This window comes from Micromonospora sp. DT44, from assembly GCF_049841635.1.
Classification (GTDB): domain Bacteria; phylum Actinomycetota; class Actinomycetes; order Mycobacteriales; family Micromonosporaceae; genus Micromonospora.
Genome location: NZ_JBNCKS010000049.1, coordinates 1 through 46,040, shown reverse-complemented (window position 1 = coordinate 46,040; position 46,040 = coordinate 1). Strand labels below are relative to the sequence as shown.

Below are 46,040 nucleotides of genomic sequence, written 5' to 3'. Positions count from 1 at the left end.
GGGGGGGGGGGGGGGGGGGGGGGGGGGGGGGGGGGGGGGGGGGGGCCCGGGCTTTTCCGCCGGCGCCCCCCCGCCTCGCCTTGCGGCCCGGGGCCGGGCAGCCCGAGGGCACCTCGATCGGGTCGACGCGAGCGCCGGTCAGCTCCAGTCGTTGTCGACGTGGTTGTCGCGCCAGCGTCCGCCCACCGGCGGGGTGTCCAGACGCATCCCGTCGTCGGCGTTGCCGGCCAGGTCGTTGTCCTCGACCCGGCAGTCCACGCAGCTTCCCCGCCCGGTGATCCACAGGCCGTGGGTCTGGGTCCGGTCCTCGTGGTTGTCCCAGATCCGGTTGCCGCGGATGGTGGCCGAGTCGAACGCCGCGTCGACGGTGATGCCGGCCCGCCGCTCGGGTGCGGCGGACAGTTCGTACCCGCAGCCGGGAGGCGGTACGTCCCCGCTCCACGCGCTGATGGCGTCGGGGCGGACCGGGGCGAGGGTGAGTTCGTCGCCGGTGTTCGACGCGACCATGGCGACGGCACGCCCGACCCGCAGGACCTTGCCGCGGTGGCCGTCGTGCGGCCAGTCCGCGGACCGGTCGACCACGGACCGTTCGGCGTAGCGGACGGTCTCGCCGTGACCGCTGGCGGCCTGCGCGCACTGTCGCCCGTTGTTGCGGATCCGGTTGTTGAGCAGCACCGCGTCGGTCATCTGGTGGTCGATCCGGATGGCGTCCAGCCCGTTGCCCCAGAACTCGTTGCTCTCGATCACCACGTCCCGCACCGGGCCCTGGTAGCCGCGCCCCAGGTCGCGTCCGTGGTAGCCATGCTGGCCGTTGCCGCTGATCCGGTTGCCCCGGATGGTGTACGGCCCCGGACTGTTGCCGATCCGGACCCCGTCGAGGATGTTGCCGTCGATGACGCAGTCGGCGACCAACCCACCTCGTCCGGCCAGGCCGGCGGTGCCCTGGGCGGAGATGTCGAACCCGGCCTCGAGGTTGCCGGTCATGGTGCAGGCGGAGACGATGAGGCCGTCGGCGCCCCAGTCGGAGATGCCGAACCGGTTGCCCTGGCTGTGGCAGCCGACGATGCGGTAGCCGCGGGGCGGGGGCCAGTAGTCCTTCTGCAGTTCGAGGAAGATGCCGTTGGTGCCGTTGGCGAGGGTGGTGCAGTTCGCGATGGTCAGGCGCTCCACCGCACCCCATCCGCCGATGCCCACGCCGATCCCGGCGCCCCCGATCTGCTCGCCGTTGTCCAGCCGGCCGCAGCCGACCACGACCACACCGTCGATCAGCGAGTCCTGGAGGAAGTCGCAGCCCAGTCCGGTGGCCGCGGTGTGGTGGATGTAGAGGTTGCGGAACACGCCGCGGACGACGTACTGGAGGCCGAGGCCCTTGGCGAGGTAGTTGTACTCGGCCATCGCGACGCCGGAGCCGTCGATCTCGAAGTCGGCGAAGGTGCAGTCGGCGATGTGGCGCTCCCGGTCGGCGCCGTGCTGGACGGTGGTCCAGAAGGCCAGCGGGGTCGGGTCGGCGCGGTTGCCCTCGTTGCTGAGCATGAACCGGGTGGCCGCCGGGCCGGCGCCGACAAGCGAGACGCCGCTGCGCCACACCGTGCCGGCGTCGCGGATCGAGTAGATGCCGGGCGGGCAGTAGATGACGCGGGCCCGGCCGTCCGAGGCGTACGCCGCACCGAGGCGGTCCACGAGGGCGGCCAGCCCCGGCTGGTCGTTGGTCGCGCCGTCACCGGTCAGGCCGTACTCCCGGGCGTCGCAGTAGAGCGGCGCGCCGGCCGCGGCGGGCCGGCGGACGCGGATCGAGTTGAGTAGCAGCTCGTTCGCCACGGCCACCTGTCGGCTCCCTTCGACGCGTCCGGCGCGTACCGGCGGGGCCGACTTCCCGGTGACACGGCCGGGAAACCCCGGGCGCGCGCCGGCCCCGACGCCGCGCGGGCGACGCCGGGGCCCCAGGGGGTACGCGTCAGACGGCGGCGATCAGCAGCGCCGGGCGCTCCACGCAGTCGGCGACGTGCCGCAGGAAGCCACCGGCCACCCCGCCGTCGCAGACCCGGTGGTCGAACGTGAGGCTCAACTGGGTGACCTTGCGGACGGCCAACTGCCCGTCGACCACCCACGGCTTGTCCACGATCCGCCCCACGCCGAGCAGCGCCGCTTCGGGGTGGTTGATGATCGGCGTGGAGCCGTCCACGCCGAACACCCCGTAGTTGTTCAGGGTGAAGGTGCCGCCGGTGAGTCGGGCCGGCGCGAGCGTCCCGGCCCGGGCGGCGGCCGTGGTCTCCGCCAGCGCGGCGGCCAGTTCAGCGGTGGTGAGCCGCTGGGCGTCCCGCAGCACCGGCACCAGCAGGCCCCGGTCCGTCTGCGCGGCGATACCCAGGTGCACACCGGGGGACTGGACGATCCGCTGGCCCTCGGTGTCGACGCGGGCGTTGAGCTGCGGGTACCGGCGCAGGCCGCTGAGGCAGATCCGGGCCAGCAGGGCCAGGATGCTCACCGGAGCGTCGGGCGTCGCCGCGTTGATCGCCGCACGGGTCTCCAGCAACCCGGTGGCGTCCACGTCGACCCAGATGGTCACCTCGGGGATCTCCCGCCGGCTGCGGGAGAGCTTGTCGGCGATGACCTTGCGGATGCCGGTCAGCGGGATGACGACGTCGCCGCCCCCGTCCCCGGCCGGGGCGACGTGCGGGTCCGGCACGGCGGCGAGCCGGGCCGCGGGTGCGGCCGAGACCGCTTCCACGTCGGCGCGGCGGATCACCCCGCCGGGTCCGGTGCCCCGCACCGCGCTCAGGTCGACGCCGTGTTCGCGGGCCAGCCGGCGCACGATCGGCGAGATGACCAGAGCACTCGACGACGCAGCGCCGGTCGGCGCGCCGCCGTCGCCGGGACCAACGTGGGAAGCCGCGCCGGTGCCACCCGCCGTGCGCGCGCCGACCGGACCAGCGCCGACCGGAGCGGCGTTCGTCAAGGCGGTGGCCGGGGCTGCACCGGCCAGGCCGGCGCGGGCCGGAGCAGCGCCCGCCGTGCTCGCGCCGGCCGGAGCGGCGTCGGCCGGGCCGGGATCGCTCGGCTCGGGGGCGACGGTCAGGCGCGGTCGGCGTCGACGGCGCGTGGCTCCGCCGTGCCCGGTGCCGTACCCGATCAGGACGTTGCCGGAGCCGGCCCGCTCCTCCTCGCGGTAGGTGGCGTGCCCGGCGGGCTCGTCGCCGCCGTCCAGCGGCGCGATGGTGATCAACGGCTGGCCGACCGGGCGGACCTCACCGGCCGCGCCGTGCAGGGTCACGACCCGTCCGGCGTACGGGCAGGGCACGTCGACGACCGCCTTGGCGGTCTCCACCTCGACGACGCTCTGGTCCACTTCGACGACGTCACCGACGGCGACCCGCCACTCGACGATCTCGGCCTCGCTCAGCCCTTCGCCCAGGTCGGGCAGGAGGAAGACCTGGGTCCGCTCGACGGTGGTCATGCCGCCGCCCAGCGCGCGTCGGGCTGGTCGTCCCACTGCAGGCGGGCGACCGCGTCGAGGACACGGTCCACGCCGGGCAGGTGGGTGTGCTCCAGCATCGGCGCCGGGTACGGGATGTCCAGTCCGGCCACCCGCAGCACCGGGGCGTGCAGCGCGTGGAAGCAGCGCTCCTGCACCCGGGCGGCGATCTCCGCGCCGACGCCCGCGAAACCGGGCGCCTCCTGAATGACCACGCACCGGCCGGTGCGCCGGACCGAGGCGGTGATGGTGGCGTCGTCGAACGGCACGATGGTGCGCACGTCGACGACCTCCAGGTCCCAGCCCTCCTCGCGCGCGGCCTCGGCGGCGTCCATGGCGACCGGCACCGCCGGTCCGTACGCCACCAGGGTGGCGTCGCGGCCGGGCCGGCGCACGACGGCCCGGCCGAACGGCTCGGTCCGCGTCGGCAGGGCCGCGTCGGCGCTGGCGAAGTAGAGCTTCTTGGGCTCCATGAAGACCACCGGGTCGGGGTCGTCGATCGCCTCCCGCAGCAGGGAGTACGCGTCGTCGACGGTCGCCGGGGTGACGACCTTGAGGCCGGGCGTGTGCGCGTAGTACGCCTCGGACGAGTCGCAGTGGTGCTCGACCCCGCCGATGCCACCCGCGTACGGCACGCGGATGACGATGGGCACGCTGAGCGCCCCCCGGGTGCGGTTGCGCAGCTTCGCCACGTGCGAGGCGATCTGCTCGAACGCCGGGTACGCGAACGCGTCGAACTGCATCTCGACGACCGGCCGCAGCCCGGACATGGCGAGGCCGACGGCGAAGCCGACGATGCCGGCCTCGGCCAGGGGCGTGTCGAAGCAACGGTTTTCGCCGAAGCGTGCCTGGAGGCCGTCGGTGATCCGGAAGACGCCGCCGAGCTGCCCGACGTCCTCGCCGAAGACGATGACCTTCTCGTCGGCGGCGAGCGCGTCGGCGAGGGCGGTGTTGAGGGCCTTCGCCATGGTGGTGGCCATCAGGCGTCACCCTCCTGGTCGTGCACGGCGGCCAGCTCGGCGCGGACCTGCTCGCGCTGCTCGACGAGCTGTGGGGTGGGCTCGGCGTAGACGTGGTCGAACAGGCTCAGCGGGTCGACCGTGGGCTGGCTGTTCATCCGGGTACGCAGGTCCGCGGCGTACGCCTCGGCCTGCTCGGCGATCTCGGCGACCGCCGCGTCGTCGAGCACCCCACGGGCGCGCAGGTAGGTCTCCAGGCGGGCGACCGGGTCCCGGTCCCGCCAGGCGTCGACCTCGGCGCCGTCGCGGTAGCGGCTGGCGTCGTCGGCGTTGGTGTGCGGCTCCATCCGGTAGGTGTGCGCCTCCACCAGGAACGGCCCCATGCCGGCGCGGGCGTGCGCGACCGCGCGGGTCAGTACGGCGAGCACGGCGACCGGGTCGTTGCCGTCGACCTGCTCACTGGGCACCCCGTAGCCGACGCCCTTGTACGCCAGCGACGGCGCGGCGGTCTGCCGGGACAGCGGGACGCTGATCGCGTACCTGTTGTTCTGCACGAAGTAGACGACCGGGGCTTTGAACACGGCGGCGAAGTTGATGCCCTCGTGGAAGTCGCCCTCGCTGGTCGCCCCGTCACCGATGAAGGCCAGCGCCACGGTGTCGCGACCCTGGTACGCCTCACCGTGGGCGAGGCCGGCGGCGTGCACGCACTGGGTGGCGAGCGGGGTGCACTGCGGTGCGGTGTGCACCCGGGTCGGGTCGTAGCCGCAGTGCCAGTCACCGCGCAGCAGGGTGAGAACCTCGACCGGATCGATGCCTCGGGCAACCAGCGCCATCGATTCGCGGTAGGTGGGGAACACCCAGTCGGTGTCGCGGACGGCGAGCGTGGCGGCCACCTGGCACGCCTCCTGGCCCCGGGACGACGGGTAGACGGCGAGGCGGCCCTGCTTGGTCAGCGCGGTCGCCTGGGTGTCGAACCGGCGGCCGAGCACCATCCGGCGGTACAGCTCCCGCAGCGCCTCAACGGGCGGTTCCGGGTAGTCGGTGCGGGCCGGCAGCGGCGTGCCGGTCTCGTCGAGCAGGCGGACCGGGTCGGCGTCCGGCAGCAGCGGACGCGCCGGGTCGGGCGGGGTGACCGTCCGACGGGCGCGCGGGGATGCCCTGCGGACCGCCTGGGGTGTGGTCGTCACGGCGGGACCTCCTGGGACGTGTGGTGAGCCTATGCTTCCGCCTGACGGATGATTGACTCAAGATCCACGAAGAAGGCGGGACGTCTGGCATGCGGGAGGCGGATCGGTGAGCCAGGAGACCGAAGACGGGGTGGGCCAGGCGGCCCGAGCGGGACGATCGGTCCGAGCCTTGGACGAGGTCGACCGGCGGATCGTGGACGAGCTGGTCCGCGACGGGCGTACGTCGGTGCGCACCCTGGCCGAACGGATCCACATCTCGCGCACCAACGCGTACGCCCGGGTCGAGCGCCTGGTGCGCGACGGCGTGATCACGGGGTTCCGGGCACAGGTCGCGCCCGAGGCGGCCGGGCTGGGCACCTCGGCGTACATGGCGTTGACGATCGAGCAGAACACCTGGCGGGAGGTGTCGGCCGAGCTGGCCCAGGTGCGCTACGTCGAGCACGTCGCACTGCTCAGCGGCGAGCACGACGTGCTGGCCCTGGTCCGGGCGCCGGACAACGCCGCCCTGCGGGACGTCGTACTCGACCGGGTGCAGCGCATCTCCGGGGTGCTGTCGACGCGGTCGTGGCTGGTCTTCGAGGAGTTCGAGGGCACACAGAGCCCGTGGCAGTAGGGCCGCCAGGTCGGATCACCGTACGGGCGGAGCCTCCAGGCCCTCGCGGTCGGCCAGTTCCAGCAGCGGCTCCAGCGAATGCCGGTCGCCGTCCAGGCCGGCGTGCGGGTCGCCGCGCTCGGCGAACCGGGCCGGCATGGTGAGCACGTCGAAGTCCTCCGGACGGGCGTCGTCCAGCTCCGCCCAGTCCAACGGCGCCGACACCAACGCTTGCGGCGTCGGCCGGATCGAGTACGCCGACGCGATGGTGTGGTCGCGGGACATCTGGTTGTAGTCGACGAAGACCGGCCGGTCCCGCTGGTCCCGCCACCAGGTGGTGGTGACCAGGTCCGGCAGCCGACGCTGCATCTCCCGCCCCAGCGCGAGCACCGCCCGGCGGCACTCGCCGAAACTCCACCGCGGCTCGATCGACAGGTACACGTGCAGGCCCCGCCCGCCGGTCGTCTTCGGATAGCCGGTCATGCCCAGCTCGGCGAGGAACGCGGACACCTCCCGGGCGACCGGCACCACCTGCTCGAAGCCGACGCCGGGCATCGGGTCGAGGTCGATGCGTAACTGGTCGGGGCGCTCCACGTCGCGGGCGGACACCGGCCACGGATGGAACCGCAGGGTGCCCAGGTTGGCCGCCCAGATCACCACGGCCAGCTCGCTCGGCGCGACCTCGTCGGCCGTCCGGCCGCTCGGGAACGTGATGTGCGCGGTGCGCACCCACTCGGGCGCGCCCGCCGGCAGCCGCTTCTGGTAGAAGGCGTCGCCGCGGTTGGTCTGCCGGGTCGCGATCGTCGCGCCCTCGAAGACGCCGCGCGGCCAGCGTTCCAGCATGGTCGGCCGGTCGCGCAGCGCCCGGAGGATGCCGTCGCCGACCGCCAGGAAGTAGCGGACCACGTCCAGCTTGGTCAGCCCACGTTCCGGAAAGTACGGCTTGTCGGGGCTGGAGACGCGGACCAGCCGCTCCCCCACCCGGATCTCCTCCGCCGCCGTGGCCACGCCCCCGAGGGTACGACGTGGCGGCGGACCCGGTGGGCTACCGGCCGGTGACCAGCGTGGCGTGCTGCTGCGGCAACTCCTCGGTCGGGCCGCCGACCGAGGCCGGCTGCGTCGTCCCGGGCGGCTCCTCGGCCACGGCGGTCTGCTGCTCGACCGGTACCGTCCGCGCCGACCGGCGGGCCACGAAGCCCGGCGTCCAGTCCTTCAACCGCAGCGCCGGCCGCTCGACGAGCTTCCATGAGACGAACGCGGCGACGAAGGCGACCGCGAGCGACATCGCGGCGAACGGGACGTACCCCCAGCGGCTCCACCCCAGGCTCGCCATCACCTGCTGGCCGACGAACCCGTAGATGTAGATGCCGTACGAGTAGTCGTTCTTGCGGCCCACCCAGTGCAGCTGGCGGGGCATCCGCACCGACAGCCACACCAGCAGGTAGGCGAACGCCGGCAGCCCGATGGCGAAGAACCCGCCGAAGAGCAGGGACAGTCCCAGCGCCACGGCCGAGCCGATGCCAAGCGCGTCGTTGATCGGCACCCGCTCCCGGTAGAGGTCCAGGGTCGCGCCGAACGCGAACAGGAAGCCCAGGTAGACGATGTAGTGGAAGCTCATCACGCCCACCAGGGGCGAGTCGAACGACCAGCTCGCCGTGGACGCCGGCCCGCTGAACTGACCGGAACTCACCCAGTCCTGCAGGATGCTCAGGTAGAGCGCGACGGTCAGGAACAGCACGAACCGGCGGGCGTTGCGCAGCACCGCGGTGACGGCCAGGACGCCCACCACGACGTAGCAGAACATCTCGTACTTGAGCGACCACAGGGCGCCGTTGAAGACGCTGGAGCCGCTCTTCTCACCCCACGGGGTGGTCGCCTTGAGCAGGTCCTGAATGCCGTACTGGCGCACACCGGTCCACCAGTTGGCCTGCAGGTAGGCCAGCGGGCCGCCCCGGTCCCAGGCGTTGTCGAAGAAGCCGGCCGTGGTCCCGTGCTCGCGCAGGGCGACAAGCGGAGCCACGACCAGCGCGGTGATCAGCAGGCACACCCAGAGGCCCGGGAAGATACGCAGCGCGCGGTGCCAGGCGTAGCGGATGATGCCGGTACGCCGGGCGCTGCGGGTGATCAGCAGGCCGGAGAGCACGAAGAAGCCGTACACCGCCATGGTGCCGACGTTGGTCTGCCGGCCGGTCAGGTGGTAGCCGAGGTCGTTGGCGCCGAAGCCGAGCGGCTTGGAGTGCGACAACACCACGCCGACCGCGAGGCAGAGCCGGATGAGCCCGATGCCGTTGCTGCGGCCGGAGAGCAGGTCGGCAAGCGTGCCACGGGAGCGGACGAGGGCGGGGGTAGTCATGCGGTCAGGACCTCTCGACCATCAGGCGGGCACCTCGGCGCCGGCGTGCTCCCACAACTGCTTCATTTCGGTGTGCAGATCATCGCTCGGCGACCAGCCGAGCAGCTCGGCGGCGAGCCCGACGTCCAGCCGCTGCCAGCTCGTCTCGGCCGGGCCGGTGTGCTCGGCCTCGACCAGATCGGTCGGCACCTCACTCACGTCGATGAGGAGCTGGACCATATCACGGGCACTGGCGGCGACTCCGCGACCGATGTTGATCACGTGGCCGGCCGCTGCGGGCCGCGTCGTGGCCAGCAGTACGGCGGCGACCACGTCGCTCAGGCCCACGAAGTCACGCCGCGAACCCAGCGGCGCCAGCTCCAGCCGGGCCCGCTCGCCGGCGCGCTGGGCGTCGCGCAGCCGACCCGCGACCACCCCGAGCAGGCTGTGCCCGGGCTGGCCGGGGCCGATCACGTTGCCGACCCGCAGCGTCACGCCCTCGATCAGGCCCGCCCGGTCGGCCTCGGCGACCGCCGTGGTGCAACGCAGCTTGAACTCGCCGTACGGCATCACCGGCGCGGGTCGCAGCCCTTCGGCCATCGACGTGTCGACCGGCACCAGCCCGTACTCGTGCACGCTGCCCAACTGGACCACCCGGACCCGTCCGGGCAGCCGGCCGGCGGCCTCGATCAGGCGCTCGACCAGGGTCACGTTGACGGCGAGCATCTGCGCGTCGTTGAGCCCCCACATGCCTCCCGCGGAGTTGATGACCACGTCCGGCTCGAGGTCGCGCAGCAGCGCGGTGATCTCGTCCACCTCGGCTGCGGCCAGGTCCAGAGCACGGACGGCGACGCCCGGCCCGATGTCGCGCGGCGTACGGGCGACGGCGATGACGGTGTGCCCCGCGTCGGCCAGCGCGCGGCAGATCGGACGGCCCAGGAAACCGGTGCCGCCGAGCACCACCACCCGCCGCCCGTCGGCCTCCGGCTGTCGCTGCCCGACGATCATGACTTCTCCCCGTCTGTGGTCGTTCATCGGCCCGGCCCGAACGCGTGCCGGGACAGGCTCTTCACACCGGTCATCCGGCCGGCGAGGACGGCCGTCGGCAGCAGCGTGATGGCGTGCAGCCGGGACGACATGTAGCGGCGGGCCGCCCTGGCCGCCCGGGGCCAGCCCTGCTCGTCCATCCGCCGGGCGACCTGGACGAAGTACGCCCGCGCCTCGGTGAACCGGGTGCCGGCGATCGCGTCGGCGGAGGACTTGCTCACCGCGTGCCGCCGGTACTGGAAGCACAGGGTGGTGTCGATGGCCATCTGCTCGCCGCGCTGGATCAGGTCGATCACCAGCGCGAGGTCCTGGATGACCTGGAACTCCTCGCGGAAGTCGACGGCCTTGATGGCGTCGGTCCGCCAGCAGATCGACGGGAAGTAGAACCAGCAGCCGCGCAGCAGGCTGGCCGCCAGGTCCTCGCCACCCATCAGCGTCCGGGACTCCACCCGCGGGGCGTAGAGCCGACGCTTGGCCTCGTCGACGATGGTGTTGACCACCGTGCCGTCGGCGTCGATGATCTCGACCCCCGGCTGCACCATACCGACGCCCGGGTACTGCTCGATCACCGATCGCACGGTCGCGACGTAGTTGGGGTGCATGATGTCGTCCGTGCCCATCATCACCAGGTACTCGTGCTCGGCGAGGCCGACGCACTTGCGGTAGTTCTTGGTGATGCCGAGGTTGCGCTCGTTGCGCTGGTAGCGGACCCGCTCGTCGGTGATCTGCGCGAACCACTCCGGCACGCCCGGCTCGGTGCCGTCGTCGACCACGGTCAGGCGCCAACCCGGATCACTCTGTGCCATCACGCTGCGCACCGCCGCCTGCATGAGGGGCACACTCCCGTAGTACGGCAACATGATGTCGACAATCATCGGTTCCCCGGGCCTTACTCTGCGTGGTGGACGTGCGCGACGGGCGCGGGCCACATTATCAGGCACGGCGTCCGAATCCAGTACCGGCGATCCGGCCCCGGGCTCGCCGCGACACCACCCCCGGTGAGCGGGACGACGGGTCCTCCGACGACCACGGCGGCGGCTATCATCGTCGCGCCCACTCCCCGCTCGCCCCCGATCGGACGCCGATGCCAGACCGCGCCGTCACCACGGACGCGCCTCCCGCGCCCACCGACGCGGGGCCGCCCCCGCCCGCCACCGAGTCGGAGGGACGGCGACTCCCCCTCGTCCGCCGACTCGTGCTCAGTGTCTGGTTCTGGCCCACGGCGTTCGCGGCCCTCGCGGTCGGCTGGCGTCTCGGCAGCCCGGAGATGTGGCACGACGAGTTGGTCACCATCGACGTGGCGACCCGCTCGACCGATCAGATCCTGGGGATGCTGGCGAACGTCGACGCCGTGCACGGGGCGTACTACCTCTTCATGCACGGCTGGACGAGTCTGTTCGGCACCGACGCGGCCGTCGTACGGCTGCCGTCGGCGCTGGCGATGGTCCTGGCGACCACGTGCGTGGCGCTGGTCGGACGTCGGATCTTCGACCGGACGGCGGGTGTCGCCGCCGGCTTCGTCTTCGCCCTCGTGCCCACCGCCACCCGCTTCGGGCAGGAGACCCGGTCGTACGCCTTCGTGGTCCTCGCCGCGGCGGCGGCCACGCTGTTCCTGCTCCGGGCGCTGCAGCGCCCGGGATGGTTGCGCTGGATCGCGTACGCGCTCGCCGTGGCCGGCATCGGCCTGGTGAACGTGGTGGCGCTCACGCTGCTGCTCGGGCACGGTGTCGCCGTCCTGATCCACTGCTGGCGGGAGCGCCGCTGGTGGTCGCTGGCCTGGTTCGTGCTCGCCACCGCCGCCGGGGTGGGGATCGCCGCCCCGGTGATCCTGCGCGGCATGAAGCAGGCGGGACGGCAGATCAGCTGGATCCCGGACAGCGCGCCGTGGACGGTCTGGGAACAGGTCTTCGGGTCGGTGCTGCTCGCCGCCGCGATCACCGCGCTGGCCGTGGTCGGGGTGCTGACCCACCTGCGCCGCGACGTGGCCGCGCGGACGGCCGCCGCCGCGGTGATCGCCGCGCTGCCGCTGCCGGTGATCCTGGTGGCCTCCACCGGCGACATCAACTACTTCTTCTCCAAATATCTGCTCTTCCTCGTGCCGGCGTGGGCGGTGCTCGCCGGCGGCGCCGTCGCCGCGCTGCGCCGCGCGCCGCTGGTTGCGGTGGGAGTGGTGGCACTGGCCGCCCTGAGCGTGCCCGGTCAGCTCGCGCTGCGCGGAGAGTACTCGCATGGCTGGTACACGTACCCGCAGAAGCGCGCGTTCGCGCCGCTGTCCTACTCGCAGGCGGCGCGGGTCATCGAGGCCGGCTACCAGCCCGGCGACGGCCTGGTCGCGGGTGGCCCGTGGTGGTGGATGCACGAGCCCGGGGTGCGCTACTACCTTCCCGCCGACATCTCGCCGCGCAACGTCTTCCAGCAGCGGTCGGCGGCTCAGCGCGACGAGCTGTTCGGCGCGGACTGCGCGACTCCGGCCCGCTGCCTGCGGGACGAGCCGCGACTGTGGGTGCTGTTGCCGACGGTCACCGACGCGCCGCTGACCGGCCTGCCGAAGAAGCAGTCCGCCGCTCTCGCCGAACGGTACGAGGTGGTCCGCGTCACCCACGTGACCGGGCTGACCGTGGCCCTGCTGCAACGGCGCGGCTGAGTCGACGCCCGGCCCGGCGTGGCACGGTTACCCCGTGCCGCGCCCGGGTACCGGGGTCGGCATGGCGGAACTGTCGACGCTCTGGATCATCCGGCACGGGGAGAGCACCGCGAACGTGGCGGCCACCCGGGCCGAGGAGACCGGCGCGGACGTGATTGCCCTGAGCCACCGCGACGCCGACGTACCGCTCTCGGACACCGGCGAGGAGCAGGCGCGGGCGACCGGCCGCTGGCTCGCGGGGCTGCCCGAGGACCGGCGACCCGACGTCGCGGTGGTGTCGCCGTACCTGCGGGCGGTGTCCACGGCTCAGCTGGCACTGCACGGCACCGGGATTCCGGTGAGCCGCGACGAGCGGCTGCGCGACCGGGAGCTGGGCATCCTCGACGGCCTGACCGGGCACGGGGTGCGCCAGCGGTTTCCCGACGAGGCGAAGCGCCGTGACCGGCTGGGCAAGTTCTACTACCGACCGCCCGGCGGTGAGGCCTGGACCGACGTGGCGCTGCGCCTGCGGACGCTCCTCGGTGACCTGCGCCGCGACCACGAGGGCCAGCGGGTCCTGCTGTTCGGCCATGACGCGCTGGTCTTCCTGCTGCGCTACCTCATCGAGGGATTGACCGAGCCGGAGCTGATGGCGTTGACCCGCGAACACGTGATCGCGAACTGCTCGGTCACCGACTGGTCCGCCGACGAGCAGGGCCGACTGCGGCTGACCGGTTTCAACGAGGTCGGCCACCTGCACCGGCAGGGCGCCGAGGCGACCAGGGAGGACGAGATCCATGCCGAACCGGTCTGAGGTAAAGGTGATCACGCCGGCGCTGCTGCGGGACTGGGCGCTGCCGGTGCCGGCCGGGGGCAAGGAGAGCCGGGGCACCGTGCTGGTGATCGGCGGCTCCCGCTTCACCCCTGGGGCCGTCCTGCTCGCCGGAGTGGCCGCGCTGCGCGCCGGCGCCGGGGTCCTGCAGCTCGCCCTCGCCGAGTCGACCGCCGCCACGCTGAGCATCCAGGTGCCCGAGGCACTGGTGGTGGGGCTGCCGGAGACGCCCGACGGCACGGTGGCCGCCGACCGGGCCGGCCAGCTCGGTGAGCTGGCCGGCGCGGCCGACGTGGTGGCCCTGGGCCCGGGGTTGACGGGCATCGACGAGACCTCCCGACTGCTGGACCTCGTCCTGGAGGCGGCCGGGCCGCAGACCCCGCTGGTCCTGGACGCGTACGCGCTGGGCGCGCTCAGCCACGAGCCGAAGCTGCTGGTCGGCTCCGGTCGCCCGGTGGTGCTCACCCCCAACGTCACCGAGGCCGGCCACCTGCTGGGCCGCGACCCGGGTGACGACCTGAGCGCCGAGGCCGCCGAGTTGGCGCAACGGTACGACGCGGTGGTCTCGCTCTACGGTCACGTGGCCGCCCCGGACGGGCGCGGATGGCGGGAGGAGAGCGGCGACGCCGGCCTCGGCACTTCCGGCAGCGGAGACGTGCTCGCCGGCCTGCTGGCCGGGCTCCTGTCCCGGGGCGCCGAACCGGCGCAGGCCGCCTGCTGGGGTGCGTTCGCGCACGCCGTGAGCGGCCAGCGGCTGATTCCCCGGTACGGCCGGATCGGTTTCCTGGCCCGGGAACTGCTCGACGAGATCCCGCGCACCCTGGCCACCGTCTGACCAGGCGATGTGAGTCGAGTTCGCCTGTTTCACCACTCCGGCTCGGGGTACCGGATCGACACCAGCCGAGCTATCGAACAAGGGGGCACACCGGTGTCGACCGATGCCATCGTCCTGCTCAAAGAGGACCACAAGGAGATGCGCCGCCTGTTCAAGGCCTTCCAGGACGCCGAGGAGGGACCGGCGAGCCAGCGGCAGAAGTTGGTGAACCAGATCCTGGAGGCCCTGACGGTGCACACCTACCTGGAGAACGAGGTGATGTACCCGGAGGTCCGCCGGCTCCTGCCCGACCTGGAGGACGACATCCTCGAGTCGTACGAGGAGCACCACGTGGCCGACGTGCTCTGCCTCGAACTGGCCAGCATGGACGCCAAGGACGAGCGCTTCACCGCCAAGACGACGGTGCTGATCGAGAACGTCACGCACCACGTCGAGGAGGAAGAGGAGGAGTGGTTCCCCAAGGTCCGCGAGGCGTTGGGCCGTAAGCAGCTCCAGGAGATCGGCGAGAAGATGATCGCGCTGCGGGCGGACGCGCCGCGCACCCCCACCCAGCCGAAGGCGATCAAGAAGGCGCGCGACGCGGTGACCGCCTGAGGCACACGCTCACACCGAAGGGCCCGGCAGAACGCCGGGCCCTTCGTCGTGCCCCCCGGTCCCCGCCCCCCGCCCCCGCCTCCCGCGATCTTGGCCTTTCTGTTGCCGATTGGCGATGTTTCGTGCCGTTTTGTCGCGACAGAAAGTGCAAGATCGCGGGAGGCGGGGGCGGGGGGCGGGGTCGGTGTGGTCATGGGAGTCGACTCCTCTCGTAGGAAGGACCGTCGCGCCCGTGCCGGCGCGAGGCCCTGGTCCCGTGCCCGAGCGGAGACCGTTCAACCACCTCGGCGGGCTCGCGTCGGGAGGTCGGCCGGTTCGGCCAGGGCCGGCCCGGTAGGATCGGCGCGGGCCGTTACTGGCGCGTTGAGATGGACAACCATCGGGGAGCGGCCCCGTCACGAGGACGTTTGCCGTGCGCCTGGGCCTTCCGCACGTTCGTAGGAGGTCGCATGTCGCGCAACGCCGAGTCCACCGCATTCCGGAGCGCCCTTGAGGTGATCCGGGCTGTCGAGCCGCGGGTGGCCGACGCCATCGGCGCCGAGCTGACCGACCAGCGGGAGTCTCTCAAGCTCATCGCCAGCGAGAACTACGCCTCCCCGGCGACGCTGCTGGCCATGGGCAACTGGTTCAGCGACAAGTACGCCGAGGGCACCGTCGGCCGCCGCTTCTACGCCGGCTGCCAGAACGTCGACACCGTCGAGGCGCTCGCCGCCGAGCACGCCCGGGAACTGTTCGGTGCCGCCCACGCGTACGTGCAGCCGCACTCGGGCATCGACGCCAACCTGGTCGCCTTCTGGGCGGTGCTCGCCGACCGGGTGGAGTCCCCCGCCCTGAAGAAGGCCCAGGTACGCCAGGTCAACGACCTCACCGAGGCGGACTGGTTCGAGCTGCGCCGCGAGCTGGGCAACCAGCGGATGCTCGGCATGTCACTGGACGCCGGCGGCCACCTCACCCACGGTTTCCGGCCGAACATCTCCGGCAAGATGTTCGACCAGCGCAGCTACGGCACCGACCCGGCCACCGGGCTGATCGACTACGACCGGGTGGCCGAGGCCGCCCGCGAGTTCAAGCCGCTGATCCTGGTGGGCGGCTACTCGGCGTACCCCCGGAAGGTGAACTTCCGGATCCTGCGCGAGATCGCCGACTCGGTGGGCGCGACCTTCATGGTCGACATGGCGCACTTCGCCGGCCTGGTGGCCGGCAAGGTGTTCACCGGCGACTTCGACCCGGTGCCGCACGCGCACATCGTCACCACCACCACCCACAAGTCGCTGCGCGGCCCGCGCGGCGGCATGGTGCTCTGCCAGCCGGAGCTGGCCGACCAGGTGGACCGGGGCTGCCCGATGGTGCTCGGCGGTCCGCTGCCGCACGTGATGGCCGCCAAGGCCGTCGCCCTGGCCGAGGCCCGCCGCCCCGACTTCGCCGACTACGCCCAGCGGATCGTGGACAACGCGCAGGCCCTCGCCGACGGGCTGCTGCGTCGGGGCGCGAAGCTCGTCACCGGTGGCACCGACAACCACCTGGTGCTCATCGACGTGTCCGGCTACGGGCTGACCGGTCGGCAGGCCGAGCAGGCGCTGCTCGACTCGGGCATCGTCACCAACCGCAACTCGGTCCCGCAGGACCCGAACGGGGCCTGGTACACGTCCGGCATCCGGATCGGCACCCCGGCGCTGACCACGCGCGGGCTGGGCACCGCCGAGATGGACCAGACGGCAGAGCTGATCCACACCGTGCTGACCCAGACCACGGCCGGCGCGAACGCCGACGGCACCCCGTCGAAGGCGAAGTACACGCTCGACGCCGACCTGGCCGACAAGATCTCCCGCCAGGCCACCGACCTCCTGGCCCCCCACCCCCTCTACCCCGCCGTAGACCTAACCTGACGGCCCCTCCCCCTCCCCCTCCCCACCCCCGCCGCGGACGTCCGCGTCGATCATGGAGTCGTGGTGCCCGAATCAGGGCGAGTGGCGACTTTTGTCCACCACCACAACTCCATGATCGACGGGGGCAGGGGCAGGGGCGGGGACGGGGACGGGGACGGGGGTGGGGGGTTAGTTCAGGGGGCGTTTTAGGTGGTAGCGGTGGACTTCGGTGCTGCCTTGGACGTTGTTGACGTCCTCGGCTGCTGAGACCAGCTCCCAGCCCTCGCGGCCGGCGCGGTTGAGGTGCGCGATGGCCGTGTCGCCGTAGGCGGTGATGTCCTTACGGGACCCGTCCGGGCCGTACCAGACGAACGAGACGGTGAAATTGCGACCCTGTCCCTGATAGCGACGAACGAGCAGGGCGTACTCCCAGGCAACCATGCGGCCCATTATGACCGTCCACGCAGGAGCTCGTCAGTGATGAGGGCGGCGAGCCGGTCCAACCCGACGTCGATCTGCTCCGGCGTCACCGCGCTGACCGACAACCGCAGCGCGCACACCGGCGCGGTGTCGTCGTAGAAGTGGGCCATCGGCGTCCACAGCACGCCGTAGTCCCGCCCCGAGGTGTCCAGCAACGCGTCGTCGACCGCAAACGGCACAGTCACCACCACGAAGAACCCGCCGGCCGGCACCGTCCACCGGACCTGCGGCCGGTCCGCGAAGCGCCGCGCCAGGCCGGCCACCAGGTGGCGCAGATTGCGGGCGTACGCGGCCCGCTCCCGGGTGTTCGCGGGCACCAGGCTGCACCCGTGCTCCAACAGCCGCCCGCCGATCACCGCCTGTGCGAGGGGCGAGGTGTTCACGGTGACCATGCTCTTGATCATGGCGAGTTGGTCTGCGAGCGGCCCGACGCGGCCGTCCGGTCCGGCGACCCGCTGGTCGGCGACCACGTAGCCGACCCGCGCGCCGGGCAGCACCGTCTTGGCGAACGAGCCGAGGTAGATGACCCGTCGATCGGTGTCCAATGCCTTCAGGGTGGGCGGACGCGGCCCGTCCTCGACGGGGAAGAGCCCGTACGGGTTGTCCTCCAGCAGCAGCAGGTCCTCCTCGGCGGCGAGCGCCAGCAACCGCTGCCGACCGGTGACGTCGATGCTGACCCCGGACGGGTTGGCGAAGTCGGGCATCACGTAGCAGGCCCGCGGCCGGAGCCCCGCCTCCCGGGCCCGACGCGCCTGCGCTCGCAGGTCGTCCAGATCCACCCCGGACGGCCCACCCGCTACCGGCCATACCGGCAGGTCCACCAGCCGGGCCGCTCCGGTCAGCCCCACGTAGGTCGGTGCGACGGCCAGCAGCACGTCCGCCGGGCCGGCCCGCAACGCCCGCAGCACCAGGAACATGGCCTCCTGGCAGCCGACGGTCACCACGACGGCCTCCGGATCGACGGTGATCCCCTCGTCGACGGCGAGGTTGCGGGCGACGAGGTCGTGCACGATGCCCTTGGTACGGCCGTACTGCAACAGCAGCCGTCGCGCCTGCTCGGGTGAGTGCCCCAGCTCGTCGACGAGGTGCCGGTGGAACGTGTCCAGGTGCCGGTGCACCGCCTGCACGTCGAGGAACTCCTCGTACGGGCGGCCGGCCGCGAGCGACACCGCCGCGGGGTACCGCTCGGACACCTCGTTGAGGAAGTTCATCGAGGTCAGTGCCGGGTCGCCCAGCGCGGGGTGCAGGTCGGCGACGGTGAGGTCGGCCCGTTCGGTCACGGCCACCGCTCACCCCACCCCGAGCGTCCGCAGCCCGGCCGCCGCCGTCGGATCGGCGCAACCGGCGAGGGTGAGCGCGTCACGCACCTCGGCGGCGAGCAGCGCCAACGCGTCCTGTGCACCGCGCCGCCCTCCGACGGCCAGCGCCCACAGCAGCGGGCGGCCGACCAGGACGCCCGCCGCGCCCAGCGCCAGCGCCCGCAGCACGTCGGTGCCGCCCCGGATGCCGCTGTCCAGCAGCACCTGACCACCGTCGCCGACCGCGTCGACGACCTCCGGCAGCATGGTGACGCTGGCCGGGGCGCCGTCCAACTGCCGGCCCCCGTGGTTCGACACCACCACCGCGTCCGCCCCGATCCGTACCGCCTCGACCGCGTCACGGGGGTCCAGCACCCCCTTGACGACCAGCGGCAGGTCGACGTGCTCGCGCAGCCAGGCCAGATCCGCCCAGCGCAGGGCCGCCTCGAACGACGCGTCGGTGTGCGCGGCGATCGCTGAGACGCCGGGAACGCCCGCATGGGCGAGCGTGTCCCTGCCGTACGGCAGGTTCGCGGCGACCACGTCGGGCGGCAGCCGGAACGCGTTGCGCAGGTCGCGGGGGCGTCGACCGAGCACCGGGACGTCCACGGTGACGACCAGGGCACGGCAGCCCGCTACCACGATCCGGTCCAGCAGGTCGCGGACCAGAGCCCGGTCGCGCAGCCAGTAGAGCTGGAACCAGACGTGGGCGCCGGTCGCGGTGATCTGTTCGATCGGCGTGCTGCTCAGCGTGCTCGCCACGAACGGCACACCGGCCGCGCCGGCCGCCGTCGCGAGGCCCGCCTCGCCGTCCGGGTGTACGAGCCGCTGGTAGGCCATCGGCGCCACCCCGACCGGCAACGCGTACGGCTCACCGAGCAGCCGTACGCCGGTGTCCACCGCATCCCTGCCGCGCAGCACCCGGGGCAGCACGGCGACCCGGTCCAGCGCGGTCCGGTTGGCGGCCAGGGTCACCTCGGCCGCACCGCCGCCGGCGACGTAGTCCCACACGTCCGGGGCCAGCACCGCCCGCGCCTGTTCCCCGTAGTCGGCGAACGTCACCGGCCGGTCGGCCAGCACCCGCTCAGCCACCGCGTACCCCCGTGCCCTCCGGCTGGACCGGCGCCGCCTCCCGATTCGACGACACACCGAAACGGTCCCGCAGGAACGCCGCGGCGCTGTCCTGCGCGCGCCGGCCGTCGGTGAACACGCCGGGCATGGCGAAGAACCCGTGGATCATGCCCGGGTAGTGGTCGACGCGGGCGGGCACGCCGGCGGCGTCCAACCGCTCGGCGTAGCGCTGCCCCTCGGCGCAGAGCGGGTCCAGCTCGGCGGTGATCACCAGGGCCGCCGGCAGGCCGGACAGGTCGTCGGCGCGCAGTGGCGACGCCAGCGGGTCGCGAGCCCGCTCCGCGTCGGCGAGGTAGTGCGTCCGGTACCAGGCCACCGAGTGACGGTTGAACAGGGTCGGGTCGTCGCCGACCGGATCGGACGGCTCGCCGCCGATGTCGGTGTTCGGGTAGACCAGCAGCTGCGCGGCGAGCGCGGGACCGTCCGTGCGGCAGAGCAGGGTCACGGCGGCGGCGAGGTTCCCACCGGCGCTGTCCCCGCCCACCGCCAGCCGCGTCGGGTCCACACCGAACCGGTCAGCGTTCTCGGCGATCCAGACGGTCGCGGCGTGGCAGTCGTGCACGGCGGCCGGGAAGGGGTGCTCCGGGGCGAGCCGGTAGCCGACGGTCACCACCTGGCAGGGCACCGCGTTGGCCAGTCGACGGCAGATCCCGTCGGCGGTGTCGATGCTGCCGAGCGTCCAGCCGCCGCCGAAGAAGTACAGCAGGGTGGGCAGCGGTCCCGACGCGTCCGGCCGGTACACCCGGATGGGCAGGTCACCGTCCGGGCCGGGGATGTGCTCGTCGCGTACCTCGGCGACGTGCTCGACCGCGCCGCCGCCGGCGCGGATCGCGGCCAGGTCCGCGGCGCGGGCCTCGGCGAGGGTCTGCGTGTACAGCGGCGGCGTGCCCGCCGCGGCGCGGGCGGCGCGATAGGCCGCCACCTCCGGGTGCAGGGCCATGCTGATCTCCTATCCGCCGGTGCTGACCAGCAGCTTGTCGATGCCGCGCAGGAAGAGGCTGCCGCTGTACGTCGGGGTCTCGGTGACCGCGATGCGAGGGAACCGGGCGAACAGGCGGGGCAGCGCGAGCCGGCCCTCCAGCCGGGACACCGCCGCGCCGAGGCAGAAGTGCAGGCCCACCCCGAATGCCAACGACGGCGGGCCGGCGCGGGTCGGGTCGAAGACGTCCGGATCGGGGAACCGCGCCGGGTCCCGGTTGGCCGCGCCGATGATGATGAGGACGTTGTCCCCCTCGGCGACCGGCACGCCGGCCAGCACGGTGTCCTCCGGCGCGGCCCGGGCGAGGAAGTGCACCGGACTCTGCAGGCGCAACACCTCGTCGACGCAACCGGCGGCGAGGGCGTCGTCGGTGGGCAGCGCGGTGACCGCCCCCGGGTGGGCCAACAGCAGCGGCAGGCCGTTGCTGAACATGTAGACGGTGGTGACGAAGCTGGCGTTGAACAGCACGATCAGGTTGCTGATCAGCTCCTCCTCGGTCAGCTCCACCTCGCCCGACCCGACCGCCTCCACGAGGGCGCTGATCAGGTCCTCGCCGGGCGTACGGCGGCGGTGGGCCAGCAGCTCCCGGTAGAACGCCCGCAGCTCCTGCGCCGCGGTGTTGGCGGCGGCCAGCCGCTGCGGGGTCTTGCCGGCCACGTCCAGGAACTCGTCGATGCGCTCCACCCGATCCCGGTACCAGGTCAACTCCCCCGCCGGGATGCCGATGAACTCGGCCATGACCAGCGCCGGAATGGGGTACGCGAAGTCGGCCACGAAGTCGACGACGCGGTCACCGGCGTCGGCCATCTTGTCCAGCAGCTCGTCGACGACACGCAGGATCACCGGCTCCAGCGCGCCGAGGCGACGGGGCGTGAAGGTACGCGAGAAGACGTGCCGCATCCGGGTGTGGTCGGGCGGGTTGATGAACATCATCGACGTCTGGAAGGTGCGCAGGATCTCGTGCTCCTCCCAGCCCGGCGGTGGCTGTTTGGTCCACCGTGGATCGCGCAGCATCTGATCGATCAGGTCGTAGCCGACCGCCACCGCCGCCACGGTGCGGTGCTCGGCGCGCGGCGGTACCGCGCTGACCGGCCCGAGCCGGTGCAGGCGGGCGTACCACGGGTATGGATTCTGGCGGCCCTCTTCGCTGTAGAGGCCGGTTAGCAGGTCCTGCACCGTCACGACGTACTCCTCCCCAGGATGTCGGTGCTCCGGGGGCGGCGGGGTCACCCCGCCGCCCCCGGCGGTGTCACAGACCGAGCAGCCGTATCGGCACGGCGTCGGCCATCGCCTTGTTGCCGGCGTCGTTCGGGTGGATGTGGTCCCCCGAGTCGTACGCGGGCAGCAACTGGCTGGGCTTGGCCGGGTCACGCAGCACCCGGTCGAAGTCGAGCAGTCCGTCGAACTCCCGGCTGCCGCGCAGGTACGCGTTTACGGCCTGCCGGGTGGCCTCCTTCTCCGGCGTCCACACACCCGGCGCGCCGTGCCCCTCGTACGGCGTCAGCGTGGCCACCAGGCTGGTCAGGCCGCGCTGCTGGAGCTGCTGGTTGATCTGCCGCAGGGTGGCGATGATCGCCTCGGAGGAGTCGTTGGACATCCAGATGTCGTTGATGCCGAGGTGGGTGACGACGGTACGCACCCCGGTCTGGCCGAAGACGTCCTCGTTCAGACGGGCCGCCGCGTTCGGGCCGAGTTGGTAGTAGCCGGGGTAGTCGCCCGCGCCCGGCTCGGTGCCCTCGTGGTTCAGGCGGTTGCCGGCCAGGCTCAGGTTGAGCACGCCCGGGGTGCGCTTGTCGGGCCGGTCGGCGAGCAGCCGATCGGCGAGCAGGTCGGGCCAGCGGCGGTTCGCGTTGACGGTGCTGCCGTTGCTGTCCCCGATGGAGTCGCCGAGCACGACCAGCGCCCCGGGGGTGCCCTTGCGCTGCACGTCGACGCCGGACAGGAAGAACCAGCAGCAGTTGGGTCGGATGGTGAAACCGGCCCCGTCGGCCGCCCCGGTCAGGTCACCCGCGCCGATGAAGTTGGTCTGCTGGGACTGCCCGTGGAAGGTGGTCGGCCCGGTCGGCGTCGGGAAGTGCAGGGTGATCACCAGGTCGCTGTCGTCCGCGACGGCGAAGGTCAGCGGGTCGCTGAGCAGCTCGGCGCCCCGGTTCATGGTCGCCGAGGCGGCACCGGTGAAGGTCAGCGGGCGCAGCGAGGCCGGGTCGATGTCGGAGACGTCGTCGACGGTGGCGGTGTTCGGTCGGGCGACGGTGGCGCGACCCACCCGGACGGCCTGCTCGCCGTAGAGGTTGCTCAGTCGTACGCGCAGCGCCGGGCCGCCCACCGAGACGTGCACGACCATCCGGACGCTCTGGTCGTTCAGGCCGGTGTTGGTCAGGCCGACCGAGTTGCCCCGGGTGACCGCCGCGGCCCAACTGCCCGCCCACTCACCCCGGTCCGGGCGACCGGTGACAGTGGGGGATCCGCCGGCGGTGGCGATGACGGCGGGTGTCGCGGTGACCAGTAACGCCGCGACGGCGGTGACGACATGCCATCTCTTCGGGGTCGACATGGAACCTCCATCGTGTGGCAGCCCAGGGCCGTCCGCTGACGGCTCCCGCCTGGACGATGGTCCAGAAACCTAGCCGCCGCCGATGACGGGCGTCAATCAACTGATCGACGCGATCAAATGTCCGCCGGGCCTGCGGTTTCGCCCGTCGGCCCGGTCCCGGCACGTCCCCGCCGGCCTAGGCTCGCAGGCGGCGGCGGTGCGGTCGCCGAACGCGCGCCCACCGCCCGCGACGTCACCGGGAAACCGACCCGGAGACCGCCGCTCACCTGCGATGGGGGTTTGCCGGATGACTGACGGACCCGGGCACGCGACCTATGTGGACAGGGCGCTGGACCTGTTCGCCGACTTCGGCGATCGGGAGGCGCTGGTCGGCGGTGACCGCCGCCTGACCTACACCGAGGCCGCCGCGACGGTACGCGCGATGGCCGCGACGCTGACCCGGCACGGCGTACGGCCGGGCGCGGCGGTGCTGGTGACCATGGCCAACGCCGTGGAGGGGCCGCTGCTCCAGCTCGCGCTGCACCTGCTCGGGTGCCGGACGATGTGGGTCGCCCCGGTCACCGCCCGCCGGGAGGTCGACGAGTTCGTCCGGCTGGCCCGCCCGGACGCCCTGGTCTACGACGCCCGCGACCCGGCCAGCCTGGGACCGGAGCTGGCCGCCGCGCTGCCCGGAGTACCGGTGTGCTGCCTGGGCCCGCGCGGTGCGGGCCCGGACCTCACCGCCGACCCGGGCGGTTCCGTGGCGCTGCCGGCGGCCGGCTCCGCGCCGGAGTCGTTCCTGCAGACCAGTGGCACCACCGGCGCCCCGAAGCTGGTGCACCACACCGAGAGCTTCTACGCCCAGATCCTCACCCTCGCGGCCGACTTCCGCGCCGCCGGCTTCCCGCTGCTGCGGCACCTGTCGCACTCGCCCATGTGGTTGGCCAGCGGCCAGATCACCACCCTGTTCAACCTGTTCACGGGCGGCGTGCTGTTCCTGCGCGACGACTGGGACCCGACGGCGTTCGTGGCCACCGTGCAACGGGAGCGGATCAACTCCACCTTCGTGACCCCGCCGATGCTCTACGAGCTGCTGGACCATCCGGCGCTGGTGGACGCCGACTTCTCGGCCATGTTCATGTTCAACGTGGGCGCCGGGCCCGCCGCGCCCGCCCGGCTGCGCCAGGCCATCGCGCGGTTCGGCCCGGTGCTGCGCATCGTGTACGGCCTCAGCGAGGCCGTCGTGATCACCGCGCTGCCTGGCCTGACCGACGATCCGGAGCACCCGGAGCGGTTGCGCTCCTGCGGGCGTCCCTACGGCGACGTGCGGATCGAGATCCGTGACGACGACGGCCTGGTGCTGCCGCCGGGCCAGAACGGCGAGGTGTGGGTGCGCAGCCGGCTGAGCTTCGCCGGCTACCACGGGCAGCCCGAGCTGACCGCGCAGACGCTCGTCGACGGCTGGGTCCGCACCCGCGACATCGGCCACCTCGACGAGGACGGCTACCTCTACCTGGTCGACCGGGCGCACGACATGATCGTGACGCACCGGCGGAACTGGGCCATCTTCTGCCGCCCCATCGAGGACGTGCTGGCCGGGCACCCGCAGGTGCGGGCGGCCGCCGTGATCGGCGTACCGGACGACGAGGTCGGCGAGGCGCCGTACGCGTATGTGGTGCCCGCGCCGGGCGCGACGGTCACGGCCACGGAGTTGATCGACCTGGTGACCGCCGAGCTCAACGAGATGTGGGCGCCGGTCGGGGTGGAGTTCGTCGACCGGTTACCGGTGAACCGGTCGGTCAAGGTGGACAAGCGGGCGTTGCGCGCCGGGTACGCCGCGCGGCGGGCGGCGGCGGTCGGGGCGTGACCCCCCGCCGGCAGTTGGCCGTCCTGGTCGGCGCGGACCTGATCTCCAACCTGGGCACCCGCATCTCGGTGGTGACCATCCCCTGGCTGGTGCTGGTCACCACCGGCAGCCCGACGAAGATGGGTCTGGTCGCGTTCGCCGAGACACTTCCGTACCTGCTGTCCAGTGCCCTCGGCACGCCCTGGGCGGACCGGATCGGCCTGCGCCGGACGTCGATCCTCTGCGACGCGGGCAGCGCGCTGGCGATGGTCGTCGTCGCGCTCACCCCGTGGCTGGGCTTCGCTCCCCTGGTGGCGCTGGTCGCGGTCGCCGGGGCGCTGCGCGGCATCGGGGACCGGGTCAAGCACGTCATGTTCCGGCCGGTCGCCGAGGCCGCCGGGGTGCCCCTGATCCGCCTCACCTCGGCGTACGACGGGTTGAGCCGGGTGGTGACGCTGTTCGGCGCGGCCGTGGGCGGTGTCCTGATCGCCGCGTTCGGGGTGACCCAGGCGATCCTCATCGACGCGGCCAGCTTCGCGATCTGCGCGCTGCTCATCGGTCTCCTGGTTCGCCCACCGGCCGCCCCGGCCACGCCCGCCGCGCCGGTGGGCTACCTCCGCGCGCTGCGGGACGGCTTCGGCTACCTCGGTCGGGACCGGCCGCTGCTGGGCATGCTGGTGGTCGTCTCGGCGCTGAACATGGTGGCCAACGCGAGCGTGGCCGTCTACATCCCGTTCTGGGTCGCCCGCGAACTGCACGGTCCGAGCGGGCTCGGGCTCGTGCTCGCGGCCTTCTCGGCGGGCGCGCTGCTGGGCAACGTGGCGTTCACCGCGCTCGGGCCCCGGCTGCCCGGCCGGCTGACGTTCCTGATCGGGGCGACGGTCGCCGGCACACCAAGACTGGTCGCCCTGGCGATCAGCGACGAACTGCCGGTCGTCCTCGTGGTGACCTTCCTGTCCGGGATCGGCATCGCGGCGGTCAACCCGCTGCTCGGGGTGGCGCTGTACGAGCGGGTGCCACCGGACCTGCAGACCCGGGTGCTCGGCATCGCCGGTTCGCTGGCCTTCGTCGGCCTGCCGGTCGGCGCGCTCCTCGGTGGCTGGTCGGTGGACGCGTTCGGCCTCACCCCGGCGCTGCTGCTCATGGCCGCGGCCTGCCTGGCGATCACCGCGCTGCCCCTGCTGGCCCGTACGACCACACCCTCGCGGCCCACCCCGGTCACCACGTCCTGACCGTCGCGACGGCGTGGAACTCGGTTGCAGGCGACGGCCAGCACCCGCAGGCTCGTCCGGATGAGCGCACCCGCACCGCACACCGACGAGCCGGCCGCCCCACTGATCGACGCCACGTTGGCACGCCACCTGGTCGCCGAGCAGTTCCCGTGCTGGGCCGACCTGCCCGTACGCCCGGTCGAGGTGGGCGGCTGGGACAACCGCACCTTTCGCCTGGGCGACGAGATGACCGTGCGGCTGCCCAGCGGCGAGGGGTACGTAGCCCAGGTCGCCAAGGAACAGCGGTGGCTGCCCGTGCTCGGTGAGCGGCTCGCGTGGGAGATCCCCGTGCCGCTCGCCCAGGGCCGACCGGGAGCGGGCTACCCGTACCCCTGGTCGGTCTATCGCTGGATCGACGGGCACACCGCACGCCCCGAGCGGATCGACGACCTGACCCGGTTCGCGACGGACCTCGCTGCCTTCCTGCGGGCCCTGCGCGCCGTCGACGCCACCGACGGTCCCGCGGCCGGCCCGCACAGCTTCTGGCGGGGAGGACCGCTGTCCATTTACGACGCCGAGACCCGGGCGGCGATCGAGACGCACCGCGACCGGCTCGACGTCGACGCGGTCACCGCCATCTGGCAGGACGCGCTCGATGCCACCTGGTCGGGCCCACCGGTGTGGTTCCACGGCGATGTCGCGTACGCCAATGTGCTGGTGCGCGACGGCCGGCTCGCCGCCGTCATCGACTTCGGCTGCTGCGGCGTCGGCGATCCCGCCTGCGACACGGTGATCGCCTGGACCCTGCTGCACGGCGACAGCCGGGCCGCGTTCCGCGACGCGCTCGACGTCGACGCGGGTACCTGGGCGCGCGGACGCGGCTGGGCCCTGTGGAAGGCGCTGATCACCCTGGACGGTTCCGACCCCGCCGGTTCCCGACGCGTCATCGGCGAGCTGCTCGACGAACACCGCTGAGCCGTCAGCGGCCGGCCGCCGCCGGGGTGGCGTGTTCGGTGTGGCAGCGCGGGCACCGCAGCCGCGACCCGGCCGCCCGGGGCACCCGCAGCCGTTGACCGCACGCGCAGGCGAACACCGGCTGGGACGACCGCAGGTACTCCTCGCGCGTCCGCCGTGGCCAGCTCCCGTGGCAGCGGTGGCAACGCTTCGGCGGGTAGCTGTGGTAGTGGGCCAGCCCGAACGCACCCAGGAGCATCACGGTGGCGAGAACCGGCAGTCCCAGCAGGACTGCCAGGGCCGGCATCACCGCGCCGGACACCACCGCGCCGGCCACCGTCAACAGCAGCACCGGCACGCCGAGCAGCAGACCGGCGAAGCCCCAGGTGAAGGTGAGCAGTGACGGCACGAAGAGCGGCCACACCCCGCCGGGCGTCCAGCGGGCCACCCCGTACCCGCCGCAGCGCGGGCAGTTCGGCGAAGCGGCGTGCGGCACCGATCCCAGCGCCTTCGGCGCGAGCCACTCGACGACCCTCTTGAGGATCTCCTCGACGATTTTGCTGGCCAGTTGTTGCAGGAACGATGCGAGCACGCTGCCACCTCCCGACGGACGTGTCCCGTCGTCATCGTGACCGGCCGCCGCCACCGACCCTTGGCTCACGCGCCGATGCCGCCGCTAACGAGTTCGTCCGCCGTTCGCCGCACGGCCGTCCGGGCGTCGACGGCGGCGGCTAGCGTCGTCCGTCGTCACCGGGACGTTCCGCCCACCAGCGCCAGGAGGCCCGTCGCGCATGACGTCGTCATCCACCCGTCGCACCAGCGCCGAGGTCGTCGCCGTACACCGGATCGGCGACAGCGCGCCGCACAGCGCGTTCACCGACCTCGTCCGGCATGCCGGAACGTGGTTCTGCGCGTTCCGCGAGGCCGACGGCCACCTCTCGGACGACGGCGTGATCCGGGTGTTGACCTCGACGGACGGACGGGCGTGGAGGTCCGCGGCCGTCATCCGGGCGGCCGGCGACCTGCGCGACCCACGGTTCGTGGCACGCCCCGACGGGCGGCTGCAACTGCTGGCCGCGGCCCGGACCGGGACGTTCATCACACTGTCCTGGATCTCCGACGACGGCCGCGCCTGGGGTGAGCCGACGCCGGTCGGCGAGCCGGACGTGTGGGTGTGGCAGGCCGCCTGGCACGACGACGCCATGTACGGCGTGGGCTACGCCACCCGAGGGCCGCGGTTCGCCCGGCTCTACCGCAGCGTCGACGGGCTCGACCTGCGGCCGTGGGTGCCGACGCTGTTCGAGGGCGGCTACCCCAACGAGTCCGGGTTGGTCTTCGCCCCGGACGGCACCGCGCACTGTCTGCTGCGCCGCGACGGCGACGACGCCACCGCGCAGCTCGGTCGGGCGCACCCGCCGTACCGCGAGTGGACCTGGACCGACCTGGGCGTACGGGTCGGCGGCCCCTCGTTGCGGCGGCTGCCCGACGGGCGGCTGGTCGCCGGCGTACGCCTGCTCGACGGCGACGTCCGGACCGCGATCTGCGCGGTCGACCCCGTGCGCGGCGCACTGACCGAACTGGTCGCGTTGCCGTCCGGCGGTGACACCAGCTATCCCGGTCTGGTATGGCACGACGACAGGCTCTGGGTCAGCTACTACTCCTCGCACGAGGAGCGGACCTGCGTGTACCTGGCCGAGGTGAGCCTGGCCGAGGAGGCGGTGGTCGGCTAGCGTGCCGACATGCCATCGACGCTGAGCGAATCGACGGACCCGTACTGCCTGAGTCCCGGCGAGGCCGCCGAACTGCTGCACGCGCACCCGTGGCGGCGGTTCGTGGCACTCGGCGACAGCGTCGTGGAGGGCATGTGCGAGCCGACACCGGGCTACCCGGACGTGCAGTGGGTCGACCGGCTCGCCGCCGAGCTGAGGGCCGTACGCCCCGAGCTGGCGTACGTGAATCTGGGCCGGCGCGGCCTGTGCGCACACCAGGTGCGGGCCACCCAGCTCGCCCCGGCGCTCGCCGCCGAACCGGACCTCGCGCTGGTGGTCTGCGGCGGCAACGACGCCTTCCATCCCGCGTACGACGCCGACGCGGTCGACGTCGAGCTGACCGCGATGATCGAGGCGTTGCGGGACGCGGGCGCGGACGTGGTCACCATCGGCATGTTCGACGTGTCGCACAGCCCGGCCGTGCCCGAGCACATACGGGCCGGCCTCGGCGAGCGGATGCGCCGCCTCTCCACCCACACCGGGAGGCTGGCCGCGCGCCTGGAAACAATCCACGTGCGCCTCACCGACCACCCACTCACGGCCGATGCGTCCCTCTACAGCACCGACGGCCGCCACGGCAGCGGCCGCAGCGACGCGATAGCGACGGCCGAAACCCTCCGCGCCCTGTCCCGCCACCTCCGAGGTTCGCCCCGTTGATCATGAAGTTATCGTCACCGGCATCGGCGTGTCGGGACGATAACTTCATGATCAACGGGGCCGAGGCCGGGTCAGTTGTGCAGGAGGATTCCGGTTAGGAGGACTCCGTGGGCCAGGTTGAGGATGCCGTCACCGCCGGGGTAGCCGACCCGCGCCAGGCCGCCGGAGGCCGTTCGGCCGAACAGGTACGGGGCCAGGCTGTACGGGACGTCGGCCGTGACCGTCTCGCCGGTCTCGATCTGCACGAAGTCCATCGGCACCCGGTCGGCCGGCAGGTACTGCTGCAGGATCGCCCCACCCCGGTCGACGGCCGCGCGCAGGCCCTCGACCCAGTCCGACGCACTCAACTCGGGGCCGATCAGCACGCCGTGCCCGGCCGAGCCGTCCGCCGGCTTCGCCACCAGGGTGGCCTGCTCGGCGATCGCCCGGTCGAGCACCGCGACGGTCAACAGCACCGTGTACGGCACGTGCCGGCGGATCAGCGTCCGGTCGTCGGCGGGCAGGGTGTCGACGTCCTCCCACAGCCAGGCGAAGGTGGTCTTGTTGCCGAGAAGCCAGGCCGCCGTCGACACGTACATCGGCAGCGTGCCGGCGGCCAGCGCGCCGGCCACCGCGTCCAGACCCGCGGTCGGGGTGACCCGGTTGGGCACGAACAGCCGGAACAGCGCGTCGACCGGCGCGCCGTCCACGACGAGGCGCTTGTCGGCGTCCAGGGTGGCGCTGGACAGGGGCGCGATGACCAGGTCGATGCCGAAGTCCCGGGCCCGGACGGCCAGCGGGCTGAGGATCCGGATGAACGTCTCCGGGTCGTCCAGGCCCGGGTAGTCGGCGTCGAAGTCCATCAACAGGGCCAGCCGGGCGCCCTCGGGCAGGTCGAGTTCGTCGCGGATCGCCACGAACCGCTGGTCCAGCAGGGACGGCGCGGCCCGTAGCGGCAGGCCGTCGAGGAGCCCGTGCTCGGTGTAGAGCTGCGCGAACCGCTGGATGACGGTGTCGGCGTCGAACCCTCCCCCGAGGCTGCTGTCGATGTTGTACTCCACGAACTTCGGCACGCCGTCGGTGAAGATCACATCCGGCCGGTACGCGGCCAGCAGCGCCTCGGTCAGCGGCTCCGCCTCGTCCAGCAGGCGGGTCTCCCCCGCCGGAACGCCGAGCAGTCGGCGCAGCTCGCCGGCCGTGTCCACCCGGCGGCGGCAGGCGTCGAGGACGAGTTGGGCCAGCCGGTCGCAGACGTCGTTCAGCTCCCGCCAGGTGTCGGCGGCCAGCACCGGGGGGCGGGCCAGCCGCCACTGCTTGTTGTAGGTGGCCCGGCCGTGAAAGACGCGGTCCCAGGCAGCGGCGCCGGCGGCCACCATGGCCCGGCGGGCCGGCTCGGGCAGGTCCTTCCACGCTCCGTCGGCCGACGGCCAGGGATAGTTCGGGTCGATCATGAGCCGTCCTTCATGGTCAGGTGGATGGCGGTGGCGAGCTGCTCCCGACCGGGCTGCACGGCCCGGTCCAGGGCGGGGGCGAACGGCAGCACCGCGCCGTCGGGTCGGGTCACCCGGCGCGGTGGGGCCAGCAGCCGCACCCGCTCCACGACCGAGGCGATGACCTCGGCGGCGAAACCGCAGGAGCGGTTGGCGTCGTCGATGACGACGAGGCGGCCGGTACGCGCCACCGACTCGGTGAGGCCGTCGATGTCGAACGGATAGAGGGTGCGCGGGTCGAAGACCTCCACCGACACCTCGTCGGCCAGCTCGTCGGCCACGGCGAGCGCGTCGTGCACGAGATGCCCGACCGCGACCACGGTGACGTCGTCGCCGGGTCGGTGCACCCGGCCCCGCCCCAGCGGCACCGGTTCCAGCTCGGCGACATCGTCCCGGAGGTCCATCGCGCCGGCCGGCGCGAACACGACCACCGGGTCGTCGTGCCGGATCGCGGTGACCAGCAGGCCGTACGCGTCGGCCGGGGTGGACGGTACGACGGTGACCACGCCGACGTGGGCGAAGAGGCTGTACGGGTGGTCGGAGTGCTGCCCGGCCCAGCCGGTACGCGACCCGGAGCCGGGCACCAGGTAGGTGACCGGCACCGCGCACTGCCCGCCGGTCATCAGCGGGAACTTGTGCGCGTGGTTGACGATCTGCTCGAAGACGAGGAACAGCAGCGACGGGATCTGGAACTCGATCACCGGCCGGAGCCCGGCCAGCGCCGCCCCGGTGGCGAAGCTGGTGAACGCCTGCTCGGACAGCGGTGTGTCGCGGACCCGGTCGGTTCCGAACCGCTTGGCGAGCCCGGTCGTCACCAACGACGCGCCGACCTGGACATCCTCGCCGAGCAGGAACACCGTCTCGTCGCGGGCCAGCTCGTCGGCGAGGGCCCGGGTCAACGCCCGCCGGTACGACAGTCGGGGCACCTCAACCACCTCCGGTGCGGGCGGTCAGGCCGCTGGCGTAGAGGTACGCGAGGGCGTCGGCCGGATCGGGGTGCGCGCTGGCCAGGGCGAACCGCACGGCCTCGTCGAGGGTCGCCTCGACCTCGGCGTCCACGGCTTCCCGGTCGGCGTCGGTGAGCCGTGCGCCCTGGATGTCCACCGGGTCCCGGGACCGACCCCGGGACACCTCGTCGGGCGGCCGGTAGTCGAGGCGTACCCCGTGTTCGAAGGTGTGGTGGACGTCGAAGCGGTAGGTACGGGCCTCGATCAGCTCCGGGCCGCCGTCGGCGCGCATCCGCGCGACGGCGGCGGACGCGGCGGCGCGTACCGTCTCGGGGTCCTGGCCGTCGATCTCGGCGGCGGGGATGCCGAAGGCGGCGGCGCGGCCGGCGATGCTGCCGGCGACCGCGCCGCCGACCGGCATGGTGGTGGCGTAGCCGTTGTTCTCGCAGACGAACAGCACCGGCACCCGCCAGAGCGCGGCCAGGTTGAACGCCTCCAGCAGCATCCCCTCGTTGACCGCGCCGTCGCCGAAGAAGCTCACCCCGACGGTGTCCCGACCCTGCCGGCGGCGGGCCCAGACCGCGCCGGTGACGATCGCCCCGGACGCGCCCACTATCGCGTTGGCGCCGAGCACACCGAGGCTCAGGTCGGCGGCGTGCATCGACCCGCCCCGGCCGGCGTTGAGGCCGGTGACCCGGCCGCACAGCTCGGCGAGCATCCGGGCCGGGTCCGCGCCCCGGGCGAGCACGTGCCCGTGGCCGCGGTGGGTGCCGGCGAGCACGTCGTCGGCCCCCAGGGCGGCGCAGACGCCGGCGGCGATCCCCTCCTGACCGAGGTACGGGTGGATGCCGCCGACGATCTGCCCACCGTGGACCAGCTCCACCGCGCGCTCCTCGAACCGGCGGATCAGCCGGACCGTGCGGTAGAGCCGGACCGGGTCGGCGTCGGTCACGCCGGGCCCTTGATGGCGGCGAGGATGTCGTCCCAGAGGCGGGTCCGGGCGGCGAGCGCGGTGTTGACCGTGTCGGCGCACTCCTGCCACTTGGTGTCGTCGTCACCGCACAGGTCGGCGAGCATCTGCATGGCCATCGGCGTGTGCTGCTCGCCGTCGACCTCGATGTGCCGTTCCAGGTAGTCGACGAACGTGTGCAGCCGGTTGCTGCGTTCGTTGACGGTGACGACCTGGGTGAACATGTCGGGGATCAGGTCCTCGCGGCCGAACGCGAACGCCGCCGCCTGGCAGTGCACCGGGGTCGACTCGATGATCTGCCAGGTGGTCGCGGCGAACCGGGCGGACGCGGCCGGCGCACCCGCCTCGGCGAGCGCGTCGGTCACCGGCCGGCCCGCGCGCAGCAGGTCGACGAGGGCGTTCACGGCGGTGGTGTCCGCGCCGGCCTCGGCCATGCCCCGGACGTACAGCTCGAAGTGGCTGATGTAGCCCTCGCCCAGTTCGTCGCTCTCCTCGACCATGACGATGTCGTTGATGAGCCGGCGGCTGCCGGTCGGGCCGGTCGGGATCCACGGCACGCTCACGCAGGTCAGCTGCCGCTGCAACGACTTCAACAGCGACATGAAGTCCCAGACCGCGAAGACGTGGTGCTCCATGAAGGTGACCAGCGCCTCGTGGGTGTCCAGGTCGGCGTAGAGCGGGTGCTTGACCACAGCGTCGCGGCGCTCGGTCACCGCCTGTTCCAGCCGCTCGATGCCCGGGTGCGTCCTACCCCAGTCGTACCGTGACATTGTCAGCCTCCCTGCTGGGCGCGGTCGCGCCAGATGACCGGGCAGTAGTCGGGGTCCGCGTAGTCCGGCCGCCCCTCGTGGGTGCGGCGGACCAGCACGTCGTGGTTGTACGCGGCGAGCGTGCCGTCCGAGAGGGGATATTCCCGCCAGGCGTTGTCGCCGTCCTGCAGGTGCAGCGAGATCGCCTGTCGGGGACGATCGCTGACGTTGGGGCCGCTGCCGTGGTAGGTGCGGCAGTGGTGGAAGCTCACGTGTCCTCTGGGGATCACCATGGAGATCTTGCGGATCTCCGCGCCGTTGTGCGCGGCGTTCTCGGCCAGCATCTCCTCGAGCTGGCTCCGGTCCCGGTCGGCGAAGTGCCGCACCACGGTGTCGTCCGCGCCGATTTCCTTCCACAGGTGCGAGCCGTCGACCATCGTGATGGTGCCCATCTCCTCCCCGCAGTCGTGAAAGGGAATGAACGCGGTGAGCATCTTCTCCGACGACGAGGACGCCCAGTAGTGCTTGTCGAAGTGCCAGGGCACGATGTTGCTCGGCTCGCCCTCGATCGGTGGCTTGAGGATCAGGGTGGACTGGAAGACACGGATCTCGTCGGCCTGCGCCAGGCGGGCGGCCACCGCGCCCAGCAGCGGCTTGCGCAGGATCGCGCCGAGCCCGTCGTGTTCGTGGTGGACGTAGTCGTTGTGCCGTTGCACCGGCCCGTTCGACGGCTCCCAGTAGGCGAGCTTCGGTGGGCGGACCGGCAGGCGACGATCCCGCTCGCCGTCGTAGTAGCGCCGCGCGGCGGCGGCGAGCGCCTCCACCTCGTCGTCGGTGAAGATCTTCTTGGACAGGTACCAGCCGTGCTCGGCGTAGTGCCGCACGTCCTCGTCGGAGGGCAGCAGCGCCTCCTCCGCAGCGGTCAGCGCGCTCACGCCCCCACCCCCTGCGCGGCCAATTCCCGCTCCTTGGCCTCGTAGAGCGCCTTGATGTTGCCACTGCCGAAGCCGCTCGCGCCCCGCCGCTCGATCAGCTCCAGGAACAGCGTGCGGCGCACGTGCATCGACTCGGCGAAGATCTGCAACAGCTGTCCACCGTGGTCGGAGTCGACGAGCACCCCCAGCTCACGCAGCCGGTGCAGCGGCGCGTCCACCCGACCGACCCGCGCCTGGAGGGTGTCGTAGTAGGCGCCGGGGGTTCCGGCGAAACGCACCCCCCGCCGGCCGAGGGACTCGACGGCCGCCACGATGTCGTCGGTTCGCAGCCCCAGGTGCTGCACTCCCCCACCGGCGTGCTGGTCGAGGAACGCGTCGATCTGCCCGGGCCGGCGGGTGCGGTCCGGCTCCAGCAGCACCACGGTGACGCGCCCGGACGGGCTCTGCACCACCTTCGAGTTCATCCCCTGGCCGGCGACCTCGACGTGCTCCTCGAAGATCTGCGCGAAGCCGAACAGATCCTCGAAGTGCCGGACGGTCCCGTCGAGTTCCCCGGGCGGCACGCACACCGCCAGGTGGTCCACCTCGGCGAGGACGGGTTCCTCCTCGTTCGCCGAAGGCGTCGACGTGATCAGGCCGGGCAGAAACTCGCTTCGACTCCCCCGACGCTGCACCAGGCGGTGCCGCACGTCGGCGAAGCCCTCCACCTCGGCGGTCACCACCTCGGCGTCCGCGCCGGTGCGGGTGGTCGGTGGCGTCACGCCCGTCGCACCCCGGGCCAGCAGCTCGGCGTACGCGCCCACGACGTCGTCGACCTCGACGGCGACGACCGCGATGCCGTCGCCGTGTCGGTGCACGTACCGGGCCGCCGGATGGTCGACGCTCAGCCCCGAGGTGAGCAGCAGTCGGATGTCGCCGTGGCAGAGCAGCAGCGAGCGCTGCGCGGTCAGCCCGGTCTCCGGGCCACCCTGCCCGCAGAGCTGGAAACCGACGGCGGCGCTGAAGTAGAACGCCGCCTGTCGGGCGTCGCCTACGTAGAGTTCGATGTGGTCGATACCACGGATGTCCATGTCCTCACGTGCCCTTCCCCATGCTTCGCCCGTGTTGCCGTCCGGACCCCCCAGCCCGGGATGCGCGTCGCTCACCTCCTCGGCTCGGCGACCCGCGCGAGCACCAGGCTCACGTTCTGGCCGCCGAACCCGAACGAGTTGGTCAGCGCGTACTCCACATCGGCCCGGCGGGGCGCCCCCCGGATGTGGTCGCCCGGGCAGGCCGGGTCCAGGTCGTCGAGGTGGTACGTCGGCGGCAGCAACCCCCGACCGAGCGCCAGCGCGGTCGCCGCCGTCTCCAACACCCCGGACGCGCCGAGCAGGTGACCGGTGAGCGCCTTGGTGGAGCTGACCGGCACGCCACCGTCGCCGAAGACGTCCGCGAGGGCCGTGGTCTCCGCGATGTCCCCGAGCTTCGTGCCGGTGCCGTGCGCGTTGACGTAGCCGACCGCCGCCGCCGGCACCCCCGAGCTGCGCAGCGCGCCCCGGATGCAGGCCGCCGCGCCCGCGCCGTCCGGGCGCGGGGCGGTCGGGTGGTACGCGTCGGTGGTCGCGCCGTAACCGGCCACCTCGGCGTACCCCCGGGCGCCGCGCGCTGCGGCGTGCTCGGCGCGTTCGAGGACCAGCAGCGCCGCCCCCTCGGCCAGCACGAAGCCGCTGCGGGAGATGTCGAACGGCCGGCTCGCCCGGGTCGGGTCGCCGCCGGCGCGGGCCAGTGCCCGCGCGTTGCCGAACGTGTCGGTGAAGGTCGGGAAGAGCGGCGCCTCGCTGGCCCCGCAGACCACGACGTCGGCCTCCCCGCACCGGATCAGCCGGACCGCGTCGGCGACCGCCTGCGCCCCGGAGGCGCAGGCCGTGCCGACCGACGAGCTGTAGCCCTGGATGCCGTACCTGATGGCGATCCGGGCCGCCGGCATGTTCGGCAGGATGCCGGTGAGCAGGTACGGGCTGACCGCCGACCGCCCCCGGGCGGCCCGGGCCAGCACCTGCGACTCCAGGGTGGCCATTCCGCCGACACCGCCGACGATCACGCCGATCCGGGAGGGGTCGACGTCGCGGCCCACCTCGATGCCGGCGTCGGCGAGCGCGTCGGCGGCGGTGAGCAGCGCCAGGACCACGGTCCGGTCCAGGACCCGGCTCTCCGGGCCGGGCAGGACGCTGCGCGGGTCGATGTCGGGCAGCAGACCGGCGACGTCCAGCGAGCCCGACGCCGGATGGCCCTCGGGTGGGCGGGTCAGCCCGGACCGCCCGGTCGTCAACGCGTCGAAGGTCTCCTCGACGCCCCGCCCGACCGGACTGAACAGGCCCATCCCGGTGATCAGCGCGCTCACGCGGGCGCTCCGACCCGCCCGCTCACGACGCGGCCTCGGTGAGGTAACGCTCCCGCAGGGCCACCTTGCGGACCTTGCCGGTCACGGTCACCGGGATGTCGTCGGAGCGTACCGGCACGACCCGGCGCAGCGTGGCGCCGACCACCGCGCCGAGAGCGGCGCGGACCCGTTCGGTACGGTCCTCGGCCTCGTCCGCGCCGGCGGCCAACTCCAGCAGCACGTCGGTCACCACCGCGCCGGCCTCGGCGACGATCACCACCGTGCAGTCGGTGGCGTCCGGGCAGGTGGCGAGGATCCGCTCCTCCGACAGGGCGGTGAAGAACCGCCGCCCGTCCCCGGCGTCGACCGAGTCGACCGCCCGGTCCAGGTGGTAGTACCGGCCCTCGGCGTCGGCGCGGACCAGGTCGCCCGTGAGGTACCAGCCGCGCTGGCGGAACCGGTAGGTGGTGGCCGAGTCGTTCCAGTAGCCCCGGAACAGCGACGGCGAGTCGACGCCCAGGAAACCCACCTCGCCGACCGGCACCGGCTCGCCGTCGGCGTCCAGCACCGCGACCTTGGTGAACTGGTACGGCCGGCCGATGCAGCGGCCGTACCGGTCGGTGTCGGCGCGGTGGGTGATGTGGAACATCGAGTGCCCCATCTCGCTGGAGCCCAGCCCGTCGATGAACAGCGAGCCGGGCACCCGTGCCACCCCGTCGCGGGTGACGGTGTCGTGCCAACCGACCGCGACGAGGCGGCGGATGTGCGGCTCGTGCGAGCAGTCGCCGGTGTTGAACCACAGCCGCACCGAGTCCAGGTCGTACCCGGACAGGTCGAACCGGGCCAGCTCGGCCCAGGTGACCGAGAAACCGAACACCCCGTCGGGACGCCAGCGTTGGATCGCGTCGAGGACCCGCTCGCCGCCCTGCTCGGAGAGGAGGAACATCTGGGCGCGGTTACCCAACGCCTGGTTGACCATCAGCACGGTCGCGGTGTGCGGTGCGGGAAGGGCGTTGAGGATCCGGCTGGTGCCCTGCGCCTGCGGCATGCTCAGCAGGTGCCGGGTGGCCGCGAAGAGGCTGGCGTGGGAGTGCAGCACCGCCTTGGGCACCCCGGTCGTCCCGGAGGTGTGGGTGATCACGATCGGGTCGTCCGGGTGGTGCCGGTAGTGCGGCGGGGCCGCCGCCGGATCGCCGGTGCCGGCCCGCGCGGGCGTCCCCAGCACCGGTACGCCCAGCTCGTGCCCGGCCAGCAGCGCGGTGTGCGCGTCGTCGGCGAGCACCCCGACACCGCGCAGCCGACGGATGTACTCGGCGGCGATCTCCGGACGCAGCTTGCCGTTCATCAGCGCCGGGATCGCGCCGAGCCGGGCCAGCGCCAGGAAGCTCAGCACCATGTCGGCGGCGGCGGTGGCCCAGACGGCCACCGGGTCGCGGGGGCGTACCCCCTGCTCGTGCAGCCACGCCGCGCGGGCGGCGACCCGCTCGTCGAGCTGGCCCAACGTGAGCGGCGCCTGCGCCGGATGCCCGTCGACGGCGGTGTCAAAGGTCAGCGCCGGCCCGTCCGGGTCGGCGCCGTGCGCCAGCACGCGGGCCAGCATGTTGCCCGCGCCCAGCTCGGTGTCGGCGGCCAACCGGCCGCGCAGTCCCGGTGTCCTCATGGTCGTGCTCCTCCCCCCAGCAACACCGCGACCGCCTCGGTGGACAGGTCGGGCGTCTGTTCGATCAGGATCAGCAACACCTCATCGGCGTCGCCGTCGTCGTGCAGCAGTGCCGCCTGCGCGGTGCCCTCGGCGTACGGGTCGCCGGTCGGGCTGAGGCAGACCACCGGGCCGCGCAGTCCCCAGCGGGCCGCGAGGTGCCCGGCGACGCTGTTGGGCACGGACTGGTAGAAGAACAGCGGCCCGATCCGGCCGCCGGCCTCGACCGTCACGCGTACGTGATCGGCGCTGGCCCGGTCACCGCTGGCGCTGACCAGCACGATCGCGGTGCGCACCTCCTCCGGCACCGGCTGGTTCCCGTACCGCCGCCGCAGGCACCGTTCGCCGACCGCCACGACCGTGGGCGCGAACGCCGAGTGCACGAACCCCGGCACCCCCGGCACGGCCCCGTCCCCCGGCTCGGGCCAACGCGCCCGCGCGAGCTCCCGCACCGCCACCCCCCGCGATCTTGCGGTTTCTGTTGTGGATTCGCGTTCTTCGCCGGATTCGTCGGCGCAGAAAGTGCACGATCGCGGGGAGGTCGGAGTGGTCATGGCGCGCCGACCAGGAGCGCGGTGTTGGCGCCGCCGAACGCGGAGTTGAGGGTCAGCGCGTGGGTCACCGGCGCACGGCGCGACGCCCCCGTGATGACGTTGACGGGACACGCCTCGTCGGGGCCCTGCCAGCCGGCGTTGACCGGCAACTCGCCGGCCCGCAGCGCCATCGCCGTGACCACCAGTTCGAGCAGCCCGGACGCCTCCAACGCGTGCCCGTGCAACCCCTTCGTGGAGCTGACCGGCACGTCGGTGGCGTACCCGTCGAGGGCCCGCAGCAGCGCCGCGGCCTCGGCGGCGTCGCTCTGGGCGGTGCCGGTGGCGTTGGCGTTGACGTACCCGATGGCCTGCGGCGCCAGCCCGGCCCGGCGCAGCGCGGCGCTGGCCGCGCGGGCCAGCCCGGCGCCGGTCGGGTCCGGCTGGCACGGATGGTACGCGTCCCCGGCGCGTCCCCAGCCCGCGACGGTCGCCACCGGGTCCGCGCCCCGCCGCGCCTCGGCGCGGGACTCGACCACCACGGCGGCCACGCCGTCACCGAGCAGCAGCCCACGGCGGCCAGCGCTGAACGGGCGTACCGCGCCGTCGTCGGCGAGGGCACGGCCGGCGTCGAAGAGCGCGAACTGGTCCGGCTCGACGAGATAACCGGCGGCCACCACCACCCGGTCCAGATCACCCCGGCTGATCAGGGTGGCGGCGTCGGCCACCGCCGTACTCGCCGACACGCACGCGCTGGTGTAGACCCGGGTGTGAGCGGACAGCCCACAGCGGGCGGCGAGCTGGCCGGCGAGCGCGGACGGGACCGGCTCCACGCCGGCGGCCGGGCCGCCGTGCACGGCGAGCAGCAGCGCACACCCCGCGCGCCGGGCGCGGTCCAGGCCGGCCGTCCGGCAGGCCGCGTCGATCGCGTCGGCCAGCTCGTCGGCGAGGGTGCCGACCTCGGGCAGGGTGGCCGCCACGGTGACCCGGCGTGTGCTCGTGTCGAAACGACGGATCGGTCCGAAGGCCGGCGTGGCGGCGAGCTGCGCCTCAGCGCCCCGCCCCAGGGCGCTGACCGCGTGCACACCGGTGAGCTGGACGACGGGCGGCTCAGCCATCTGCGGGAGCGGTCAACGACGCCCGCAGGACCGCCAGGGCGTCGTCGACGGTACGGATGCCGGCCAGGTCGTCGTCGGTGAGGTCGAGCTGACGCCCGTAGCGCTGCTCGACGAGGTGTACGAGCCAGGCCAGCTCCATCGAGCCGACCCGGTCCGGGACCTCGTCGGCGGGTTTCGCGGTGAGTTCGGCGAGCATGGTCAGCAGGTCAGCTCGCCCCAGGTCGGGCTGACCCGTCATCAGGCGTCGTCGCGCTTCGCCTCGGCGACGCGGTCGGCGACCATCGTGGTGAACTCGCCGACCGTCATCAGCGCGAGCATCTCCGACTCGTCGTCGGCGAACGTCAGGCCGAACTGGTCCTCGACGCGGACGGCCAGATCGGACAGGGCCAGCGATTCCAGGTCGACGCCGGACGGGCCGAGCGTGGTGTCGTCGTCGAGCCCCTCGACGTCGTAGTTCATGTCGACGAGCTGCTCGACGACGAAGGCGCGGACCTCGGCTCTCATGGATACCCTCTCTGCGTAAGCCAGGTGACGGTGTCCGATCGGGACACCGCGTTGGTCTGGGTCGGCGGGGACACCGGCGGTCGGCCGGGTCCCGCCGTACGGTCGCCGCGCGCGGTTGTCGGCGCGGGTGGCGGCGCGCTTGTCGGCGCGGGTGGCGGCGTCGAAGTGGCGCAGCGGGCCGGTCACGACGTCACCGCCGACCGCAGCGCGTCCGTCGAGCGGACCAGCTTGCCGGTGGTGGTGCGGGGCAACGCGTCGAGCAGGCGCACCACCCGGGGTCGCTTGTAGCCGGCCAACCGCTCGCTGAGGAGCTTGTCCAGGACCTCCTCGGACAGCGGACCGTCGGGCTGGACGTAGGCGGTGATGCCGTCGTCCCACACCACCACGGCGGCGGCCACGCCGGGCAGCTCGGCGACGGTCGCCTCCACCTCGGTGAGGTCGACCTTCATCCCGCCCACGGATACCTGCGAGTCGAGGCGGCCGCGCACGGTGACCAGGCCGGTGTCGGCGTCGACAGTGCCGGCGTCGCGGGTGTGCAGCCAGCCGTCGGCCCAGCGGGTGGGGTCGCTCAGCCCGACGTACGGCGACGCCGGGCAGGACACCCACAGCTCACCGCCGGACTCGCGGACCTCAATGCCGGGCGCGGGGGCGATCGACGGGCGGTGCGTGCCGTGCAGGTCGGTGCCGATGACCCCGACCTCGGTCATCCCGTACATGTTGCCGAGCGGCACCCCGTACCGGTCGGTGAACGCCCGGGCCACCGCGGCCGGGACCAGCTCGCCGCCGGTGGTCATCCGCCGGAGCTGCGGCAGCGGACCGGTCGGCCGGCTGGAGGCGAGCAGACCGATGTGGAACGGCACGCCCAGCACCGTGGCCGGCGTGGCCTGGGCGGCTATGGCGGCCAGCACGGCGTCGCCGCTGAGCCGCTGCGGCGGCACCAGCTCCACACCGGCGTGCAGACCGTAGAGCAGCCCCCCGACCAGGCCGAGCACGTGCACCATGGACGGCAGCAGGATGATCCGCTCGCCGGGCAGCGCCACCCCGTCGATACGGGTGTAGCGGCGCACCTCGGCGACCAGGTCGGCGGCCGTACGGCCGATCACCTTGGAGGGGCCGGTCGAGCCGGAGCTGAGCTGGATCACGGCGTGGCCGCTGACCGCCGGACTGTCCGCGTACCGGGTGACGCTCTCGGTGACGTCGACGAACACCCTCAACGCGCCCCCGCCGGTCCGCAGCGGCGCGACGACCACCTGCGGGGTGAGCCGGGTCAGCGCCCGGTCCACCTCATGGTCGGTGAGCCGGTGGTCGAGCAGGATGGCCTGCGCTCCCGCCCGCCAGGCGGCGAGCAGGTTGACGACGTACGCCAGCGACGGCGGCAACCGCAGCGCGACGGCGCCACCGGGACGCAGTCCGGCAGCGGTCAGCCGGTCCTGCGCGGCGGTCACCAACCGGTGCAGGGTTGCCCGATCGATCGGTTCCGGCAGGCGGAGACAAACATCGGTCGGACGGCCGGCGAACAGGACTTCATCCACCCAGCCGGGGTCATCTACCGTAAGGTTTTCGGCGACATGATTCATTGCCCCCACCATTCGACGCGCAGCGCAAAGTAGGGCATAGGAGCCAATTTCTGGCATCTTTCGAGGTGCTGCCGGAACCCTACGACAGCCGCGTTGGGCATCGCTAGATGCAAATGGCTAGATCAAATTGAGCGCCCGGACCGATTGCCGCATACCGCCGCCCACCACCATCGAGCCGCCCATTCACGGTCGCCGCCCATGATCGACTCGGGTTCCTGGAAGTCGGGCCGTCCGGCGCGACCGTATACCGCACTTTCCGGGACGCCGGGGTCGATCAGGCACGGGAGAGGCCAATAAGGTCGGCCAGCCGGGCCACGCCGGCAGCCGCCGGGCCACGATGGGCGATCTCGACGATGAGGGTACGGGCGGCAGTGCGACAGCGAATCTCGCCGGGTGCGATGACGTGGGCGTCGGCCAGCGCGCGCCCGGCCTCGGTGGAGTCGCCGCTGTCGAGGTGGGCGCGGGCAGCGTCGACAAGGTGAGCCGCCCGATGCTCGGCGGGCAGCAGGGACCAGTCGTCGCGGCGGACGGCGGTCCGGTGGTGACGCAGGGCCAGGTCGGTGTCGCCGAGGCGCAACGCGACGAGGAAGCGGGCGAGCAGCACAGCGGTGGGGCCGAACGCCGTGTGGTGCGGATCGTCGCTCCCCATACGGCGGTCGGCCAGCGCATCGGCGTGGCCGAGCAGGTCGGCGGCACGCCGATAATCGCCGCAGCCGGCCGCCGCCATCGCGGCCTGGAGCAGCAGTGTTCCGCGTACCCGAACATCGGCGGCGGTGCCTGCGGCGGCGACGGCCGCGGTGAGGGCGAGGCGGTCACGGCCCAGGGCACGCAACGCCTGCGCGACGCTGACGGTGGCGGCCCCGACGCCGACGGGGTCACCGCCGGCGGCGACGGCCCGATCGGCGGCGAGCCACGCGAGGTCCGGCTCGTCGAGTTTGACGAGCACGCCGGCGGTGATTCGGTACGCGCAAACCAGCAAGGTAGGTGTGGCGTGGGCGGCGTCGAGCAGGGCGGGCAGCGCCCGCAGAAGCTGGGCGTAGTGGGCATGCTCGTAGCTGAGCCACGCGTGCGCGACACGCCGCCGCACCTCGTCGGCAGCGACGGTACGGGTCGGTCGGTGGTGGTAGTGAGCCAAGGCCCCGCGTACGCCGTCCACGCCGTCCAGGCCCTTGACCGCCACCGGTGGTGGCTGGCAGGGGTCGAGCAGGACTGCCGGGTCGGGCGCAGCACCTCGGCGATTTCCCGTACGACCGGGTAGCGGTCCAGTCGGCGTACGCCGCGCTCGACCTTGTCGACCCAACTCTTCGACCTGCCGAGCCGGTCGGCGAGCATCTGCTGGGTCATCCCGCGACGCACCCGCCACCGGGCCACCCGCCGCCCGACCGGCTCGTCACGCTCCCCCGACGACCGCGTCACTGGTTCCGCCCCTGCGGCAGCGGTTGGGTGGGCTGACCGCAGTGGGGACACCACCTCGCCTTCACCCGAAACGCCAGCAGCCCGAGCAGAAACCCCGGCACCAGACCACCGAACACCATCACCACAACTCCGGAAATCACACGCACTCTCGCTTCCCAACGCGCCCGCCGAACACCCCGAACCATTGGCCTGATCACCGCGAGTCCCATAGGGTCTACTCGCAGTAAACGGAGTCGCTGTGCCTTCCGGAAGCCGCGTGGGGCACCGCACCTGTTGAACGCGTGGAACGCCTATCCACCACCATGGAGCCGACCGATGGCACGGGCAGCACGGCAGCGGAACGACGCACTACTCGTCTTTATCAGGGAATGCCAGTGGTCCTACAGCGCCTGCGCGGCCGCCGTACGCGTCGTTGCTCAGGAGAACGGCCACGCCCTACCATCTTGCGACCGCTCCCATGTGGGGCACTGGGTTGCCGGAGTGAAGCCAGGCGAGAAGACCTGCCGATATCTGGCCGAGGCGATCACCCGCAGGATCGGCCGGGTGGTCAACGCAACCGATCTCGGGCTTGCCGGCGGCGGTAGCCTGGAGACTGACCTGGACGGCCCGGATCGGTGCGAGCGCGATGCTGCCACTGATCTCCTGACGCTCGGGAGAGCCGACTTGGAGCGACGAGCGTTCGGCCTATCCGCCCTGTATTCGCTGGCCGCACTCGCGGTCCCCCTTGACTCCTGGCAGGACATCGCCGATCGGGGGCGGCAGGCACGTGGCGGAGGTGCCGCAGTTGGCCGCCGGGAGATCGACACCGTGCGGGACATGCTCACCGTGTTCGGCACAGCCGACGAGCAGTTCGGTGGTGGCCACGCCCGCCTCGCCGTGGTCCAGTACCTCACCTCCGACGTTGCCGCATACCTACAAGGACGCTTCGCGTCGGACCGCGATCGACAGGACATGTTCCGCGCCGCCGCCGAATTGGCCTGTCTCGCCGGCTGGAAGGCGTTCGACTCATCCCTACACGGGCTGGCCCAGCGCTACTACCTCCAGTCGCTGCGACTGGCCAACGAGGCAGACGATCGCGCCCTCGCCGGTTTCACGCTACGCGCCATGGCACACCAGGCCGTTGACCTCGGCCACGCTCAGCAAGCCCTGCAACTCGCCAACTCCTCGCTGGAATGGTCGAAGGGCAAAGCAACCCCCGCGGCGACCGCCCTGTTCACGATCCTCGCCGCACGGGGTTACGCCGCGACCGGTGACGCTGCCCGGGCCGCGGCCGCGATCGCCACGGCCGAAGCTCACCTCGCGAGCGTCTCCCCGGGCGACGAGCCGACCTGGATCCGGACCAGCGGGTTCACCGAAACGTCCCTCGCCAGCCAGGCCGGTCAGGCGCTTCGCGATCTGGGCGATCTCACGGCCGCCGAAAAGGAACTCCGGCGGTCGGTTGCCACCCGGAACACCGAGGCGTACCGACGAATCCACACGCTGACGCTCGCCAACCTCGCCGATGTTCAGTGCGCCCGCGGCCGGCTACGCGACGCGAGCGAGAACTGGGGTCAGGCGCTGGACGCGATGTCCGGTGTTCAGTCCGGGCGAGTTACTCAGGCGGTACGGAACATCCGCACTCGCCTCAGCAGTTTCGGTCCTCGGCTGCCCACGTTCGCTCGGCAACTCGACCAAAGAGCCGCATCCTTCCTCACCACCCCTAATTCCGGGCGCTTCCCGCGCTAGCCCGGTTTACTGCTGGCGATTTGACCAAGCAGATAGAGGAGCAGGTGAACCTCGGCGACGTAAGCGTGGACGCGTTCGGTGTACCTGCGTTCCACGGTGACACGGACGCGCGGTGCGGTGGCGACGCCCACTGCTTACAGGTACTCGGCTGCGACCTCCTCCGCTTCGTTCACAAACTCGTCGAGCTCGGAGGGTGACAACTTCGCCTCCAGAAGGAGCTGCCCAAGAACGAAGACCTCGGCTGCGATCATGGTTTCCGCGGGGATGTTGTCGGCCAATTCCTCTTCGCCTAGGGCGGCGCGGATGAGGCCCTCCATTTCGAGGGCCGGCAAAGTGCCTCCGTCCTCGTATTGAGCACGGGTCGCGGCGACCCAGCCAGCCACCTCGGTCGGGGTAGCATCGGGTGCGAAGCGCCGGTGGACGGCGAGGGCGAACGCTGCCCCAACGACTTGAAGCCCGCCGACCCAGCCACTCGCGCCAATCTCCCCTACCAGGGCATCGGCGGCATCCCAGTCAGCTCGGGCCAACGCTCTAATCAGATCGCTGAGTGCGCTAACGTCCACGTCTCCAAAACCTCGCTATCAGTCTGCCGGTCACCGCTGCGAGCCGGTCTGCCGCCACACCTGCCAACAAGCCGACTACAACGAGATGTCCTGCGGCCTCCGCACCATCGATCTTCGCTCGTGGCGCTGAGGTCGGGACGGTGGGGGTGCCCGTACCCGTTGATTGTGTCCCTGAAGGACTCTTCGGGTCAGTAAAAACTTTGATCGGTCACGTCCGCGCTGGTGGTGTAAGAGACGGCCATCGCGGGATCCGGTTTGATGTTAGGCGGCGATTGGGCTGGGA

42 protein-coding genes, 2 pseudogenes and 1 riboswitch are annotated in these 46,040 nt (G+C 72.5%); of the genes and pseudogenes, 12 read left to right on the top strand and 32 right to left on the bottom strand.

Features of this window, described 5'->3' with window-relative positions; genetic code table 11:
- Positions 1-138: 138 nt before the first annotated feature.
- The 4 genes from ACLQ25_RS25125 to pdhA form a co-directional block, all read right to left on the bottom strand.
- Positions 139-1,818: a right-handed parallel beta-helix repeat-containing protein gene (locus ACLQ25_RS25125; RefSeq protein ID WP_425733255.1), complete on the bottom strand. Its 1,680-nt coding sequence runs from the start codon at positions 1,816-1,818 to the stop codon at positions 139-141.
- A 136-nt stretch (positions 1,819-1,954) separates the two neighbouring features.
- Complete coding sequence (locus ACLQ25_RS25120; protein WP_425733249.1) at positions 1,955-3,454, bottom strand: dihydrolipoamide acetyltransferase family protein; 1,500 nt, start codon at positions 3,452-3,454, stop codon at positions 1,955-1,957.
- Positions 3,451-4,455 carry an alpha-ketoacid dehydrogenase subunit beta gene (locus ACLQ25_RS25115; protein ID WP_425733254.1) on the bottom strand — a complete coding sequence of 335 codons (1,005 nt, stop codon included), beginning with the start codon at positions 4,453-4,455 and terminating at the stop codon, positions 3,451-3,453. The genes ACLQ25_RS25120 and ACLQ25_RS25115 overlap by 4 nt, the downstream gene beginning before the upstream one ends.
- Complete coding sequence (gene pdhA / locus ACLQ25_RS25110) at positions 4,452-5,618, bottom strand: pyruvate dehydrogenase (acetyl-transferring) E1 component subunit alpha (protein ID WP_425733248.1); 1,167 nt, start codon at positions 5,616-5,618, stop codon at positions 4,452-4,454. The genes ACLQ25_RS25115 and pdhA overlap by 4 nt, the downstream gene beginning before the upstream one ends.
- Before the next feature lie 130 nt (positions 5,619-5,748).
- On the opposite strand from pdhA, the gene ACLQ25_RS25105 reads away from it, so the two are divergent.
- On the top strand, positions 5,749-6,231 hold the full coding sequence (locus tag ACLQ25_RS25105; RefSeq protein WP_425733253.1) for an Lrp/AsnC family transcriptional regulator: 483 nt from the start codon (positions 5,749-5,751) through the stop codon (positions 6,229-6,231).
- A 15-nt stretch (positions 6,232-6,246) separates the two neighbouring features.
- Here the strand turns inward: ACLQ25_RS25105 and ACLQ25_RS25100 are convergent, their stop codons facing one another.
- The 4 genes from ACLQ25_RS25100 to ACLQ25_RS25085 are packed head-to-tail and all read right to left on the bottom strand — an operon-like array spanning position 6,247 to position 10,464.
- On the bottom strand, positions 6,247-7,218 hold the full coding sequence (locus ACLQ25_RS25100) for a DNA polymerase domain-containing protein (protein ID WP_425733247.1): 972 nt from the start codon (positions 7,216-7,218) through the stop codon (positions 6,247-6,249).
- A gap of 37 nt (positions 7,219-7,255) precedes the next feature.
- Positions 7,256-8,563, bottom strand: a complete 1,308-nt coding sequence (locus tag ACLQ25_RS25095; protein WP_425733246.1) for an acyltransferase family protein — start codon at positions 8,561-8,563, stop codon at positions 7,256-7,258.
- Positions 8,564-8,584: 21 nt separating this feature from the next.
- Positions 8,585-9,550 carry an NAD-dependent epimerase/dehydratase family protein gene (locus tag ACLQ25_RS25090; protein WP_425733245.1) on the bottom strand — a complete coding sequence of 322 codons (966 nt, stop codon included), beginning with the start codon at positions 9,548-9,550 and terminating at the stop codon, positions 8,585-8,587.
- 23 nt (positions 9,551-9,573) lie between these two features.
- Complete coding sequence (locus ACLQ25_RS25085) at positions 9,574-10,464, bottom strand: glycosyltransferase family 2 protein (RefSeq protein WP_425733244.1); 891 nt, start codon at positions 10,462-10,464, stop codon at positions 9,574-9,576.
- Between the two features lie 209 nt (positions 10,465-10,673).
- On the opposite strand from ACLQ25_RS25085, the gene ACLQ25_RS25080 reads away from it, so the two are divergent.
- The 5 genes from ACLQ25_RS25080 (at position 10,674) to ACLQ25_RS25060 (ending at position 16,359) form a co-directional block, all read left to right on the top strand.
- On the top strand, positions 10,674-12,233 hold the full coding sequence (locus ACLQ25_RS25080; protein WP_425733243.1) for a glycosyltransferase family 39 protein: 1,560 nt from the start codon (positions 10,674-10,676) through the stop codon (positions 12,231-12,233).
- Positions 12,234-12,294: 61 nt separating this feature from the next.
- Positions 12,295-13,026, top strand: a complete 732-nt coding sequence (locus ACLQ25_RS25075; protein ID WP_425733252.1) for a histidine phosphatase family protein — start codon at positions 12,295-12,297, stop codon at positions 13,024-13,026.
- Positions 13,010-13,879 carry an NAD(P)H-hydrate dehydratase gene (locus ACLQ25_RS25070; protein WP_425733242.1) on the top strand — a complete coding sequence of 290 codons (870 nt, stop codon included), beginning with the start codon at positions 13,010-13,012 and terminating at the stop codon, positions 13,877-13,879. Before ACLQ25_RS25075 ends, ACLQ25_RS25070 begins: the two co-directional genes overlap by 17 nt.
- Positions 13,880-13,972: 93 nt before the next feature.
- Positions 13,973-14,473, top strand: coding sequence for a hemerythrin domain-containing protein (locus ACLQ25_RS25065; protein ID WP_425733241.1), 501 nt, complete (start codon positions 13,973-13,975; stop codon positions 14,471-14,473).
- A gap of 341 nt (positions 14,474-14,814) precedes the next feature.
- Positions 14,815-14,904, top strand: a riboswitch (ZMP/ZTP riboswitch).
- A gap of 18 nt (positions 14,905-14,922) precedes the next feature.
- On the top strand, positions 14,923-16,359 hold the full coding sequence (locus tag ACLQ25_RS25060) for a glycine hydroxymethyltransferase (RefSeq protein ID WP_425733240.1): 1,437 nt from the start codon (positions 14,923-14,925) through the stop codon (positions 16,357-16,359).
- Between the two features lie 168 nt (positions 16,360-16,527).
- Here ACLQ25_RS25060 and ACLQ25_RS25055 read toward each other — a convergent pair whose 3' ends face one another.
- The 6 genes from ACLQ25_RS25055 to ACLQ25_RS25030 form a co-directional block, all read right to left on the bottom strand.
- Complete coding sequence (locus ACLQ25_RS25055) at positions 16,528-16,788, bottom strand: hypothetical protein (protein ID WP_007460594.1); 261 nt, start codon at positions 16,786-16,788, stop codon at positions 16,528-16,530.
- Positions 16,788-18,104, bottom strand: a complete 1,317-nt coding sequence (locus tag ACLQ25_RS25050; RefSeq protein ID WP_425733239.1) for a PLP-dependent aminotransferase family protein — start codon at positions 18,102-18,104, stop codon at positions 16,788-16,790. The genes ACLQ25_RS25055 and ACLQ25_RS25050 overlap by 1 nt, the downstream gene beginning before the upstream one ends.
- Positions 18,105-18,107: 3 nt before the next feature.
- The gene (locus ACLQ25_RS25045; protein ID WP_425733238.1) at positions 18,108-19,208 is read right to left on the bottom strand and encodes an alpha-hydroxy acid oxidase; all 1,101 of its coding nucleotides are present in this window, start codon (positions 19,206-19,208) and stop codon (positions 18,108-18,110) included.
- Positions 19,201-20,187: an alpha/beta hydrolase gene (locus tag ACLQ25_RS25040; protein ID WP_425733237.1), complete on the bottom strand. Its 987-nt coding sequence runs from the start codon at positions 20,185-20,187 to the stop codon at positions 19,201-19,203. The genes ACLQ25_RS25045 and ACLQ25_RS25040 overlap by 8 nt, the downstream gene beginning before the upstream one ends.
- A 9-nt stretch (positions 20,188-20,196) precedes the next feature.
- Complete coding sequence (locus ACLQ25_RS25035) at positions 20,197-21,408, bottom strand: cytochrome P450 (RefSeq protein WP_425733236.1); 1,212 nt, start codon at positions 21,406-21,408, stop codon at positions 20,197-20,199.
- Positions 21,409-21,475: 67 nt separating this feature from the next.
- The gene (locus ACLQ25_RS25030; RefSeq protein ID WP_425733235.1) at positions 21,476-22,780 is read right to left on the bottom strand and encodes an SGNH/GDSL hydrolase family protein; all 1,305 of its coding nucleotides are present in this window, start codon (positions 22,778-22,780) and stop codon (positions 21,476-21,478) included.
- Positions 22,781-23,066: 286 nt separating this feature from the next.
- Here ACLQ25_RS25030 and ACLQ25_RS25025 point away from each other — a divergent pair, with 286 nt between their 5' ends.
- Genes ACLQ25_RS25025 through ACLQ25_RS25015 form a run of 3 tightly spaced genes read left to right on the top strand, consistent with a single transcriptional unit; the run spans position 23,067 to position 26,791 of the window.
- On the top strand, positions 23,067-24,626 hold the full coding sequence (locus tag ACLQ25_RS25025; RefSeq protein WP_425733234.1) for an AMP-binding protein: 1,560 nt from the start codon (positions 23,067-23,069) through the stop codon (positions 24,624-24,626).
- Positions 24,623-25,837, top strand: a complete 1,215-nt coding sequence (locus ACLQ25_RS25020) for an MFS transporter (protein WP_425733233.1) — start codon at positions 24,623-24,625, stop codon at positions 25,835-25,837. The genes ACLQ25_RS25025 and ACLQ25_RS25020 overlap by 4 nt, the downstream gene beginning before the upstream one ends.
- Positions 25,838-25,897: 60 nt before the next feature.
- Positions 25,898-26,791, top strand: a complete 894-nt coding sequence (locus ACLQ25_RS25015; RefSeq protein WP_425733232.1) for an aminoglycoside phosphotransferase family protein — start codon at positions 25,898-25,900, stop codon at positions 26,789-26,791.
- 4 nt (positions 26,792-26,795) lie between these two features.
- Here ACLQ25_RS25015 and ACLQ25_RS25010 read toward each other — a convergent pair whose 3' ends face one another.
- On the bottom strand, positions 26,796-27,362 hold the full coding sequence (locus ACLQ25_RS25010) for a hypothetical protein (protein ID WP_425733231.1): 567 nt from the start codon (positions 27,360-27,362) through the stop codon (positions 26,796-26,798).
- A 199-nt stretch (positions 27,363-27,561) separates the two neighbouring features.
- Here ACLQ25_RS25010 and ACLQ25_RS25005 point away from each other — a divergent pair, with 199 nt between their 5' ends.
- Positions 27,562-28,500 carry an exo-alpha-sialidase gene (locus ACLQ25_RS25005; RefSeq protein WP_425733230.1) on the top strand — a complete coding sequence of 313 codons (939 nt, stop codon included), beginning with the start codon at positions 27,562-27,564 and terminating at the stop codon, positions 28,498-28,500.
- A gap of 9 nt (positions 28,501-28,509) precedes the next feature.
- Positions 28,510-29,196, top strand: coding sequence for an SGNH/GDSL hydrolase family protein (locus ACLQ25_RS25000; protein ID WP_425733229.1), 687 nt, complete (start codon positions 28,510-28,512; stop codon positions 29,194-29,196).
- A 71-nt stretch (positions 29,197-29,267) separates the two neighbouring features.
- On the opposite strand, the gene ACLQ25_RS24995 is transcribed toward ACLQ25_RS25000, so the two are convergent.
- The 16 genes and pseudogenes from ACLQ25_RS24995 to ACLQ25_RS24920 all read right to left on the bottom strand — a co-directional run.
- Positions 29,268-30,626 carry a hypothetical protein gene (locus ACLQ25_RS24995; protein ID WP_425733228.1) on the bottom strand — a complete coding sequence of 453 codons (1,359 nt, stop codon included), beginning with the start codon at positions 30,624-30,626 and terminating at the stop codon, positions 29,268-29,270.
- Complete coding sequence (locus ACLQ25_RS24990) at positions 30,623-31,591, bottom strand: alpha-ketoacid dehydrogenase subunit beta (protein ID WP_425733227.1); 969 nt, start codon at positions 31,589-31,591, stop codon at positions 30,623-30,625. The genes ACLQ25_RS24995 and ACLQ25_RS24990 overlap by 4 nt, the downstream gene beginning before the upstream one ends.
- A 1-nt stretch (position 31,592) precedes the next feature.
- Positions 31,593-32,564 (bottom strand): thiamine pyrophosphate-dependent dehydrogenase E1 component subunit alpha, encoded by a 972-nt coding sequence (locus tag ACLQ25_RS24985; RefSeq protein WP_425733226.1) that lies wholly within the window; start codon positions 32,562-32,564, stop codon positions 31,593-31,595.
- A complete protein-coding gene (locus ACLQ25_RS24980; RefSeq protein WP_425733225.1) occupies positions 32,561-33,352 on the bottom strand; it encodes a DUF3050 domain-containing protein in 792 nt (263 codons plus the stop codon). The genes ACLQ25_RS24985 and ACLQ25_RS24980 overlap by 4 nt, the downstream gene beginning before the upstream one ends.
- Positions 33,353-33,354: 2 nt before the next feature.
- Complete coding sequence (locus ACLQ25_RS24975) at positions 33,355-34,266, bottom strand: phytanoyl-CoA dioxygenase family protein (RefSeq protein WP_425733224.1); 912 nt, start codon at positions 34,264-34,266, stop codon at positions 33,355-33,357.
- Positions 34,263-35,336, bottom strand: coding sequence for a 4-hydroxyphenylpyruvate dioxygenase (hppD, locus tag ACLQ25_RS24970; protein WP_425733223.1), 1,074 nt, complete (start codon positions 35,334-35,336; stop codon positions 34,263-34,265). Before hppD ends, ACLQ25_RS24975 begins: the two co-directional genes overlap by 4 nt.
- A 71-nt stretch (positions 35,337-35,407) precedes the next feature.
- Positions 35,408-36,646 carry a beta-ketoacyl-[acyl-carrier-protein] synthase family protein gene (locus ACLQ25_RS24965; protein ID WP_425733222.1) on the bottom strand — a complete coding sequence of 413 codons (1,239 nt, stop codon included), beginning with the start codon at positions 36,644-36,646 and terminating at the stop codon, positions 35,408-35,410.
- A gap of 22 nt (positions 36,647-36,668) precedes the next feature.
- Positions 36,669-38,285, bottom strand: coding sequence for a class I adenylate-forming enzyme family protein (locus tag ACLQ25_RS24960; protein WP_425733221.1), 1,617 nt, complete (start codon positions 38,283-38,285; stop codon positions 36,669-36,671).
- Complete coding sequence (locus tag ACLQ25_RS24955) at positions 38,282-38,728, bottom strand: beta-ketoacyl synthase chain length factor (protein WP_425733220.1); 447 nt, start codon at positions 38,726-38,728, stop codon at positions 38,282-38,284. Before ACLQ25_RS24955 ends, ACLQ25_RS24960 begins: the two co-directional genes overlap by 4 nt.
- Positions 38,655-38,852 (bottom strand): annotated as a pseudogene (locus tag ACLQ25_RS24950) (hypothetical protein); the annotation flags it as partial. The pseudogene ACLQ25_RS24950 and the gene ACLQ25_RS24955, both read right to left, overlap by 74 nt.
- Positions 38,853-38,874: 22 nt before the next feature.
- Positions 38,875-39,972: a beta-ketoacyl synthase N-terminal-like domain-containing protein gene (locus ACLQ25_RS24945; RefSeq protein WP_425733219.1), complete on the bottom strand. Its 1,098-nt coding sequence runs from the start codon at positions 39,970-39,972 to the stop codon at positions 38,875-38,877.
- Positions 39,965-40,210 carry an acyl carrier protein gene (locus ACLQ25_RS24940; RefSeq protein WP_425733218.1) on the bottom strand — a complete coding sequence of 82 codons (246 nt, stop codon included), beginning with the start codon at positions 40,208-40,210 and terminating at the stop codon, positions 39,965-39,967. Before ACLQ25_RS24940 ends, ACLQ25_RS24945 begins: the two co-directional genes overlap by 8 nt.
- A complete protein-coding gene (locus tag ACLQ25_RS24935) occupies positions 40,210-40,476 on the bottom strand; it encodes an acyl carrier protein (protein WP_425733217.1) in 267 nt (88 codons plus the stop codon). The genes ACLQ25_RS24940 and ACLQ25_RS24935 overlap by 1 nt, the downstream gene beginning before the upstream one ends.
- Before the next feature lie 182 nt (positions 40,477-40,658).
- Complete coding sequence (locus ACLQ25_RS24930; protein ID WP_425733216.1) at positions 40,659-42,053, bottom strand: class I adenylate-forming enzyme family protein; 1,395 nt, start codon at positions 42,051-42,053, stop codon at positions 40,659-40,661.
- A 274-nt stretch (positions 42,054-42,327) separates the two neighbouring features.
- The gene (locus ACLQ25_RS24925; protein WP_425733215.1) at positions 42,328-43,233 is read right to left on the bottom strand and encodes a helix-turn-helix domain-containing protein; all 906 of its coding nucleotides are present in this window, start codon (positions 43,231-43,233) and stop codon (positions 42,328-42,330) included.
- Between the two features lie 101 nt (positions 43,234-43,334).
- Positions 43,335-43,385: pseudogene (locus ACLQ25_RS24920) on the bottom strand (hypothetical protein); the annotation flags it as partial.
- A 399-nt stretch (positions 43,386-43,784) separates the two neighbouring features.
- Here ACLQ25_RS24920 and ACLQ25_RS24915 point away from each other — a divergent pair.
- Complete coding sequence (locus tag ACLQ25_RS24915) at positions 43,785-45,194, top strand: Tat pathway signal protein (RefSeq protein WP_425733214.1); 1,410 nt, start codon at positions 43,785-43,787, stop codon at positions 45,192-45,194.
- Between the two features lie 134 nt (positions 45,195-45,328).
- On the opposite strand, the gene ACLQ25_RS24910 is transcribed toward ACLQ25_RS24915, so the two are convergent.
- The gene (locus tag ACLQ25_RS24910) at positions 45,329-45,757 is read right to left on the bottom strand and encodes a hypothetical protein (protein WP_425733213.1); all 429 of its coding nucleotides are present in this window, start codon (positions 45,755-45,757) and stop codon (positions 45,329-45,331) included.
- Between the last annotated feature and the right edge of the window lie 283 nt (positions 45,758-46,040).

Excerpts from the sequence above, each read along its gene's own strand:
- ACLQ25_RS24915 (WP_425733214.1), top strand. The coding sequence starts at position 43,785 with ATGGCACGGGCAGCACGGCAGCGGAACGACGCACTACTCGTCTTTATC.
- ACLQ25_RS24960 (WP_425733221.1), bottom strand. The coding sequence starts at position 38,285 with ATGAGGACACCGGGACTGCGCGGCCGGTTGGCCGCCGACACCGAGCTG.
- ACLQ25_RS25070 (WP_425733242.1), top strand. The coding sequence starts at position 13,010 with ATGCCGAACCGGTCTGAGGTAAAGGTGATCACGCCGGCGCTGCTGCGG.
- ACLQ25_RS25030 (WP_425733235.1), bottom strand. The coding sequence starts at position 22,780 with ATGTCGACCCCGAAGAGATGGCATGTCGTCACCGCCGTCGCGGCGTTA.
- ACLQ25_RS25055 (WP_007460594.1), bottom strand. The coding sequence starts at position 16,788 with ATGGGCCGCATGGTTGCCTGGGAGTACGCCCTGCTCGTTCGTCGCTAT.
- ACLQ25_RS25015 (WP_425733232.1), top strand. The coding sequence starts at position 25,898 with ATGAGCGCACCCGCACCGCACACCGACGAGCCGGCCGCCCCACTGATC.
- ACLQ25_RS24930 (WP_425733216.1), bottom strand. The coding sequence starts at position 42,053 with ATGAATCATGTCGCCGAAAACCTTACGGTAGATGACCCCGGCTGGGTG.
- ACLQ25_RS25025 (WP_425733234.1), top strand. The coding sequence starts at position 23,067 with ATGACTGACGGACCCGGGCACGCGACCTATGTGGACAGGGCGCTGGAC.
- hppD (WP_425733223.1), bottom strand. The coding sequence starts at position 35,336 with ATGGACATCCGTGGTATCGACCACATCGAACTCTACGTAGGCGACGCC.
- ACLQ25_RS25080 (WP_425733243.1), top strand. The coding sequence starts at position 10,674 with ATGCCAGACCGCGCCGTCACCACGGACGCGCCTCCCGCGCCCACCGAC.
- ACLQ25_RS25040 (WP_425733237.1), bottom strand. The coding sequence starts at position 20,187 with ATGGCCCTGCACCCGGAGGTGGCGGCCTATCGCGCCGCCCGCGCCGCG.
- ACLQ25_RS24980 (WP_425733225.1), bottom strand. The coding sequence starts at position 33,352 with ATGTCACGGTACGACTGGGGTAGGACGCACCCGGGCATCGAGCGGCTG.
- ACLQ25_RS25005 (WP_425733230.1), top strand. The coding sequence starts at position 27,562 with ATGACGTCGTCATCCACCCGTCGCACCAGCGCCGAGGTCGTCGCCGTA.
- ACLQ25_RS24945 (WP_425733219.1), bottom strand. The coding sequence starts at position 39,972 with ATGGCTGAGCCGCCCGTCGTCCAGCTCACCGGTGTGCACGCGGTCAGC.
- ACLQ25_RS24995 (WP_425733228.1), bottom strand. The coding sequence starts at position 30,626 with ATGATCGACCCGAACTATCCCTGGCCGTCGGCCGACGGAGCGTGGAAG.
- ACLQ25_RS24935 (WP_425733217.1), bottom strand. The coding sequence starts at position 40,476 with ATGAGAGCCGAGGTCCGCGCCTTCGTCGTCGAGCAGCTCGTCGACATG.
- ACLQ25_RS25085 (WP_425733244.1), bottom strand. The coding sequence starts at position 10,464 with ATGATTGTCGACATCATGTTGCCGTACTACGGGAGTGTGCCCCTCATG.
- ACLQ25_RS25095 (WP_425733246.1), bottom strand. The coding sequence starts at position 8,563 with ATGACTACCCCCGCCCTCGTCCGCTCCCGTGGCACGCTTGCCGACCTG.
- ACLQ25_RS25060 (WP_425733240.1), top strand. The coding sequence starts at position 14,923 with ATGTCGCGCAACGCCGAGTCCACCGCATTCCGGAGCGCCCTTGAGGTG.
- ACLQ25_RS25120 (WP_425733249.1), bottom strand. The coding sequence starts at position 3,454 with ATGACCACCGTCGAGCGGACCCAGGTCTTCCTCCTGCCCGACCTGGGC.
- ACLQ25_RS24940 (WP_425733218.1), bottom strand. The coding sequence starts at position 40,210 with ATGACGGGTCAGCCCGACCTGGGGCGAGCTGACCTGCTGACCATGCTC.
- ACLQ25_RS25090 (WP_425733245.1), bottom strand. The coding sequence starts at position 9,550 with ATGATCGTCGGGCAGCGACAGCCGGAGGCCGACGGGCGGCGGGTGGTG.
- ACLQ25_RS25000 (WP_425733229.1), top strand. The coding sequence starts at position 28,510 with ATGCCATCGACGCTGAGCGAATCGACGGACCCGTACTGCCTGAGTCCC.
- ACLQ25_RS25075 (WP_425733252.1), top strand. The coding sequence starts at position 12,295 with ATGGCGGAACTGTCGACGCTCTGGATCATCCGGCACGGGGAGAGCACC.